Source organism: Thiopseudomonas acetoxidans, from assembly GCF_030362935.1.
Classification (GTDB): Bacteria; Pseudomonadota; Gammaproteobacteria; order Pseudomonadales; family Pseudomonadaceae; genus Thiopseudomonas; species Thiopseudomonas acetoxidans.
Map to the genome: position 1 here is coordinate 57,395 of NZ_JAUCDY010000001.1, position 57,186 is coordinate 114,580.

Below are 57,186 nucleotides of genomic sequence, written 5' to 3' on the forward strand. Positions count from 1 at the left end.
GCTCGCTATTGGCTTTGCCCTCTACAGGTGGGGCTTGCAGTCGAATTTTCAAGCGTTCGCCATGTACGCCAGCCAGCTCACTTTTCTTAGCACCTGGCTGGATATGGCAGGCTAAGATTAAGTCTTGATTATCCCAGCGTGCGTATTGTGTCATAGAAACGGGCTAATAAGGGTGCGTATTGGGCCGACTAATCCAGTACTTTTCGCCACCGCTTCGATCACAAAGCGATCAAAAAGGTTGAGTGCGATAAAGGCAAAAATGGGCGAGATATCAATACCGCCCAAGTCCGGCAACATTCGGCGGATAGGAGCTAAAACGGGTTGGCACACTTGGTGTATCAGCTGAGCAGCAGGATTAAAGCTGCTGGGTGCTACCCAGGATAAAATAATGCTGATAATTAAGGCGAAAAAGAAGATTTTCATAAACAATGCGCTCAGGCTTATCAAAACCCAAATAGCTAAACGCAACAGAATATCGAGCGCGGGCGCGCCTGCTAACATAAGTACTGCAATGGCTAACGCCATATGCACAAAAAAAGCCAATGCCAAAGCGGCTAAATCCAGACCCGCAACGCCGGGAATAATTTTACGCAAAGGTGTTAGCAAAGGTTGCGTGACCTTCACTACAAACTGGCTAATAGGGTTGTAGAAGTCAGCACGTACCAGTTGCAAAATAAATCTGAGCAACACCACAAAAATATAGAGCTGTCCTAGGGTTTGTAAGATGTAGATAAATGCTTCGTTAAGTGCAGACATAGAGACCTTCTTAATCAGTAAATTGCTGTGCTAGCTCAGCCGAACGTTGCGCTGCCGCTGCAAGTGCCAAGGATACAATAGACTCAAAGCCTGCAGCTTGGAAGCGGCGAATAGCTGCCTCAGTGGTGCCCTGTGGCGAGGTTACTTGTTGGCGTAACTCGGCTGCAGAGAGCGGGCTTTCGCATAGCATGCGCGCGGCACCTAAAGCCGTTTGTTGCGCCAACTGTTTAGCGGTATGTTCATTAAGGCCTAATTTAACCCCAGCTTCTACCATGGCTTCAACTAACAAGAAGAAATAAGCCGGACCACTGCCAGAAACAGCAGTCACCGCATCTATTTGCTGCTCTTCAGATAGCCACACTGAAGCACCTACGGAGTTTAGAATGTGTTCGGCGGCTTGTTTTTGAGCTGTGCTTACCGCCTCAGCGGCAAATAACCCGCTAATACCCTGTTGCACTAATGCCGGTGTGTTGGGCATGCAGCGGACAATGCTTTGGTGTTGCAGCCATTGCGCTAAACTGGCTGTGGTGATACCGGCGGCAATTGAAATAATGAGTTGCTGCGCCGTCAACTGCTGTGCAAGAGACTCACAGACTTGGCGCATAATCTGTGGTTTAACTGCCAAAATAATAATATCGGCACCCGCACAAGCCTGTTGGTTGTCAGCAAAGGTTTGAATGTTAAATTGTTGCGCGATCTGTGCGCGGCGCTCAGCGCTGGGTTCGCTGGCGCAAATATGCGCTGCAGGCGTACCCTGAGCTAATAAACCGCCGATCAGGCTGCTGGCCATATTGCCTGCGCCAATAAAAGTGATTTTGTTCATGGTTGGATTAATTCCTTTGCCCAAAAATAGCTGTGCCAATGCGGATGCAGGTTGCACCTTCAGCAATAGCGGCTTCTAAGTCATCGCTCATGCCCATAGATAGGGTATCCAATTGCAAACCAAGTTGCTGATTAAGTTCCTGCATCAATAGATTGGTCTGCCTGAATGCGGCCCGTTGTTCAGTAAAGTCAGTACTAGGCTGCGGAATGATCATCAGCCCGCGCAGTGTCACATTGTCTAAATTCTGTATTGCAGAGGCAAGCTCTGTGAGTTCGTCAATGGCGCAGCCAGACTTAGTTGCTTCTTGGCTAATGTTAACTTGCACGCAAATGTTAAGGGGCGGCAGGTGGGCAGGGCGTTGTGCAGAAAGCCGTTGGGCAACTTTTAACCGATCTACCGTATGCACCCAAGTGAAATTCTCGGCAATGGCTTTGGTTTTGTTCGATTGAACCGGGCCCAAAAAATGCCAAGTAAGTGGCAAATGCGTGAGTTGCGCTTGTTTTTCTAATGCTTCTTGTAGATAGTTTTCACCTATATCGAACAAGCCAGCCTCATGGGCCTGAGCAATGGCTGATGCTGAGTGAGTTTTGCTTACTGCTAATATTTTTATGCCGTCAGCTGAGCGCTGATAGGTAGCCGCAGCAGAGCGTATCTGATTACGCAATTTATTAATGTTATCTGTTATTGTAGACATAATTTAAGTAAGACTGATTGTTTATATTGGCAACTCTAACTGTCTGCCGAAGAATTTGGGGGATTCATGGATATTACCGAACTGCTGGCCTTTAGTGCAAAGAACGGTGCGTCAGACTTGCACTTATCTGCGGGATTGCCGCCCATGATACGTGTTGACGGTGATGTGCGTCGTATTAATTTGCCCGCACTCGAACACAAACAGGTGCACTCGCTCATTTATGACATCATGAATGATAAACAACGCAAAGATTTCGAAGAGTTTTTGGAAACGGACTTCTCCTTTGAAGTGCCCGGCGTGGCACGCTTCCGGGTTAACGCATTTAACCAAAACCGTGGTGCCGGTGCAGTATTTAGAACCATTCCATCTAAGGTGCTTAGCATGGACGATCTGGGTCTAGGTGATGTGTTCCGTAAGATCGCTGATGTACCACGCGGTTTAGTCTTGGTAACAGGGCCTACAGGTTCGGGTAAGTCGACCACTCTCGCTGCATTAATTGATTATTTAAATGCCAATAAATTTCAGCACATTTTGACCATTGAAGACCCGATTGAGTTTGTGCATGAACCGAAGAAATGTTTGATTAACCAGCGTGAAGTTCACCGTGATACCCATGGCTTTAGTGAAGCATTGCGCTCTGCGTTGCGTGAAGACCCTGATGTAATTCTTGTGGGCGAGATGCGTGACTTAGAAACCATCCGTCTGGCGTTGACAGCGGCGGAAACGGGGCACTTAGTTTTTGGTACGTTGCACACCACCTCTGCAGCAAAAACCATTGACCGGGTGGTAGACGTATTCCCGGCAGAAGAAAAATCTATGGTGCGCTCAATGTTGTCGGAATCCTTGCAGGCCGTGGTGTCACAAACCCTGATGAAAAAAGTGGGCGGAGGGCGTGTTGCAGCCTTTGAGATTATGCTCGGTACGCCCGCTATTCGTAACCTTATTCGTGAAGATAAAGTCGCGCAAATGTACTCGGCTATCCAGACCGGCGGCAGCATCGGCATGCAGACATTAGATAGCAACCTGAAAACGCTGTTGAGCAAAGGTTTGATTACCCGTGAAAGCGCGCGCGAAAAGGCCAAGACTCCAGAGAATTTCTAACTGTACTGAGTTGGAACACTGGCTGATTAAAGCAATTAATGATGAAGATGAATAGGGCGTAATTATGGAGCTTGAGAAATTACTGCGTTTAATGGTGGAAAAAGGAGCGTCTGACCTGTTTATTACCACAGGTGTGCCACCATCGATGAAGATTAATGGCAAAATCATGCACGTTACCAAGTCACCACTTACGCCTGAGCAAGCCCGGGAAATTGTATTTGGTTCGATGAACGAGGTGCAACGTCGCGAGTTTACTGAAGAGTTAGAGTGTAACTACGCTATTAGTGCTCGCGGTATTGGACGTTTCAGGGCGAGTGCTTTTTACCAGCGCAACTTAGTGGGCATGGTTTTGCGTCGTATCTCTACACAAATTCCAACGTTAGAAGAACTCAGGCTGCCGGAAATTTTGAAGAAGATCTCTATGTCTAAGCGCGGCTTGGTTCTTTTTGTTGGGGCTACAGGTACAGGTAAGTCGACTTCGTTAGCGGCAATGGTTGGTTTTCGCAATGAAAATAGCTCAGGGCACATTATTTCCATTGAGGACCCCATTGAGTTTATTCACCAGCATAAAAACTGCATTGTGACTCAGCGCGAAGTGGGGATTGATACTGAATCCTTTGAGGTTGCTCTGAAAAATACACTACGCCAAGCACCTGACGTTATCTTAATTGGTGAGGTTCGTACGCGGGAAACCATGGAGTATGCGGTAACCTTTGCTGAAACAGGTCACCTATGTTTGGCGACTTTGCACGCCAACAACGCCAACCAAGCTTTGGACCGTATTATTAACTTTTTCCCTGCAGACCGTCAGCAGCAAGTGTGGTTGGATTTGTCGCTTAACTTGCGAGCTATTGTAGCTCAGCAACTTGTCCCTACTCCGGATGGAAAAGGGCGTCGTGCGGTGATTGAAGTGCTGATTAACACGCCCTTAGCTGCGGACTTGATTCGCAAAGGCTCTGTCAGCGAGCTCAAGCCGTTGATGATGCGTTCCAACGAGCTGGGTATGCAGACCTTTGATCAGGCGTTGTACAAGCTGTATACCCAAGGCGAAATCAGTTACGAAGACGCACTAGCTCATGCTGACTCTGCTAACGATTTGCGTCTTATGATTAAGCTCGGCTCAGAAACCTCTGCGGAGAGTCTAAGCCCAGCAGCAAAAAAATTATCGATAGATCTGTCAGATGACAATCCAGGGATTAGTTTCCAATAGTGGTATGTTTTACCTGTGTAAAGGTGGAGGTTCAATGAGTACGAAAATTAGGGTTTGGGATGCTCCTTTAAGGCTGTTTCACTGGTTATTGGTCATTGCTGTATTTGCAGCAATTTTCACGGGTTTGCAGGGCGGTTCATGGATGGATAGGCATGCCACGATTGGCTTGGCCGTTATCGGTTTGCTTAGCTTTAGACTGGCGTGGCTGGTACTGGGTTCAACCTATGCGCGCATCCCGGCTTTATTCCGCGCGTTTATCGCACTACCCCAGTATCTAAAAGGAGATTGGCGCACCTTAGGTCATAATCCTCTGGGTGTTATGTCAATGGTGGCCTTGCTGTTGATGCTGGGCTGGCAAGCTGTAAGTGGCTTGTTTACCAATGATGAAATTGCTTTTTCCGGACCCTTATCCCGCTTGCTGAGCAAGAGTGATAGTTTGTACATCACGGGTTTGCACCGACTAGGCCTTTGGGTTTTGGTTGGTTTGATTAGTTTGCATGTGTTGGCCGTGCTTTATCATGAGTTTGTGCTTAAACACAGTATTGTTAAGCCGATGTTGACAGGCGATACACAGAAAACCGATGCACAGCAAAAACCCGCGGTGGGTGGTGGTTGGATTGCATTCATTGTTGCTCTGATGATTGCCGCGGGTGGCGTATATTTAGCCACTGGAGCTTGGCAACCCCCGCCCCCTGCGCCGCCTGTTTCTGCCCCTGCTTGGTAGGATCAAAAAAGCCGAACACGAAGTTCGGCTTTTTTATAGTGCGCTAAGACTTACATCTTTTCGCGGTACTTATCGTGGCAGCCTTTGCAGCTATCGCCTGTGGCGGCAAATGCCTTGATGATTGCTGCTTTGTCGCCGGTCTTAGCTACTTCGGCTAACTCGTTGGCCGCTTTGCTAAATGCCATGGCTACTTTGCCAACGCCTTCCATGTCGGTAAACATTTCTGGGCGTACGTTGGTTTTAGTGTCACCGATGCTTTTTTCTGTGCCTGGGGTGAAGAGCGCACCCATGCCGGAGTTGGCCGTGGCGGCAATACTGTTAGCTGCAGCCTGAACCTGAGCAGGATCCCAAGCCATGGTGCCATCAATGGCCATGGCTTTGATTTTGCCCATGTTCCAGCTCATAAAGCTGTAACCGGCCTTACGGAAAATAATTTGCTCTTCTGGATCAGGCTGTGCGTTAGCCTGTAGGCTGGTGGCTATTAACAGTGCAGACATGCTGCCCAGTACTAGTTTTCTCATAGGATACTCCTGTTTAGGGCTAGGTTAAGTGCGCATTGACTGTAGAATAGAGTCAATGATAAAAAGATAGTGGATTGAAAAGTTGTATCCATACTATACAAAATAATTATTTATGTATAGTTGCTCAGGTACACATATCGGGCAAACCTATCAAGTGGCTGGCTGTAATGATTTTTATGAGCTATTGCATGAGTTTTTTACCACGCTTTCGATCCGGCTCGTTATAGGCGCTGCTCACCCGTTGGTACATGTTCTAGGTGCAATCCACTTCGAGGTGGCGCTCATCTGCAAATAGCTGAAACAGTTACTTTTTATTGACTAACATACAAGGTTATGCCTTTAGGCTGACATGTCGCCCTAAAGGGGCGATCTACAGGAGCTCATCGCGCATAAGATGCGCTCCCACAGTCCCACAATCACATAGTAAAGCAAAGCGGTTTGCACGCAGCCGGTTGCTTGGCACAGCTCTTGTAAGAGCTTACATTTTCCAAGTTCCTCGACATTTTTACAGCTGGCCAGATTTTTTTCTACACCCTTAAATGCGAAGAGCCTTAAAACGCTGCGGAGATAAAAAAATTATGTGCATGGCTGTTCCATTTTTTTCTATCTGTGTTAGGATTTTCGCAAATTTTATCGGCTCATTGCTCTGTCCTCTACAGCGGCATGCAAGCAGCCAATTAAATCCCAAGCGCAGGGCTTTAACTGCTATTAGGCTACTAAGGAAATGGATGCCTAGTCTGTAAATAAGTTTTTTTGAATGTAATTAAATCATTGCAATGGCAATGGTTGCCTTACTTGGCCAGACGTTACACTCAATAAAGCTTGTTTGTAAAAACATTGCTATTACACCCCAATGTCCGCCTTCACTAAGCGGTTGATTCTTTAAACAGACTACAAAGGAGCTGTGCGCGTGAAAAAATTTACTTTTCCATTAGCGATCCTCGCTATGACTTTGGCTGCTGCCACCACTGTATACGCCGAAAAGCGCGTACTGCATGTATACCACTGGTCTGACTACGTTGCTCCAGACACTATTAGCAATTTTGAAAAGCAAAGTGGGATCAAGGTGGTGCTTGATGTGTACGATAACAACGAGGTTCTAGAAGCAAAATTACTGTCTGGTCACTCCGGCTATGACATTGTAGTGCCCTCTAACCCGTTTTTGGCTAAGCAAATTAAAGCCGGTGTTTACCAGAAGCTAGACCGTAGCCAATTACCTCTTTGGGATAACCTAAACAAGGATTTGCTTAAAACTTTGGAAGTGAGTGATCCGGGTAATCAGTACTCCATTCCTTACATGTGGGGCTCTATTGGCATTGGTTATAACCTGGACAAGGTCAAGGCAGAGCTTGGCGATGTAGCGCTGGATAGCTGGGACTTTGTTTTCAATCCGGAGTACGTGAGCAAACTGCACGAGTGTGGTGTAGCTTTGCTTGATTCACCTACAGAAATAATCCCTGCAGCCATGCACTACCTTGGTTTGCCGACAGACAGCGACAATCCAGAGCACTTAAAGCAAGCAGAAGACCTGCTATTAAAAATTCGTCCTTACATTACCTACTTCCATTCTTCTAAGTATATTTCAGACTTGGCTAATGGCAATATTTGTGTAGCAGTAGGCTATTCTGGCGATCTTTACCAGAGCAAGGCGCGCGCCGAGGAAGGTACAGGTAACGTACGTATTGCCTATACCATTCCGAAAGAAGGTGCTGGCACATTCTTCGATATGGTGGGTATTCCTGCCGATGCGAAAAATGTCACAGAAGCGCATGAGTTTATAAACTACCTGTTGCAGCCTCAGGTGATGGCGGATTTGACCAACTACTTGCAGTTTCCTAATGCTAATAGTGCAGCGACACCATTAGTTGATGAGCTGTACCGCAACGATCCTGGCATCTATCCGGATGAAGCTATGCTGAAAAAGCTGTACACCTTCCCGGATTTGTCTGCCAAAATCCAGCGCGTTATGACCCGTAGCTGGACCAAAATCAAATCAGGCAAATAGTCTGTGCCCTTGCAGTCTCGTCATGATTGGCGAGACTGCTTAGCCTATAGTAAAGAGAGAGGACGTATTATTGCTTAAATTATTTCAATCTGTGGTGTTAGGAACTGCATTAACTGTGACTGCTAGCGGTGTGGCCAGTGCATCAACCGTGCATGTGTATAACTGGTCGGATTACATCAGTGAAACAGCGCTGAGCGACTTTAAAGAACGCCATGGTATCCATGTGGTGTACGACGTATTTGATTCCAACGAAACCCTTGAAGGCAAACTGCTTGCAGGTCGGAGTGGCTATGATGTGGTGGTGCCCTCGGATCATTTTTTAGCGCGCCAAGTGCAAGCTGGTGTCTTCCAAAAGCTAGATCACAGCCTATTGCCTAACTGGAGTAACTTGGAAGAGCACTTGATGAAGCAAGTCGCTACCAATGACCCAGGCAACCAATACGCCGTGCCTTACTTATGGGGAACTAACGGCATTGGTTATAACGTCGACAAGGTCAAAGAAGTGCTTGGCGTGGATACGATTGATTCTTGGGCCGTTTTGTTTGAGCCTGAGACTATGGAGAAGCTGAGCACCTGTGGTGTGGCTTTTTTGGATGCTGCAGATGAAATGATTCCTGCCGTACTCAACTACATGGGGTTGAACCCCAACTCACATAAAGCCAAGGACTACGAGCAAGCGGTAGAGAAGCTGGCGAAAGTTCGCCCCTATGTGACCTATTTCCACTCATCCAAATATGTGTCGGATCTAGCCAATGGCAACATCTGTGTCGCGGCGGGTTTTTCTGGCGATGTGATGCAAGCTGCTGACCGCGCAGAAGAAGCAGGGTTAGGCGTTGAGATTGCCTACAGCATTCCAAAGGAAGGCGGTAATCTGTGGTTTGACGTGTTGGCGATTCCAGCCGATGCCGGCAATGTGGAGCAAGCACATGCCTTTATTAACTATTTGCTGGAGCCCGAAGTGATTGCAGGTATCAGTGACTATGTGGGCTATGCTAACCCTAACAAGCATGCAGATGAGCTGATGGACGAAGAAGTTCGCAATAACCCCGCAGTCTATCCAGATCAGGACGTGCTAGACAAACTCTTTGTGTCCGAGCCTTTACCCGCTAATGTGCAGCGGATTAAAACCCGTGCTTGGACTCGTTTTAAATCGGGACGTTAACTTAATAACGGTCTGTAGTTAATAGCTCAGTCGTAAGGCTGAGCTTTTTTGTTGGGAGAATTCGATGGCAATACCTTCAGGCGCTTATAAGAAAGCGTTAGCCAATATGCAAAAAACCAAAGATGTGCTGGTGCGTATTGAGCGGGTGAGTAAAAGTTTTGGCGACACCGTGGCGGTTGATAGCGTTAGTATCAACATCAATAAGGGTGAAATCTTTGCTTTATTGGGCGGGTCGGGATCGGGTAAGTCCACCTTGCTCAGGATGCTGGCCGGCTTTGAAACGCCCTCTGAAGGACGGATCTTTCTTGATGGGGTAGACATTACCCATATGCCTCCTTATGAGCGTCCGATCAATATGATGTTTCAGTCGTATGCACTTTTCCCGCATATGACGGTGGAGCAAAATATTGCTTTTGGCCTGAAACAAGATAATTTGCCGCGTGAAGAAATCCAAGAGCGGGTTGAGGAAATGCTGCGCTTGGTACACATGACCAAGTACTCAAAGCGCAAGCCGCATAATTTATCCGGTGGTCAACGCCAGCGCGTGGCTTTAGCACGCTCACTGGCCAAGCGGCCTAAACTGTTATTACTCGATGAGCCGATGGGTGCTTTGGATAAAAAACTACGCTCACAAATGCAGCTGGAGTTGGTCGAAATTATCGAGCGTGTGGGCGTAACCTGCGTGATGGTCACCCACGACCAAGAAGAAGCCATGACCATGGCTGAGCGCATTGCCATTATGAACCAAGGCTGGATCGAGCAAGTGGGCAGTCCGATGGATATTTATGAAACCCCCGCCAACCGCATGGTGTGTGAGTTTATCGGCAACGTAAATCTGTTCGATGGCGAAATTATTGTTGATGAGTTGGACCACGCCATTATTGCCAGCCCGCAATTACCCATACCCATTTACGTGGGTCATGGTATCGCTGCGCGTGCGGAAGATAAGCGCGTCACCTTTGCCTTGCGTCCGGAAAAACTGTTGCTCTCCAGCACTAAGCCCGAAGATCTCGAATACGAAGACTACAACTGGTGCACCGCCAAGGTGCATGACATTGCCTATTTGGGTGGGCATTCGGTGTATTACGTTGAGTTGCCCTCGGGCAAAATAGCGCAAGCTTTTATGGCGAACTCAGAACGTAACGTCAAACGCCCGACGTGGGACGACGAAGTGTTTGTCCATTGGGTGGATGATAGCGGCGTGGTGTTCCAGCAATGAGCGCCTTAAACTGGTTAAAACAGCGTCTGCCCAATGGCAAGCATGCGCTCATCGGTATTCCCTTTGCGTGGATGCTGCTGTTTTTCTTGCTGCCGTTTGCCATTATTTTAAAAATTAGCTTTGCTGAAGCCGACATCGCGATTCCACCCTATACCAGCTTGGTCGAATGGGCGGATGAGAAGTTGGCGATCCTGCTGAATTTGGGTAATTACATCCTACTCAGCGAAGATAAGTTGTATATCGCAGCGTATCTGGGCTCGGTCAAAATTGCTTTAATCAGTACCTTTTGGTGCTTGCTGCTGGGCTATCCCATGGCTTATGCCATCTCCCGCTCTAGTCCCGGTATGCGTCCGGTGTGGCTGCTACTGGTGATGATGCCTGCTTGGACAGCGTTGCTGATTCGCGTGTATGCCTGGATGGGTATTCTGAGCAATAACGGACTGCTTAATGGTTTTTTGCTGTGGATTGGGCTGATTAGCGAGCCTTTACAAATTTTAAATACCAACCTTGCCGTCTATATCGGCATCGTTTATGCCTACCTGCCGTTTATGGTGTTACCGCTATATGCCAATCTGGCTAAGCATGACCAATCACTGTTAGAGGCGGCAGCTGATTTGGGCGCGCGCCGTCATACTAGCTTTTGGAGGATTACTTTCCCGTTATCCAAAGGCGGTATTATCACTGGCTGCATGCTGGTGTTTATTCCGGTAGTGGGGGAGTTTGTGATTCCTGAATTGTTAGGCGGTCCTGAAACGTTAATGATCGGTAAAGTGCTCTGGCAAGAGTTCTTTAATAACCGTGACTGGCCTGCGGCATCAGCCTTGGCGGTAATCATGCTGCTGATTTTGCTGATTCCCATAGTGTTCTTTAACCGAGCACAGGCCAAAGAGTTGGAGGGCTAACCTATGGGATTTATTAAAAAGTTTAGCTTTTCACGCTTTATGCTGATTGTCGGGCTGCTATTTATCTATGTGCCGATGTTGGTGCTGGTGCTGTATTCCTTTAACGCTTCACGCTTAGTGACAGTATGGGGCGGCTGGTCGACCAAATGGTATGCGGGGTTGCTGGATAACCAGCAGCTGATGAGTGCGGTCTTGCGTTCTTTGGAGATTGCCACCTATACCGCGATAGCCGCCACTGCCTTGGGCACGCTTGCAGCGCTGGTGCTGACACGCATCAAGCACTTCCGTGGGCGTACGCTGTTTGGCGGTATGGTGACCGCACCCTTGGTTATGCCAGAGGTGATCACGGGGCTGTCATTATTGTTGTTGTTTGTCGCCATGGCGCAGCTGATTGGCTGGCCGATGGAGCGCGGAGTGGTCACCATCTGGATTGCGCACACCACCTTCAGTACGGCTTATGTGGCCGTGATCGTTTCATCACGCTTGCGTGAGCTGGACCGCTCGATGGAAGAAGCCGCGATGGATTTGGGCGCTAAGCCGTGGAAGGTGTTTTTCTTAATCACCATACCGATGATTGTACCCTCGTTAGCCGCTGGCTTTATGATGGCATTTGCGCTGTCGCTGGATGACTTGGTGCTGGCAAGCTTTGTTTCAGGGCCAGGTTCGACGACTTTGCCGATGGAGATATTTTCTGCGGTGCGCCTTGGGGTTAAGCCTGAAATCAACGCGGTGGCGAGCTTGATTCTGTTAGCCGTGTCCTTGGCAACCTTCTTGGTCTGGTTTTTTACCCGCAGTACCGAAGAAAAGCGCAAGCAGTCAGTGGCTAAGTTGGAGGCTTTGGAGCGTGCCAGTGCGGCGGTACGTTTAGGGCCGGAAGTTTAACCTTATAGGGCAGTCGGGCGCGCAATACTGCTGCGCCCGTCACCTGTTAGGTTAATTGAGCTGCGCGTAATAGGCAGTCATGTATTCATCAAAGCTCATACTATCGGCTGCTTCGATACGCAGTTGCTGTTCAATGGACTGAGCGGCTAACGCTTGGTAGTGCTGCACAATTTCAGGTGCAGGATCACGCAAAGTATCTGCGTGCTGACGACTGAGCGCGAAGGCCAGCTGTGTAAAGCTACAGGATTTCTCGCGCATGGCATTAAGCACCTGTGCAGACGGAGTTAGATTAACGTCAGCCAGTTTGGCACGCTGTTGTGCAAGTGCTTGCTGATGTTCCTGCCCGCCATGCGCCTGATCCAGCAGCTCTGCACACGCCTGTATGCCATCAAATAATTCAGTTGCCCAGTCTTGCATGCTGATTGCTTGGTCGTCGCGCTTAAGCTGTAAATCAGGTGCGCGTCCTTGGTTGACGACAGTTAAAAAGTTTTGGTGCGTCTCAGGACAAGCATTGCCAGAGAATACTGGGCTGTCCTGCAAGGCGCAGAACACTAGAAAACTATTTAAAAAGAGCGACTGAGGCAGGTCGATACCCATAGGTAAAAATGGATTGATATCGATACAGCGCGCTTCGACATATTGGATGCCGCGTTTGCTCAGCGCTTCCACCGGGCGTTCGTCACCTTCGGTGATGCGCTTAGGACGGATGGAAGAATAGTATTCGTTTTCTATTTGCAAGATATTGGTATTGATCTGCAGCCATTGCCCATCCTTGTACGTACCAATAGCCTCATAAGCAGGGTAAGGTGTACTTACCGCTTCGAGCAGGCTGTCAATATAATTTTGCAAGTTGTTGTAGCACGGAGTAATCCCTGCTTGAGCATTGCTTTGATAGCCCAAGTCGCTCATGCGCAAACTGGTGGCATAGGGTAGGTAAAGCGTGTGCTCATCAAGGGTATCGAGCTGGTGCGGCTTATCACGTAAAAAGCTTTTATCTACCGCGGGTGACGCACCAAAGAGATACATTAATAACCAGCTGTAACGGCGAAAATTGCGGATTAGCGCAATGTAACAGTCGGACTGATAATCCGTTAGCGACTGTTTGTTGTTGCTGTCTTGCTGCAGTATCACCCAAACGCTTTCTGGAATTGAGAAGTTATAGTGGATTCCCGCAATACACTGCATAGTTCTGCTGTATCGAACTGACAGACCTATACGATAAAGATATTTAAACTGACCAATATTAGAGCTACCGTAACGAGCGATAGGAATATCCTGCTCGCTGGGCAGCAGGCAAGGCATGGACGCGCTCCAAAGTAATTCACCATCCAGTACGCTGTGGGTAAAGCGATGTATGTCCTCTAACTCAGCCAAGGTTTGTGCTGCTTCGGGATGGGCTTGGGTGATAAATTCCAGTAGCGGCTCAGCATAATCAGTGGTGATACTGCTGTGGGTCAGTGGTGAACCAAGCGCTTTTGGATGCTCGGATAGTGCAAGCTGACCCCCATCAGTGACGCGCAAAGTTTCGCGCTCAATGCCCTGTAGGCAGTTTTTAAGATGGAGTACAGCGTCAGGCTGACTCAGCAGACGTAGGCGACTGGCAAAAACATTTGTCAAAAGAGTTTCCTCAATTAAGCACGGAACGGCATGTATTTAGGCTGTGTTTTCAAGCACATAATAAGGGTGTACGCTTGAATACTAAACAGGGCGCATTAGTTTTTCTTGATTTGACGCGCATTCGCAAATAAAGCCGCCATGGTACCTGCGCCTGTATTTGAAGTTGCGGTGCGTTCTTTGCGGACATGGCTGCTTTGTGTGCGCGGCGTTGTAGAGCGCTCAGGCTTTGTTTGCCCGGGCGTATCAGACATCCGCATGGTTAACGCGATACGTGCACGAGGGATATCGACTTCCATAACTTTAACTTTGACGATGTCGCCTGCCTTTACCGCAGCGTGCGGATCTTTGATAAAGCTGTCGGATAGGGCGGAAATATGTACCAGTCCATCCTGGTGCACGCCAATATCAACAAAAGCACCAAAGTTGGTTACGTTCGTAACTACGCCCTCAAGCACCATGCCCAACTCCAAGTCTTTAAGATGTTCTACACCGTCTTGGAAACTGGCTGTTTTGAACTCTGGGCGCGGATCGCGACCGGGTTTATCCAGCTCAGCTAAGATGTCGATTACCGTGGGCAAACCAAAGGTGTCATCGGTATAGTTTTTGGGGTCAAGACGCTGAAGAAATGCAGAGTCACCGATTAGCGAGCGAATATCGCGCTCAGTGCTCTGAGCAATACGCTCCACTACTGGATAGGTTTCTGGGTGCACAGCGGATGCGTCCAGCGGATTACTGCCATTCATAACTCGTAAAAACCCAGCGGCTAGCTCAAAGGTTTTTTCACCAAGACGCGGCACTTTTTTCAGCTGTTGACGGCTATTAAACGAGCCGTGCTCATCGCGAAACGCCACGATATTTTTGGCTAGGGTGCTATTGAGCCCGGAAATACGCGCCAATAGCGCAGCCGAGGCGGTGTTTACATCAACGCCAACCGCGTTTACACAGTCTTCCACCACTGCATCGAGCGAGCGCGCTAATTGCACTTGGGAAACATCATGCTGATATTGACCGACGCCAATAGCTTTAGGGTCGATTTTAACCAGTTCAGCTAAAGGATCTTGCAAGCGGCGCGCAATAGAAACGGCGCCGCGCAACGACACGTCTAAATCAGGAAACTCATGCGCGGCTAATTCAGACGCAGAATACACCGAAGCACCGGCTTCACTGACCATGATTTTTTGCATCTTTAATTTAGGTAGGGCTTTAACCAACTCAGCGGCCAAACGGTCGCTTTCACGACTGCCAGTGCCATTGCCTATGGCGATGAGTTCCACTTGGTGCTCTGTGCACAGTTTAGCCAGAGTCACCAAGCTGTCTTGCCATTTGTTTTGTGGCACATGCGGATAAATGGTGTCCGTGGCTAAGAGTTTGCCGGTTTCATCGATGACGGCAATTTTGCAACCAGTACGTAAGCCTGGGTCAATTGCCAAGGTGCGGCGTGGGCCAGCGGGGGCAGCCAAGAGCAAGTCATGCAGGTTACGTGCAAAAACTTGAATCGCTTCCGTTTCTGCCTGTTCACGTAAGTTGGAAAATAAATCTGTTTCTAGGTGGGTAGACAGCTTGATGCGCCATGTCCAGCGCACGACCTCAGCTAACCAAGCATCGGCGGCACGGCCTTGCTGGCGAATGTTGAAGTGTTCAGCGATCACTATTTCGCACGGATGTATTTTCGACTCTGGGTCACCCAGTGTCAGGCTGGCATTTAATATGCCTTCGTTGCGTCCGCGGAAAATAGCCAGTGCGCGGTGTGAGGGTACGCTTCTATACGGCTCATCGTGGGCAAAGTAATCGGTGAATTTTGCCCCCTCTTGCTCTTTGCCCTTGATAACACGGGCGCTGAGTAACGCATCAGCGCGAAGCATGGTGCGTAGTCTTTCCAGCAGCTCAGCATCCTCAGCAAAACGCTCCATGAGAATGTATTTGGCGCCTTCCAGTACTGACTTAACGTCTTTGAAATCGGAATCAGCCTGCACAAAGCGTTCGGCTTCTTGCTCAGGGCTTAAGTCTGGCTGGCCAAGCAAAGCATCCGCTAAATCGCCCAACCCTGCTTCCAGTGCAATTTGGCCTTTGGTGCGGCGTTTTTTCTTATAGGGCAGATACAGGTCTTCCAAGCGCGTTTTAGTGTCTGCCTGCAGGATGGCTTGTTTCAGCTCGCTGGTGAGTTTGCCTTGTTCTTCAATGCTCGCCAAAATGCTGCAGCGACGCTCATTCAGCTCTCGTAAATAATCTAAGCGTTCAGCCAAAGTACGTAATTGAGTATCGTCTAAGCTGCCTGTTGCTTCTTTTCGGTAGCGTGCAATAAAGGGAACGGTAGCGCCTTCATCTAATAAGGCTACCGCCGCGGCAACGCTTTGGTTGGGTACACCTAATTCATTGGCGATCTGGGCATTGATGCTGTGCATGAAAAACCTATTAGCTTTATTCTAAAAAGCGGTAATTATAGGTTAACTTTGCCAGTAACGCAGTCATTGTTGTTTTTTTGTAAGATTTGTTACTAAAGGTTGGCTATGGTGCTTGCGTAATTGCGCCATAATACGGGCTTATGGGTGGCTTAATCTGGAGTAACCTTTGATGAGTGACAGTGAAAAAATTCTAGTAGTGGACGATGACTCGCGCTTACGCAGTTTGCTGGAGCGATTTTTAACCGAGCAGGGCTATCGTGTGCGCAGTGTCGAGAATGCCGAGCAAATGGATCGTATGTTGCAGCGCGAGCATTTTCATTTGTTGGTCTTGGATTTGATGCTGCCCGGCGAAGACGGCATGTCAGCCTGTAAAAGACTGCGTGCTGCCAATAACCAAGTGCCTATTATTATGTTGACCGCTAAAGGCGATGAAGCCAGCCGTATTCAAGGCCTAGAGCTGGGTGCGGACGACTATTTAGCCAAGCCATTTAATCCAAGAGAACTATTGGCGCGGATTAAAGCCGTGCTTAGACGGCAAGGCGCTGCTGTGCCGGGTGCGCCCGGAAGCGAAGAGGAGCAGGTCACCTTTGGCGAGTACACCTTATCGCTGGCCACTCGCGAATTACGCAAAGGCGAGCAGAGTTTCATGCTCACTACCGGTGAGTTTGCGGTACTTAAAGCGCTGGTGCAGCATGCGCGTGAAACGCTCAGTCGTGACAAGTTAATGCATTTGGCGCGCGGTCGTGAGTGGGACGCCATGGAGAGGTCGATTGACGTGCAAATTTCACGTTTGCGCCGCATTATCGAAACGGATCCGGCTAAACCTCGTTACATACAAACTGTTTGGGGTGTGGGCTATGTGTTTGTACCGGACGGAGTAAAGTCGTAAGTGTACTGGTACCCCAAAAGCTTCTTTGTTCGCACGCTATGGATGGTGTTGTTGGCAATTCTGTTCTCAAAAGCGCTCACGCTGGTGTATTTGATGATGAACGAGGATGTACTCGTTGATCGCCAATACAGTCACGGAGCGGCTTTAACCTTGCGTGCTTACTGGGCGGCACATCCTAGCGACCAGCCGGCTATTGCCGAGGCTGCCGGCCTGCAAAGAGTGCCCAGGTATGAGGTTCCTGAGGGTGAGCACCATTGGCCTTACAGCAATATTTTTGAAGACCAAATGCGCCTTGAATTGGGTGAGGACACGCAAGTGCGTATTCGTGCGCAAGCACCCCCATCTCTATGGGTGCATGCGCCCAGTTTAGGACCTGATTGGATTCGTGTGCCGCTGTATCCGCACCCATTGCGTGGGCAAAGGCTGTGGAATCTATTTGGTTGGTTTTTGGGCATTGGTTTTTTGTCTACTGCCGCCGCATGGTTTTTCGTCAGCCAGCTGAGTGCTCCATTAAAGCGGCTGGTAGCGGCTGCACGTCAATTTGGTAAGGGTCACAGCGTACGCTTACCGGTAGATAGACGCACCGCCAGCGAAATTGCAGAGGTGTATCGTGCCTTTAACCAGATGACGGATGACATTGAGCAGTCCGTGCGTGAACGCGACTTGATGCTGGCAGGAATTTCCCACGACTTACGCACCCCGTTAACCCGTTTACGTTTGGGGTTGGAATTGCTCGATGAGGACAGTGAGCTAACGCAGGACATGGTGCGCGATATTGAAGACATGGATGCCATTGTTGGGCAGTTCTTAGCCTTTATTCGTGACGGCAATGATGAGCCGCTAGTATCCTGTGACGTTCATGCCTTGATAACAGAAGTGGTTTCACCCTATCAGCAGCGAGGCTTTAAATTGAATGTACAGTTGGAGCCAGTGCCTGATATTGAGCTGCGTAGGCTGTCTTTTAAACGTCTGCTGGTTAATTTGATAGAAAACGCTTTACGCTATGGTGGCGATCAAATTGATATTTGCGTCACCCAGGAAAGCTTTGAGCAGCAGTCTTGCATTGTGTTCGCCGTAGCGGACCGGGGTCCAGGTCTATCGGAGGCGGATCTGGAAGTTGTTTTTAATCCGTTTATGCGTGGTGAGCAAGCACGTAGCGGTCTTGGTGCAGGTCTTGGGTTGGCTATTGTGCAGCGTATCGCTGCTTTGCATGGCGGCAAGGTAAGCTTGGCGAACCGTGAAAAGGGTGGGCTAGAGGCTAAAGTCAGCTTGCCGCTTGAAATAGACCAGCCAAGACCCAAGCTCAAGCTCTATTATCGGCGTAAGAAAAATAACTAAGTATGGAAAAAGTTAGACTAGATAAATGGTTATGGGCGGCTCGTTTTTTTAAAACGAGAAGCTTGGCGAAAGCTGCTATCGAGGGCGGTAAAGTTCATTGTCAGGGTGAGCGTTGTAAGGTTGCAAAAGAAATTAAGCAGGGTGACGAGCTGGCGATTCGTTGCGGTTTTGATGTGCGTACAGTCAAGGTAGAACGCTTAAGTGATGTGCGCCGCAGCGCGCCTGAGGCGCAACAGCTGTATAGCGAAACAGCGCAAAGCATTGAGAAGCGAGAACAGGCTGTGCAAATGCGCAAAGCAGGAGCCATGGGAATTCAAACCCAAGGTCGCCCAAATAAGAAGCAAAGGCGCGAGCTAAGTCAGTGGCGTGACAACAATTTCAGTTAACACATATACCCCGAGCAGGGAATTAATTTTTAGGTTACCTATGACAGATACAGATTTTACTCAACGTTTTATATTTACTGATGCCGATGTGCGTGGTGAACTTGTTTGCCTAGAAGAAAGTTATGCGCATGTTTTGGCTAAGCACGACTATCCAGAGCCCGTATCAACGCTGCTCGGTGAGCTCATGGCAGCGGCAGCTGTGCTGATCAGCACCGTTAAGTTTGATGGGTTGTTAATTTTACAGGCGCGATCATCCGGTGCGGTGCCATTGTTGATGGTGGAATGTTCCAGCGAGCGCGAGATGCGCGCCATCGCACGCTATGAAGAAGCGCAGATTGCAGCGGACGCTAGTTTGCCTGACATGATGCCAGAGGGTGTGCTGGCGATTACGATTGAACCTAAATTAGGGCAGCGTTATCAGGGTGTGGTCAGTTTGGCCGGTGAAAACATAGCCTGCTGCCTAGAGCAGTACTTCTCTGGCTCTGAGCAGTTGCCTTCGTTTTTTATTCTGCATGCTGATGGGCGTAGAGCGCGGGGTTTGTTGCTGCAGCAGTTGCCTGCCGAACAGATATCTGATGAAGAAGCAAGACAGGCAAGCTGGCAACACGTCACAACGCTGGCGCAAACCCTTACAGCAGAAGAGCTGTTAGGTTTGGATAATCAAACCATTTTGTACCGGCTGTACCACGAAGAAAACCTTGAGTTGTTTGCAACACAGCCCTTATCCTTCAAGTGCAGTTGCTCGTACGAACGCTCAGCACATGCTTTGCAAAGCTTAGGTCGGGAGGATGTTGAGACGTTATTGGACGAACAGGATGGCTGTATTGAAGTTGATTGCCAGTTTTGTAATGAAAAATATAAATTTTACGCACAAGATGTGACGAAAATATTTAGTCAGCAGTCAGTAGATAGTCAGCTTTCAACAGTGCATTAATAATAATAATCTGGCATAATTATACGTAGTTTTTATCTATTGTAGTGCTCGCATCAGATTACTACATTTTTTTGGAGGACTCGGCTACAGCCGTTGGAAATACATGACGCAAGCAAACCCAGCTGTGTACACTGATATTAGCCCAGCACAACTTATTGAAGAAGCCATTAGTCGTGGCGAAGGTAAGTTGGCTGATAATGGATCATTGGTCGTAGAAACAGGTCACCGCACAGGTCGCTCACCAGCAGACCGCTTTATTGTTAAAGAGCCTAGCACTGAAAGCCAAATTTCTTGGGGTGCTGTAAACCGCCCAATCGAACCAAGCGTATTTGATGCGCTATGGGCGCGTGTAGAAGCTTATGTTGCAGAACGCGATAGCTTTGTATCCCATGTACACGTAGGTTCAGACCCAAAGTATTATCTGCCCGTAAAAATGACTACAACAACGGCTTGGCACAACCTGTTTGGCCGCTGCTTGTTCATTACTCCAGAAAGCTACAACCCATCTAACAAGCAAGAGTGGCAAATCATCAACGCACCGTTCTTCGAGTGTGTACCTGAGCGTGACGGTACCAATTCAGACGGTACAGTAATGATTAACTTTGCCGCTAAGAAAGTATTGCTTGCTGGTATGCGTTATGCCGGTGAAATGAAGAAATCCATGTTCTCCGTACAAAACTTCCTCCTACCAGAGCACGATGTGCTGCCTATGCACTGTGCCGCTAACGTAGGTGAAGACGGCGATACTACGCTGTTCTTTGGTTTGTCCGGTACAGGTAAAACCACCCTGTCAGCAGATGAAAGTCGCTACCTGATTGGTGATGACGAGCACGGTTGGGGTGTGGGCACTGTATTTAACATTGAAGGCGGTTGCTACGCTAAGTGTATTGACCTATCTGAAAAAAATGAGCCCGTTATTTGGAAAGCCATCAAGTTTGGCGCTGTACTGGAAAACGTTGTTCTTGATGATGCGCGTCGGCCAAATTACGAAGACGACAGTCTGACTCAGAACACTCGTGCTGCTTACCCGCTGGCCAACGTAGAAAAAGTGACTGCCGAAAACCGTGCAGGTGAGCCAAGCGCAATTATTTTCCTGACCTGTGACTTAACTGGCGTATTGCCGCCGGTTTCTATTCTTAATAACGAGCAGGCTGCTTACCACTTCTTATCCGGCTATACCGCTTTGGTTGGTTCAACTGAAATGGGCTCGGGCGGTGGTATTAAATCTACCTTCTCAACTTGCTTTGGCGCACCGTTCTTCCCGCGTCCAGCTGGCGTTTACGCTGAATTATTGATTAAGCGTATTCAAGCCTTCGGCTCCAAGGTTTACTTGGTTAACACAGGTTGGACAGGCGGCGGCTACGGTGTTGGTAAGCGCTTTAGCATTCCAACAACTCGTGGTGTGATTGCGGCGATTCAGAGTGGGGCCATTGCTTCAGCTGAAACCGAGCATTTGCCAATTATTAACCTAGATGTGCCTAAGACAGTTCCAGGTGTTGAGACTGAGTTGCTGAATCCGCGCAACACATGGGCTGATCAAAACGCCTATGATGCTGCGGCCAAAGAATTGGCGAGCAAGTTCATCGAAAACTTCAAGAAGTTTGATGTTTCAGATGCGATTCGCGCTGCTGGTCCCAAGCTCTAAGTCCAGGCTAAGAAAAAACCGCTCCTATATGGGGCGGTTTTTTTGTCTATTATCAAAGCGATTAAGGTGCGATAGGGATGTTTTTGTAGTATAACTGCAGCACTACTACATGCAAAACTTACTACAGAGATTACCCAGTGAACCTGTTACAACATATAGCACATTGTAAAACTGAGCTACGCAAGTCCGAACTGAAAGTTGCGGAATATGTGCTTAGCGATCCCGCTGCCGTAATACATATTTCAATGGCTGAATTGTCATCAGTGGTAGGCGTTAGCGAACCAACCATAGTGAGATTCTGTCGTGCAGTGGGTTGCCAGGGCTTTCAGGACTTAAAGTTAAAGCTGGCGCAAAGTTTGGTCGCTGGTGCAAGTTTTGGTCAGTTTTCTATTCATGAGCAAGACTCGATCACAGACGTAGCCTTAAAAATCTTCGATACAACCTTACACACCCTGATAGATGTACGCGAAAAGCTCGATACACAAAGCATAGCCCAAGCGATAGATGTGATGGCAAAAGCGCCCCGAGTTGAGTTTTATGGTTTTGGTGCATCAGGTGCTGTGGCTGCAGATGCGCAGCATAAGTTTTTTCGTTTACTGTTAACGGCAGCAGCCTACAGCGATCCGCATATGCAAGCCATGTCAGCAGTGACCCTAAAGCCGGGTGATGTGGCAATATGCATATCACAATCAGGGCGCTCTAAAGACCTGCTTACCACAGCCAATCTGGTGCATGAAACAGGTGCTACATTAATAACACTATGCCCTAGCCAGACACCACTGGCGGAGCTGGCGACAATTAATTTGGCTATAGATGTACAAGAAGATACCGAGATTTATACCCCACTTACCTCACGCATAGCGCATTTAGTAGTGATTGATGTACTCGCTATGGGTGTGGCTATGGCGCGTGGTCCGGCATTGGTTAATCATTTGAAGAGTGTTAAGCGCAGTTTACGTAGCTTGCGTTTATCCCCTAAAGCCAGCATGCAAGAAAAAAAAATATAAACGAATCGCTTAGGCAAAAAACTTTGCAAAAGAAGTGAAAGCTGGCACTATCGCAGCATTATTTTTATTGAGGTATGCTTATGATATTGCCGACTCCAGCCTTGGAGGTGCGGGATTTACATAAGAGTTATGGCCAGCTTGAGGTTTTAAAAGGAATTTCATTAGCCGCACATGATGGAGATGTGATTTCTATATTGGGTTCTTCCGGCTCGGGTAAATCAACGTTTCTGCGCTGTTTAAACCTATTAGAAAGCCCGCATCAGGGCGAAATATACTTCTCTGGCGAGCAATTGCAGCTTAAAGCGGACAAAACCGGGGCGTTGCAGGCTGTCAGTAACCAACAAATCAACCGTTTACGCACCCAGGTTGGTTTTGTTTTCCAGAGTTTTAATCTGTGGCCGCATATGTCAGTACTGGATAACCTGATTGAGGCGCCGCGTCGCGTACTCAAGCAATCCAAGGCCGAAGCCATAGAAACAGCTGAAGCGCTGCTGGCCAAAGTGGGTATTGCAGATAAACGGTACAGCTATCCTAATGAGTTGTCTGGCGGGCAACAGCAACGCGCTGCCATAGCACGAACCTTAGCAATGCAGCCGAAGGTTATTTTATTTGATGAGCCTACTTCCGCGCTTGACCCTGAAATGGTGCAAGAGGTGTTGGGTGTTATCCGCGGCTTAGCAGAAGAGGGGCGCACTATGTTGCTGGTGACCCATGAGCTTAATTTCGCGAGACAGGTTTCGAACCAAATAGTGTTTTTCCATCAGGGATTGATAGAAGAGCAAGGCACACCTGAGCAGGTGTTTGAGCAGCCGCAATCCGAGCGCTGCAGACAGTTTATGTCGAGTCACTACCTTTGAGGTCTTAAAATGAAAAACTACAAGAAAATACTTTTGGCTGCAGCGGCCAGCTTAATACTCACCGGTTCTGCATTAGCTGCAGAAAAATTACGCATAGGTACAGAAGGCGCTTACCCCCCTTTTAACCTGATTGATAATGACGGAAATGTGGTAGGTTTTGACTTGGATATTGCCCATGCATTGTGTGAAAAAATGCAGGTGGAATGTTCGGTAGTCACCTCAGACTGGGATGGAATTATTCCCGCGTTGAATGCTAAAAAATTCGACTTCTTGATTGCTTCGATGTCCATTACCGAAGAACGTAAAATGGCGGTGGATTTTACTAATCATTATTACAGCAACGGTTTGCAGTTTATCGCGCCAAAAAAATCTGATTTTAAAGTGGATGCGGCGGGCTTAAAAGGCAAAGTAATTGGTGCGCAGCGCGCTACTATTGCCGGTGAATGGTTAGAAGATAATCATGGACGTAATGTGGATATCAAGCTGTATGATACCAATGAAAACGCCTACCTAGATCTGGCTACAGGGCGTTTGGATGCCGTGTTGGCGGATAAGTTTGTTAACTGGGAGTGGCTAGAAAGCGAAGCCGGCAAAGACTTTGAGTTTAAGGGGCAGCCCGTTTTTGAAGATGACTTAATTGGTATTGCAGTACGCAAAGGCAATGATCAACTGCGCGAACGACTGAACAAAGCCTTAGCAGAAATTCTGGCCGATGGTACCTATCAGAAGATTAACGAAAAGTATTTCCCGTTCAGTATTTATTAATCACTATCGCTTAGTTGCAGTAACTCTCGAAGGTATCAGCGCCCAGCGCTGCTGGTACCTTCACTAACTGCGTCACCAGTTAACCATAGGCGAGCTGATGAACTATAACGGCTCGATAGCGAAAAACGCACTCATAGAAACAAATAACCCATGAACTTTGATTTACATGGTTTTGGTCCAGCTTTGTGGGCTGGAACCTTAATGACAATCCAGTTGGCCGTTGCATCTGTAGCTTGCGGCTTGGTTTTGGGCTTGCTAGGGGCGTTAGCTAAAACCTCTCGTTCTCGTATCTTGCGCTTGCTTGGCGATACCTACTCAACCTTGGTGCGTGGCGTACCTGAACTATTATGGGTGCTGCTGATATTTTATGGCTCCGTCGGGGCTGTGCAGGCTGTCGGGGAGGCTATAGGTAAGCCACAGCTTGAGTTGAGTCCTTTTGCAGCTGGTGTATTGGCACTAGCCCTGTGTTTTGGTGCGTACGCAACCGAAGTGTTTCGCGGCGCGGTTTTAGCCATTCCACGCGGGCATCGGGAAGCCGGACTAGCATTAGGCATGTCTCGACGTAGAATTTTTTGGCGTCTAGTTTTACCGCAGATGTGGCGTATCGCCTTACCCGGGCTAGGCAACCTGTTTATGATTTTGATGAAAGATACGGCATTGGTGTCTGTGGTAGGGCTCAATGAAGTGATGCGCCAAACGCAGGTAGCCGTGACTTCAACTAAACAGCCATTCACATTTTTCATGGTAGCAGCTGCGATATATTTAGGTCTTACCGTAATCAGTATGCTGGCGTTGCATGTGTTTGAAAAACGCGCTAACCGTGGCTTTGTCAGGAGCGCAGCGTGAACTGGGATGTTATTTGGAAATGGACACCCAAACTGGTTGAGGGTGCATGGCTAACTTTAGAATTGGTAGGTATTGCAGTAATAGTAGGCTTGTTGATTGCCATTCCACTGGGAATGGCGCGCTCTTCTAAGCTGTGGTACGTGCGTGCTGTACCCTATAGCTATATTTTCTTTTTTCGTGGTACGCCCTTGCTGTTGCAGTTGTTTTTAGTGTATTACGGCGTGGCCCAGTTTGAAGCCGTCCGCGAAGGACCTTTGTGGCCCTATCTGCGCGACCCATACTGGTGCGCCTTGATTGCCATGACTTTGCATACCGCTGCCTATATAGCTGAAATTATACGTGGTGCTATTTATGCAGTGCCTGCGGGCGAAGTTGAAGCAGCGCGTGCCTTGGGCATGAGTCGCTGGCAAACGATGATGCATGTTGTGCTGCCACGGGCGATACGTATTGGTTTGCCGGCATACAGTAACGAAGTGATTTTAATGCTTAAAGCCAGCTCATTAGCCAGCACCATTACCTTGCTGGAGCTAACCGGCATGGCACGCACCATTATCGCTCGTACCTATTTGCCGGTAGAAATTTTCTTCGCAGCGGGACTGTTTTATCTGTTGATGACTTTTTTGTTGGTGCAGGGTTTTCGCTTATTGGAACGCTGGCTAAGAGTGGATGCTCTCTACAGCAGCCGTTAGCTGGTCGTTAGATTCGCATGACAACCTCTCCGCTCTCGCTGGCGCAACAGTTTGACAGACTCGATGCCATCTTAAACGCAAGACAGGACGTGTGGCGCGCTCAACCCTTTATGCAACGTACACTGGCGTGGGAAAAGGGCTTTCCAGAACTTGCGCATTGGCTCAGACGGCGCAGTTTGGCAGAGGCTGAGCGTGATCATTTGCATCCTGAGCAGCTAGCAGCTCCTGCTCCTTTTCAGCAGTGGGTCAACGAGCTAGCTGGCTTAACAGCGCTGGACTCATTGCCGCTTACGAGCGAAAAAACTATCCCCAAACAAATGCATCAGGGCATACCGGGGCGCAAGTGGCAGCAAATTGAAGCTTTTGCACAATGTCTTAATTTTTCTCAACCGCCACAGCACTGGCTGGACTGGTGTGCTGGTAAAGGATACCTAGGGCGTTATTTGGCTTATCCAACGACGCAGCTGAGTATCGTTGAGCAAAATGAAACCCTGTGTGCTGAAGCGCAGCGTTTAAATGAGCTGCATAACATTGCGGGCTACTTGCATCCCTGTGATGCATTAAGTGCGGCGGCAAAGCCAGCCTTAGCGCAAACAGATAGCTGGGTGGCCTTGCATGCCTGTGGAGATCTGCATACCCATTTGCTGCGCCAAGTACAGCAGCATAACGTGCAGCGTATAGCGGTTGCACCCTGTTGTTACAACCGCATCAACACCGAGAACTATCAGCCGTTATCCCGTATCGGCCAAGCTGCTCGATTACAGTTAACACGCACCGATTTAGCGTTACCACTGCAAAGTACCGTCACGGCTGGCGCGCGGGATAAGCGTCTACGCGACCAAGCAATGGCTTGGCGTTTAGCCTTTGATGAACTGCAACGCCAGTGGCGCGGGGTGGATGAATACCTGCCGATACATTCAGTGGCAAGTCGCTGGATACAACAGAATTTTGCGCACTGGTGTGCGCAGGTAGCACAGTTAAAAGGCTTAACCGTGCCGAGCGCAGTAGCTTGGGCAAAAGCTGAGCAGCGCGGCTGGCAACGCTTGGCGCAGGTACGCAATCTTGAGTTGGTGCAGTGTTTGTATCGTCGTGCCTTAGAGCTATGGCTGTTGTTGGATCTGGCTTTATACTTACAGGAGCAGGGTTTCAGCGTAAAACTGGGGCAATTCTGCGTACCTGAGTTAACACCGCGCAATGGATTAATAATCGCGGAACGTAGCGCTCAGGGCTGTTAAATACTCTCGTTAGCTCGACAACTTTTTAGCTGTGGGTAACTATGTGGAATACATGTGTATGCGTGTGGACCTGTAGCTACATAAAATTAAAGCAGTAAGATGTTTTGATGAAAGTAATGTAAAAACAATCGGTTAGGATTGTTTCTTGTTTTCAGACAATAGGAGTGCGCTCTAACTTAAGTTTGTGCGCCTGTGGATAACTGTGTGGGTTGTATTTTTATTGTGGGCTGCCAATGTACCTATAAATCGGTTTTTCAGAAGCTTTTACAAGTAAAACCAAAATAACGAGATTTGGGCCGCTTTGGTATAGGCTGCAGAAAAAATTGGGCTTTGGTCTTTACAAGAATTGTACAATCTATATAATGGCGCGCATTGCCGGTATAGCTCAGCAGGTAGAGCAACTGACTTGTAATCAGTAGGTCCCGCGTTCGATTCGTGGTGCCGGCACCATACAAAGAAAAAGGCTCACAGAAATGTGGGCCTTTTTTGTTTTTCAAAGTAGGTTAAGTCACAGCAGTGATCGGGCGCAGCCCTAGCCAGAATATTTATAGTTAGGGCGAAAACAGCTTCACGGCGCAGTCTGCGTGTGGAAAAATGGGGTGCATGTTTAGGATTAGAGTAAGTGGTCGATAAGGCATGTATATTGAATTAACTAATGGATAGGCTAAATGGTGCTTAAAGGTTTTACCAAAGCTGTGCATAGCGTAATTTTGCTCTTAGCTGGTATGGCGCTAACTGGGTTTGTAACACAAGCGTTCGGACAAAATCTTGCTGCACAACTGCCAGCAAAGTTCTTTGAAGAATATGGTGCCCCCATGCTGGTGATAGAACCCAAAAGCGGCAGCATTCGCCTAGCTAATCCTGCTGCGGCTGAGTTTTACGGTTATAGCATTAACCAATTGCAAAAAATGCGTATCCAGCAGATTAATGCTCTAGATGAAGAAGATGTAAAGCTAGAGCGCGAGCGTGCGCAAAAAGAAAATCGTAATTATTTTATTTTCCCTCATCGATTAGCGACAGGTGATATTCGAACCGTGGAGGTGCATTCGTGGCCGCTACAAGCTGTTAATGGTGAAACGCTGCTTTTTTCACTTATTTTAGATGTCTCTGGCCGGGAAATCTCGCAAGACAGCATTTTAGAGTATAAAGCTCGCTTAGAAAACCTGGCGGAATCACGTTACCAGCAGCTTGTCAGCGCCCAAGAGCGTTTGAATATTGTGCGTTGGTCAGCGATGCTTATACAGCTGTTAGTTATTGCTTTGTTGGTTTGGAATATAGCCAAACGCCGTAAAACCGAACAGAAGCTGCGCGAAAAAACCACCATGCTGGAAGGGTTGTTAGACTCAATACCCGACATCATCTTCTTTAAATCCAAAAGTGGTCATTATTTAGGTGGCAATGCGCAGTTTGCTGATTTCGTGCAGCATGACAGCGCCTCTATCGTAGGTAAAACGGATTTTGACTTTTTCCCAGAGCAGCGTGCAAAAGACTATCAAGCGATTGATCGGCAAGTAGTGGAAACACGTGAAGTGGTACGTACTGAGGAGTGGGTTACCTTTGCCGATGGCTCCAAACACTTGCTGGATAAGTTAAAGGCCCCTTTGCTAAGTACAGATAATGATTTTTTAGGTGTTATTGGCGTGAGTCGTGATGATACCGAGCGCTATCAAAACGAGCAGCGGATAAAATTTTTGGCGTTTTATGATCCTTTAACCAATTTGCCTAACCGTTATCTTTTCCAAGATAAGCTGGCTGAAATCAGTAACCAGTTGACTCCCGGCAAGGCGTTACTGGTTGTGGCTATGATCGACTTAGACCACTTCAAAAATATCAACGATGCGCTGGGTCATACCAAGGGTGATGAATTGCTAGTGGCGCTTGCGAGTCGGCTTAACAGACTGCTGCAAGACAACGAAGTGTTAGCCCGCTTTGGAGGTGATGAGTTCGTTTTGTTGCTGGTGCAGCAGAGCGATGATCTTGAGCGGGCAGAGCAACTGCTTGAACAAAGGTTGCAGCATTTTCAAGATGTGTTGGCGCAACCCATACAGCTGGAAGAGCGGGAGTTTATACTTAGTAGCAGCTTGGGCGCTTCATTTAATACAGCCTTTGATAGAAGCTTTGCTGAGCTGCTTAAAGAGGCGGATATTGCTTTGTATGCAGCCAAAGAGGCTGGACGAGGTACGTGGCGGCGCTTCCAAATGAGCATGCAAACGCAGGCTGAAAGCCGGTTTGCGCTTGAAGGTGAATTGCGCAAGGCGCTTGATAATCAGCAGCTCTCTCTGTACTTACAACCTAAAACCAATGGTGATGGTGTTATTTATGGCGCGGAAGTACTAGTACGCTGGGAGCACCCAGAAAAAGGGCTGATTTACCCAGACTTTTTTATTCCTCTGGCTGAAGATACGGGTTTGATTATTGCGCTGGGTGAATGGGTATTAAAAGAGACGCTATTGCTCATGCAGGACAATCCACAGCTGACGTTTGCGGTAAATATCAGCCCGCGAGAATTTCGAAATACGGATTTTGTTAACCGCTTACGCCGGTTATTGGATGAAACAGGCGCAGACCCGAAACGGCTAACGCTGGAGCTAACAGAGGGACTGTTGATTACGGACTTTACCAAATCCTATAAACGTATGCTGAACCTGCAGCAGTTGGGTATCAGCTTTTCGATTGACGATTTTGGTACCGGTTATTCATCGCTGTCTTATTTGAAACGCTTACCCATTAATGAATTAAAAATTGATCGTTCTTTTGTTAAAAACTTGCCGCAGGATTCAAGTGATGCGCTGCTGGTGGAAACCATGATGGCCGTAGCTAAGCACCTTGAACTGTTGGTTGTGGCTGAGGGTGTAGAAACCAAGGAGCAGCAGGAGTACCTCTACTCAATAGGTTGCACTTTACATCAGGGGTATTATTACGGTAAGCCAGAGCCAGCAAAACTCTTACTGGCTCGAATTAAAGAACAACAAGCGAACACTGATTAAGCGCAAGTGTCTTAGTCGGCTTGCTCAGTGCCTTGTACCTCAGCAGAAATCTCTAGCCATAGTGCCAGCTGTTGATAGGCTTCATCTAAGCCCAGCCTTTTGGTTGCAGAAAAAAGCTGGATGCTGGCAGTGTCAGCCCAGTTCTCGTTGAGTTCTTTTTGTGTCTTCAGTAACACAGTGCGGCCGGCGCCATAGGTGAGCTTGTCTGCTTTGGTCAGCAAAATATGCACAGGCATTTTGTTGGTTTGCGCCCAATCCAACATCATCTGGTCAAAGGGTGTAAATGGATGGCGAATATCCATCAACAGCACTACACCCACTAGGCTTTTCCTGTTACTTAAATACGAGTTTAAATGCTTTTGCCAGTGCTGCTTAAGCGGCATGGGTACTTTTGCGTAGCCATAACCGGGCAGGTCAACCAAGCGTCGATGCTCATCAAGGCTAAAGAAGTTTAAGAGTTGAGTGCGGCCAGGTGTTTTGGACGTGCGCGCAAGACCTGTCTTCGTGAGGCAATTGATCGCACTTGATTTGCCCGAGTTAGAGCGCCCGACAAAAGCTATTTCAACACCCTCGTCTGCAGGGCACTGATCGAGTCGGGTAGCACTGATGAGGAACTGAGCTTTTTGGCAAAGGCCGGTGACAATATTCTTGATTTGCATAGGGGTTCCAAAATCGCAAGAGGCGGGATCATTTCAGTTTTATTAAGTGCAGTATATAATGTGAAAAATTATGTGCATCAATTGGATTGTGTTAATCTACAATTTATTATTTGTGGGTTGGACATGATGCCTACATAATTTGCACGCCGAGGGTTATCAGATTGCCTGCTTGGGCAACTAGATTACTCCGGTAAAAATTTACTTTTAGCCGTAGTTGGATTTAGCCGATGAACAAAATTATAGTGAGTCTGCTGTTGACCTTGGGTATCACAGGCCTTGCACAGGCCGCTGGGAACGCAGAAGCGGGTAAGGATAAAATTCTCCTTTGTACTGCCTGCCACGGCCAAGATGGCAATAGCACTTTGATGCCGACTTACCCAAAACTAGCAGGTCAGGGGCAACGCTATTTGCTTAAGCAAATGCAGGATATTAAATCAGGTGCGCGTCCTGTTGTAGAGATGACGGGCATGCTTAATGCGATGTCTGATGAGGACATGGCTGATATTGCAGCTTGGTACTCAAGCCAAGTATCAACTCTGGGTGAAGCTGACCCCGAGTTAGCTGCGCGCGGTGAAGAGCTTTATCGTGGTGGAAAAATAAATGACGGTGTACCCGCGTGTACGGGTTGTCATACCCCTACGGGCGAGGGCATGGATTTGGCTTTTTATCCTAAGTTAAGTGCGCAGCAGGCTGGCTATACAGCTAAGCAATTAACTGACTTCCGTGAAGGCGACCGCACTAATGATGGTGATGCCATGGTTATGCGTGGTGTAGCTGAAAAGCTTAGTAACAAAGACATCAAGGCATTAGCAAGCTACATCCAAGGTTTGCGTTAATCTAACCTAGAATTAAAACGCCACCTAAGTTAGGTGGCGTTTTTTTTGCGCCAGAAACATGACTTTGAACAAGTTTCGTATTCCGGACCTAGTAAAATAACTGTATAGTTGACTATATTGCTGGGAATTAACTAGGGTGGGATTAACAATGCAGTTACTCGATCGCTCAAAAGCATTAAAAATTACTCCATTTTTGCGCTTGGGTTTTAGGCCTTTTTTCTTTCTGGGTGCTTTATTGGCCGCGGTAGCTGTGCCGTTGTGGTTGCTGGCGCTTAATGGCTATTTTGTGGATTGGCAGCCCACAGGAAATTGGTTGGCATGGCATAGGCATGAGCTGTTATTCGGTTTTGTTGGGGCAATAATAGCCGGATTTTTACTCACTGCGGTGCAGACGTGGACAGGAGTCCCGGGGTTGTCTGGTAATCTACTGCTAGGACTTACTTTAATCTGGGTTGCGGCGCGGCTAGCGTGGTTTGTGAATGTGCCGGAGCCGGTTTTTTTGATACTAAATGGTTTGTTTTTTCCTTTGGTTGCTTTGCAAATGGCGCGCAGTGTTTGGCCGGTACGCCAAGTGCGAAATTACCCCTTGGTGTTGGTTTTGTTGGTGTTGTCCGCACTGAATGCTGTGGTTTTGTTCGGTGTGGTAAATGCCGATGAGGCGTTACAGCGGCAGGCGGTGTTGGGAGGTGTGTGGGCCGTAGGTGCTATTATGTGCATCATTGGTGGGCGTGTTATACCTTTCTTTACTCAGCGTGGTTTATTGCGCCCGCATGGCGTACAAGCATGGCCATGGCTAGAGCACGCGCTTTTGTATGGCACCTTATTAATAGTGCTGTGCTATGCGGGCGGCTGGGCACTACAACGTCAAGCTGCGATCGGGGCGTTGTTTTTACTCTTAGCTGTAGGGAATTTAATACGCTTGGCACGCTGGTATGATCAAGGCATATGGCGGGTGTCCTTGCTCTGGTCGCTGCATGTGGCGACTCTATGGTTTGTCATTGCGTTTTTCTGCATGGCTTTGTGGAATTTCGGCTGGCTAGCCAATGTGAGTTTGGCGGTGCACGCGCTGACTGTTGGCGCGATGGCTGGCCTTATCCTAGCCATGATTGCTCGAGTAACCCTAGGGCATACTGGCAGGATGCTTACGCCTCCTAAGGCCATGACGTGGGGCTTTGCGCTGTTTAACCTAGCAGCTGTTAGCCGAGTATTTTTGGTTGAGCTGAACTATCAAGCTGGTTTGGGCATTGCGGTGCTGTGTTGGTCGGTAAGCTTCGCCATTTATTTGTACTGCTATGGCCCAATGCTGTGGAAAGCTCGTGTTGATGGCGCGCCGGGCTAGGTAAACTGTTAACAGTAAGTCGACTATTGTATAGCTGCCAAAAATATTAAGAGTTCTAGAATGGAAGTCATACTAAAAGGCTTGGATAACATTCTCGCCAGAGTTGACTGAGTGAAATAAAGCGTTTTTATATAACAAAATACTGGCTGCACAAATACATGGGGTTTAATACACTACCCATTGCATATCTAAAGCACAGTGTAGCGAGCAAATAAAACAAACATCATTGAAATCTAGAGGTTATTTTCATGACGCAGGATTTAAGTAAGTTCATTCGTAATGCAGCTTTCCTAGATAAGGTTGTTTCAGCCGAGGAAGCAGCATCATGGATTGATGACGGGATGACGCTGGGTATGAGTGGTTTCACCCTGTTTGGTGAGCCAAAAGAGTTCCCGATGGCGTTGGCCGAGCGCGGCAAAAAAGAAAAGTTCAAGGTCAACCTGTTTACCGGTGCTTCCATGGGTCCAGCAGCTGACGGCTCCATGGCTGAGGCAGGTATTATCAATCTGCGCTTCCCCTACAATGCTAACCCCATCTTGCGTAAGCAGATCAACGAAGGTGAAGCGTTCTACATTGACCAGCACTTGTCCCATAACGCTGAATATGTGCGTCAGGGCGTACTGCCCGGCATTGATTACGCCATTATCGAAGCCGCGGCGATTACCGAAGACGGCGAAATCATTCCGACCGGTTCAGTGGGCAACTCCCCGATTTATGTCGAAACTGCCAAGCACGTCATTATCGAAGTCAACGTGTCTGCTCCGGCTGCCTACGAAGGCATGCACGATATCTATGTTCCTGGCCCTGCCGGTGAAAACGCTCGTTGCGATATTCCATTGTGTGAAATCAGCCAGCGCATTGGCAGCAAGGGCATTAAGGTTGATCCAGCCAAAGTCCGCGGTATCGTGATTTCCAGCCAGCCGGATATCCCGTCTCCGCTGTTTGAGCCAAACGAAGAAACCCAGCAAATTGCTGACAACCTGCTGCACTTCCTGCATGAAGAAGTACGTAAGGGTCGCCTGCCAAACAACCTGGCTCCGCTGCAATCCGGAGTCGGCTCCGTGGCTAACGCAGTGCTGAATGGCATGAAGGACTCTGGTTTCAAAGACATCATCGTTGCTTCCGAAGTGTTGCAGGATGGCGTATTCGATCTGATTGATGCCGGTGTAGTGAAGTTCGCTGCCGGTACGGCGCTGTCCCTGTCTAAGAAGCGTGTAGACAGCCTGGCAGAAGACTTGGAGAAGTATGCAGACAAGGTTGTTTTCCGCCCGCAAGAAATTTCCAACCACCCCGAGCTGATTCGTCGTCTGGGTGTGATTTCTTTCAACACTGCGCTGGAAGTGGACATCTACGGTAACGTCAACTCCACCCACGTCAGTGGTACTCACATGATGAACGGTATCGGCGGTTCCGGTGATTTTGCCCGTAACGCCCGCATTACCATGTTCGTTACCCAGTCAACTGCCAAAGGCGGCGCCATTTCCGCCATCGTGCCGTTTGTGACCCACGTTGACCACACCAACCATGACGTTGATGTGATCATCACCGAGCAGGGCTACGCTGACTTGCGTGGTCTGGCTCCACGCCAGGCGGCTGAGGCCATCATCGAAAACTGTATGCACCCAAGCTTTAAGCAGCAGGCGCGTGAGTACTTCGAAGAAGCCAAAGCCAAGCGTGGTGGACACACACCACACCTGTTGGACAAGGCGTTCTCTTGGCACATTAACCTAGCCGAGAAGGGCACCATGAAACTAGATTAATCTAGGCTTTGCCATACAAAAAAGGGCTCTTCGGAGCCCTTTTTTTATTGTGTTGGATTACTGACGTCAGCGACAAATAAGCTAAGCTGTTCAAGCAGGGTTTGTTGTGCGTGCTGAACAGGCTCTAGTGCAGCAGGCTGTTGTTGGATATAACGGCCATCTGCCTGTAATAGCCAAGCGTGGGTATTATCCTCAAGATAGAGCTTGAGCTCTTTTTTAACGCGTTTAACCAGCTTTTTGTTTTCTAGCTGGAAACAGGCCTCGATACGCTTATCCAAATTGCGCTCCATTAAATCAGCACTGGCTAGATAAATTTCTTCGTCTGCATCGTGGTTTAAGAAATAATAAACGCGACTGTGCTCAAGTTGCTGCCCAATAATAGAGCGCACCTGTATGGTTTGTGAGACGCCGGCAATACCAGGACGCAAACAACACATGCCGCGCACTATTAAATCAATTTTTACGCCTACTTGACTGGCTTTGTATAAAGCTTTAATGATTTTTGCATCGGTTAGCGCATTGATTTTAATGATAATATGCGCGGGCTTTCCGGCCAGCGCGTTGGACTCTTCTCTAGCAATAAAATCCATGAGTGATTTGCGTAGCGTAAAAGGTGCGTGGATGAGTTTTTGCATCTGCACACTTTTTCCCATGCCAATGAGCTGACCAAAAAGTATGGATACATCCTCGCACAGGGCTTTATTACTGGTGAGCAAACTGTAATCGGTATACAGCAAAGCGTTAGCCGCATGGTAATTGCCGGTACCTAAGTGTGCGTAGCGCACTAGGCTGTCTTCTTCGCGGCGTAATATTAGCGCGAGTTTGGCGTGGGTTTTAAAACCTATCATGCCGTAAATAACGATAGCGCCGGCTTCTTGTAAGCGGCTGGCCAGTGCAAGGTTATACTCCTCATCAAAGCGTGCGCGCAGTTCAATTACTACCGTCACTTCCTTGCCGTTGCGTGCTGCCTCTACCAAGGCATCGGCTATTTCTGAGTTTGCACCTGCGCGATACAGGGTTTGCTTTATTGCCAATACGTTAGGATCTTTTGCCGCCTGACTTAAAAAATCAATGACGCAGGTGAATGCCTCGTAGGGATGGTAAAGCAAAATATCTTGTTTGCTGACGACGGCGAAAATATCAGTATTTTTCTGCAGCGCTTTGGGAATCGAGGGGACAAAGGGCGCAAACTGTAAATGCGGGTGTGAAGTTAGATTGGTGATAGCAAATAAACGGGTCAGGTTGACTGGTCCATTTACCTGATAGAGTTCTGTCTCACTGAGGTTGAATTGGGTTAATAGATAATCAACTAGATGTTCAGGGCAATTATCTGCCACTTCTAGTCGTACAGCATCACCAAACTGGCGCGTACTTAACTCACCGCGTAAGGCATGGGCTAGATCGGTAACGTCCTCTGCAGAAAAGCTCAGATCAGCGTTGCGCGTCAGACGAAATTGGTAGCAGCCTTTAACTTTCATACCATGGAATAAATCATTGGCATGGGCATGCAGCATGGATGAAAGAAAGACGTAGTTAACCCCAGGGCCGCCAATTTCTTCTGGCACGCGAATAAGACGGGGTAAGCTGCGCGGTGCAGGCAGGATAGCCAAACCTGAGTTGCGACCAAACGCATCGACACCTTCAAGCTCGACAATAAAGTTTAAGCTTTTATTGACCAGTAATGGGAAAGGGTGGGCTGGATCCAAACCAATGGGGGTAATAATAGGCGCTACTTCAGCATGAAAATATTCATTGGCCCAGCGCTGTATGGGTTCGGTCCAGAAACGGCGACGAATAAAACGAATATTTTCGAGCGCCAGCTTGGGAAGCAAGACCTCGTTAAGTATTTGATATTGACGAGTAACTTGCTGATGCACTATGTCTGCAATGTCAGCTAAGGCTTGTTGCGGCTGTATCCCGTCTGCATCAATACGCAAACGGTTGTAGGTTATTTGTCGTTTGAGTCCAGCAACACGAATTTCGAAGAACTCATCTAGATTGCTTGAGAAAATTAATAAAAACTTTAGCCGTTCAAGTAATGGCGTTGATTCGTCAAGCGCCTGATCCAGAACGCGAATATTAAACTGCAGCTGTGAAAGTTCGCGGTGAATATATAGGCTGCTATCGTCTAAATTTGGGGCATGAGCGATAGGCTCTGATGTTGATACAGTTGCAGTAACTGCTGGCTTATCGCTCATAAAATCCCCGGTTATTTAGTTGTTCTGCTGTAGCTGCTTAGCTGCGTGCACAGCAAAGTAGGTGAGGATGCCGTCAGCACCGGCGCGCTTAAAGACCAATAATGATTCCATAATAACCTCTTCGCTGAGCCAGCCGTTTTGAATGGCCGCCATATGCATGGCGTACTCACCGCTCACCTGGTAAGCAAAGGTCGGTGCCTTGAACTCTTCTTTGGTGCGCCAAACGATATCCAAGTAAGGCATGCCAGGCTTGACCATCACCATGTCAGCACCTTCGGTTAGATCCATAGCGACTTCGTGCAAGGCTTCGTGCCCATTAGCAGGATCCATCTGGTAGGTAAACTTATTACCCTTACCAAGGTTGGCAGCTGAACCTACGGCATCACGGAAAGGGCCGTAGTAGCTGCTGGCATACTTGGCTGAATAGGCCATGATGCGCACATTGATATGACCTGCGTCTTCAAGCGCTTCGCGGATGGCGAGGATACGGCCATCCATCATGTCCGATGGTGCAACTACTTGCGCGCCAGCTGCAGCGTGTGAAAGCGCCTGGCGTACGAGCGCATCGACGGTTTCTTCGTTTTGCACATAACCGCTGTCATCCAAAATACCGTCTTGACCATGGGTGGTGAAGGGGTCTAGCGCTACATCACTGATAATGCCTAGCTCAGGAAATTTTTCGCGCAGTGCACGAATCGCACGCTGAGCGATACCGTTTGGGTTCCATGCCTCTGCTGCATCTAGGGATTTGCATTCCACGGGTGTAACCGGAAAAAGCGCCAAAGCAGGAATGCCTAAGGCAACCCAATGTTCTGCTTCTTGTAGCAGCAGGTCGATTGACAGGCGCTCAACGCCGGGCATAGATGGGACAGCTTCGCGTTGATTGCTGCCATCGAGAACAAAAACTGGATAGATGAGGTCATCCACACTTAGGCGATTTTCACGTACTAAACGGCGAGAAAAATCGTCACGACGGTTACGACGCAAACGCGTACTGGGGAAAAGTCGATAGGCAGTATTGGTAGTCACTGTGGCTTCCTCTTTATCTGTTAGCTTGAAGTGCAGCAGATGCTGCAAGCTGATGAACGTGGTTCTATTGTAAGCTTAAATTTAGGCCTGAGCTAATTATCTAGAATATGCAAAAAACACACTGAAAAACACGGATAAACAAGAAAAGGCTGTTTGCATGTGGTTTATGCTCTGGTATGATCGCCCTCCTATTTGCGTGCGGTATTCAACAATGGGGTTGGATGGCGGTACGTTGTATATTCCTGAGGATTCATCATGAAAGCTGGTATTCACCCAAATTACACAGATATTAGCGCAACCTGCAGTTGTGGTAATGTGATTGCGACACGTTCAACTATCGGCAAAGACATCAGCATTGATGTATGCTCCGAGTGTCACCCATTTTATACCGGTAAGCAGAAAGTACTTGATGTGGGTGGTCGTATCGATCGCTTCAAGCAGCGCTTTGGTACTTTCGGTACTAAGTAAGCTTATTTTGCTTGCACAGTAAAAAAGCGCCTTCTTGGGCGCTTTTTTACTTTATAATCACTGAAAGATTTGAGCAGTTAGTAAAGTTTCATAGACTTTGAGTTGCTAGGCTGCGGTTGTTTTCGTCCTGTGGACCCAGCGCTCATAAAGTCACCCTATCTTGTTGTAGGCTATACTCTTGCGTATGCTCGTCAGTTTATAAATAAAGCAACTATCCAGCGGAAAAATATCATGTCTGATTTGAAAACAGCAGCACTTGAATATCATGCTTTACCCCGTCCGGGTAAAATAAGTGTTGAGCTAACCAAGCCCACAGAGACAGCGCGTGATTTGGCGCTTGCCTATAGTCCTGGAGTGGCAGAACCGGTGCGTGAAATTGCACGCGAACCAAACCTCGCCTATAAATATACCAGCAAGGGTAATCTGGTCGGCGTCATTACCGACGGTACAGCTATTCTTGGACTGGGCAATTTAGGGCCGTTGGCATCAAAACCGGTGATGGAAGGTAAAGGTGTGTTGTTTAAGCGCTTTGCTGGTGTGGACGTGTTTGATATTGAAGTCGATGCAGAAAGCCCACAAGCGTTTATTGATACGGTCAGACGTATTTCAATTACCTTTGGCGGTATTAACCTGGAAGACATTAAAGCGCCTGAGTGTTTTGAAATCGAGCGCGCCCTAATTGAGCAGTGTGATATTCCAGTATTCCATGATGATCAGCATGGTACAGCTATTGTTACTGCGGCTGGAATGCTGAATGCCCTGGAGATTGCTGGCAAAGAACTAGCCACAGCTAAAATTGTTTGCCTTGGCTCTGGTGCCGCGGCGATTTCCTGTATGAGATTACTGATCAGTTTAGGTGCCAAGGTTGAAAACATTTTTATGCTCGACCGTAAAGGCGTGATTCATTCAGGTCGTGATGATCTAAACCAGTACAAAGCCGCATTTGCTCACGACACTGATAAACATACGCTGGAGCAAGCAATGGAAGGGGCGGATGTTTTTGTTGGGTTGGCCGGTTCTAATTTGCTCAGCGCCGACAATCTTAAGCGTATGGCTGAAAGGCCCGTAGTGTTTGCTTGCTCTAATCCGGATCCGGAAATTAGCCCAGAGCTTGCGCATGCCACCCGTTCAGACGTAATTATGGCAACCGGTCGTTCTGATTATCCTAACCAGGTTAATAATGTCCTTTGTTTCCCATTTATTTTCCGTGGCGCACTAGATGTTCGTGCTTCACGCATCAATGAGGAAATGAAAATAGCGGTAGTGCATGCTTTGCGTGACTTAGCCAAAGCGCCGGTCTCCCCCGAGGTTTGTGCGGCATATGGCTTAGATACGCTGGAGTTTGGCCGTGAATATATTATTCCTAAGCCATTGGACCCCCGTTTGATTACTATCGTCCCTGATGCAGCTGCCAAAGCTGCGATAGAAAGTGGCGTAGCGAGTTTGCCCTATCCGCGCAACTACCCGCTGCAGTCAGTTGCTGATGTATTTAAATAAGCAGGCTTAAGTAATAAAAAACCCGCTCATTAACAAGCGGGTTTTTTTTGGTGCAGCATTCATGGGTGTATTAGAGGATCAAAACAAGTCAATATAGCTGTCCTGTTTAAAGCTCGGTTGAATAGTACCTGGTGTGGTGAAGTTCGTGTCAAACTCTTCCATGCTGGGCGGCGTATCTTCCTCTTTAAATAATTCAAAGAAGCTCTCAGGTGTACCAGGTGGTGCAACCCGTCCGCTATGAGGGTCGATACGCAGCAAACTTAATCCGGTTGGTTCAGGCTGGTTGCTCATGGGTTTATCTGCCAGCGCTTGGCGGGTGTAATCAATCCAGATAGGCAAGGAAATACTGCTGCCATACTCATGGCGACCAAGACTGGCAGGCTGATCAAAACCGGACCACACAGAAGTAAGCAGATCATAGTTATAGCCAATAAACCAGCTATCAAAAGAGTCGTTTGTAGTACCGGTTTTGCCAGCTAAATCAGTCCGGTTTAATGCCAGTGCGCGTCGGCCGGTCCCTCTTTTAATGACATCTTTTAGCACGTCCGTAATTAAGTATGCCGTACGTGGATCCAAAATGGGTTCAGCTAGGTTAATTGGCGGCACTTCGGCGACTGAATCCTCTTGGGCGTTAGCGGCTAGTTCTTGCTGCAGAAGTTTAGCCTGCCTTGGAGTAACGCTAGGGGCTGCTTGGAAAATATTTTGTCCGTTACGATCATACACTTTGTCGATCAAGTAAGGTTTGATTTTATAGCCGCCATTGGCGAAGGTAGCCCAAGCTGCAGTTAAATCCATAGGTACCAAGCTTGCTGAGCCTAATGATAAGGAAAGGTTGGGCGGTAAGCTAGACTCGCTGAGGCCGAAGCGACTGATGTATTGGCGTGCATAGGGAATACCAATATCTTGCAGTATGCGAATGGAAACAATATTGCGTGAACGATATAAGGCCTCACGTACCCTGATCGGACCTAGGAAAGTATCGTTGTCATTTTTGGGTCGCCATACCTCTTTCATGCCCGGCTCAAATATTTCAATAGGTGCATCATTGACAAGTGTGGCAGTAGTATAGCCGGCATCCAGCGCTGCGCTATAAATGAAGGGTTTAAAGCTGGAGCCGGGTTGGCGTTGTGCTTGGGTCGCTCGGTTGTAATGGCTTTGCTCGAAGGCCACGCCGCCCACCAAAGCCTGAATAGAACCGCTGTGTGGATTTAAACTAATTAAAGAGGCTTGTATTTTAGGAACCTGCGAAAAAGCATAGCTGCCATCATCAGTTAAGATCACGCGTATGAGATCGCCTACCTTAACTACATCAGCAGGTTTTTTAGGTGTTGCACCGCGGCTGTTGTTGCTTAAGAACGGAGCCGCCCAGCGCATGCTTGTCCATGGTATGGCTTGTTCTACGCCATTGGCCAGTAAGACGGCGATGCTATCCGTATCAACTTGCTTAACGATTGCCGGAAGAAACTGGTTATACCGTCTTGTGTTGGCTAACGTTGAGAGCCATTGCTCGGGGTTGGCTACATGCTTTTCAGCGCCGCGATATCCATGACGACGGTCATAATCCGTTAAGCCATTAAATACGGCATTTTGAGCATGATTTTGTAGCTCAGCAGACATGGTTGTAATTACATTCAAGCCGTCAGTGTAAGCATTGCTGCCATACAGGCTTACCATTTCTAGTCGCGCCATCTCGGCTATATAGGGTGCGTAAGCGTCAGGGGCGCGGATATGCAGTTTCGCGTTCAGCGGCTCGTTAATGGCTTGCTCATACTGCTCTTGAGTGATACGCCCTAGTTTGAGCATACGCCCAAGGATCCAGTCGCGTCGCTCCATGCTGCGCGCTGGGTTGGCAATAGGGTTGTAACGTGATGGTGCCTTGGGCAGTCCAGCGATCATGGCCATTTGGGCCAAACTTAACTCGTGAATGGATTTGCCATAATAAACATTTGCCGCGGCTTCAATGCCATAAGCGCGATTGCCTAGGTATATTTTATTGACATAAAGCTCTAGTATTTCTTCCTTACTTAGTTCACGCTCTATCTGCAGCGCTAATAGGATTTCATTGGCTTTGCGTGAAAAACTGCGCTCGCTGGTGAGGAAAAAATTCTTTGCCACTTGCATGGTGATGGTGCTGCCACCCGTTTGAATACGACCGGATTTTAAGATTTGAGCAGCAGCGCGCATCAAACTACCGGGATCAACGCCATAATGATTGGCAAAGTTGTCATCTTCAGCAGAAAGCAGTGCATGAATAAATTCTTGCGGCACATCTGCAAAGGGAATGGGAGTGCGACGCATCTCACCGAACTCTTCGATGAGCATGGATTCAGAGCTGTATACGCGTAAGGGTATTTGTAGCTCTACAGTACGCAGTGAGTCAACAGAAGGTAAATTGGGGCTGAGATATAAATAGGCGCCAGTTAAACTGAGTACTGCTCCGCAAATCGTGGCAATGATTAATGCAATAACTGATTTTAGAAAAAGCATCAAGATGGTGGGATTCCCAAGACAAATTAAGGAGTTAGAAAAATAAATGGAAATGATAGATTCAATAGGCCACATTATAAGCGTTTTTTTTGCTTAGAAGCTATTTGCGATTCAAGCAAGAGTGTTATTTAATGTGAAAAACCATAAAACGTCTGTAAGTGACGGATGCTGATAGGAATTCGGTTGTGCTAGGGCTCTTCAAAAAGAAATCGAATATGCTACTGGGGATCGATATAAGCTCGACCTCGGTAAAACTCATCGAACTAAGTCGCTCAGGTGGTCGCTATAAAGTAGAGGCCTACGCTGTTGAGCCGCTTCCACCCAATGCTGTTGTTGAGAAAAATATTGCCGAACTTGAGGTCGTAGGTCAGGTAATTACAAGGCTCATTGCCAAATCTAGAACTACGCTTAAACAAGCTGCGGTAGCAGTGTCTGGTTCCGCCGTGATCACCAAGCAAATTCAGATGGAGTCTGGCTTATCTGATGATGAGTTGGAAACGCAGCTTAAAATCGAAGCTGACCAGTATATCCCCTACCCAATAGAAGAAGTAGCAATTGATTTTGAGGTGCTAGGTCCTTCAGGGGTTGCAGGACGGGATAATGTTTTGCTTGCTGCTTGCCGGAAAGAAAACGTTGAAGTGCGTGAAGCAGCTTTAGCGTTAGCCGGCCTAACCGCAAAAGTGGTTGAGGTTGAGGCTTATGCGCTGGAACGCTCTTTCCAGCTTGTATCTAACCAGTTAGCCGGTGGACGTGAAAACCTGACAGTTGCTGTAGTAGATATTGGTGCAACCATGACGACGCTAAGCATTATGCGTAACGGCACCACTATATATACGCGTGAGCAGGTCTTTGGCGGTAAACAGTTGACTGATGAGATACAGCGTAGATATGGATTGTCCGTCGAAGAAGCGGGTTTAGCTAAAAAGCAAGGCGGTTTGCCTGATGACTATGAGCTGGAAGTGCTAGAACCTTTCAAGGAGGGTGTCGTACAACAGATCTCACGCTCGCTGCAGTTTTTCTTTGCCGCAGGCCAGTACTCGGAAGTTGACTACATCCTGTTAGCAGGAGGTACATCCTCAATTCCAAACCTTGATCGGCTAGTTCAGCAAAAACTAGGGACGCCCACCTTGGTGGCTAACCCTTTTGCTGATATGTCGTTAAGTAATAAGGTTAATGCGGGTGCATTAGCAAGTGACGCACCTGCCTTGATGATTGCCTGTGGCTTAGCAATGAGGAGTTTTGACTAATGACACAGATTAACTTATTGCCTTGGCGTGAAAAGTTACGTGAAGAACGCAAACAACGCTTTTTCGTGCTTTTAGTGGTTGTTTTGCTACTTGCTGTGGGTGTTATATTTTTGGCTAGCCAGTACTTTAATTCAGCGATTGAGAATCAGCAGGCACGTAACAACTTTATTCGCGCCGAAAATACCGCACTAGATGCACGGATCAAGGAAATCAGTGAACTAAAAACACGTCGCCAACAGCTGATCGAGCGAATGAAGATCATTCAGGATTTGCAGGGTAATCGTCCGATTGTGTCGCGAATTTTCGACCAGATTGTACGCACCATCCCTGATGGCGTCTATTTTACCTCTCTCAAGCTCACAGGCAAAACTGTTGCCATTGAAGGCGAGGCGGAAAGTAACAGCTTGGTTTCTAATTTAATGCGAAATCAGGATGCTTCTGAGTGGCTGACAGCACCTAATTTAACTGAGGTGAAAGCGGTTTCCGCAGATAATACTGACCAAACAAGTCGCTTTAAGATGACTGTGCAGCAAACTAAGCCGGCGGATGAAAGCAAGCAAGGAGCGAGAAAATGAGCTTTATGGATTCCTTGAAAAGCCTAAAACAGGTCGATTTTAATGAGCTTGATGTTAATAATATTGGCTCATGGCCTGCAGCTGTCCGCGCATTAGCCTGTATTATTATATTTATTGCGGTGCTTGCATTAGGTTATTTTTTCTACCTAACTGATTTGCAAGAAGATCTTGAGCGTCACCAGCGTGAAGAAGTTACGTTAAAAGAACAGTTCACCAGCAAGGTGAGGCAAGCAGCCAACCTCAGTGCCTACAAAGAACAAATGGTGCTCATGGAAGCTTCTTTTGATGCATTACTGAAGCAGTTGCCCAGTGATACCGAGGTGCCGGGATTGCTGGAGGACATCACTAGTGCGGGTTTGAACTCGGGATTGGAGTTTGAGGAAATTAAACTTCAACCTGAAGTGGAGCAGCAGTTTTATATTGAGTTACCGATTCAGGTTAAGGTTTATGGTGGCTACCATGAGCTGGCAACCTTTGTGAGTGCGGTAGCCAGTATGCCGCGTATTGTCACCTTGCATGACTTCAGTATTGAGCCAGCTAAAGCAGGGAGCAGCTCACGATTGGTAATGAGTATTCTGGTGAAAACCTATAGATATAAAGATCAGCAGGGGGCTAAGTAATGAAGTACGCGCGTTACCTTTTAATAGCGACGTTAGCATCAGCTTTGCTTGGTTGTGACTCAGGTGAGCACGCTGATTTGCAAGCATTTATGGATGAGGTTCGTGCTCAGCCAAGAGGTAGAATTGAACCTATGCCCGAAGAAGTGGTGTATGAGCCTTTTACCTATGCAGCAGCAAGTTTGCGTAGTCCATTTCAACCCCCGGTTAAACTAGAGCAGGCGCAGCGAGAGCGTGGCCGTACCGATTTAAAACCTGATGAAACCAGGGTCAAGCAGTTTTTGGAAGGCTTTAATATAGAGACCTTTGTAATGGTGGGGACCTTAGCCAATAAAGATGGCTTGTATGCGTTAATACGCGGCGGTGATGGTGTGCATCGTGTGCGCGCTGGTGATTACCTTGGGCGTAACCATGGCCGTATTGTTGATATTAATGCCGATGCAGTCGAGGTGGTGGAGATTGTGCCAGATGGCGAAGGTGGCTGGCTGGAACGGCCTAGAACATTGATGTTGCAGGAGCGCTCTTGAAGTGGAACAGATTATGAAAACTAACCGGAACACTCAACGGAATTGGACAATGAAAAGAAAAATTTCTCATATTGCTTGCGCGTGGCTGTTGGCATTTGCTTCGCCAAGCATACTGGCAGCCGATTTAAATACGCTCGACGTATCAGCGTTGCCTGGTGATAAGGTAGAGCTAAAGCTCACCTTTGATGAGCCTATTGATATGCCAAGAGGTTATACCATTGAGCAGCCGGCTAGAATTGCATTGGATTTGCCAGGTGTTAGTAGCAAACTAAAAAGCAAAAGTCGTGAGTTAGGCTCCGGTAACGCGCGAAGCCTGACCGTGGTTGAGGCGCAGGGTCGTACGCGTTTAATCATTAATTTAACCCAACTCACGAGTTACGACACCCGTATCGACGGTAATAATTTATATGTTGTTGTGGGTGAAGGGTTAACCAACACTGCTGCAACTAATGCGCCTAAGCAAATCGTTAAACAGCAGAAGCAAACTGCTGCGGTGAAGGGTATCAAAGGTATCGACTTTCAACGTGGCGAACAGGGCGAAGGTAATGTTGTCATAGAGCTGGCAGATACCGCAGCAAACCCTGATATTCAAGAGCAGGGTGGTAAAATTAACCTGTTCTTCGCACGTACGCAGCTACCTGAAGAGTTGCGTTTACGCTTGGATGTAAAGGATTTCGCTACCCCAGTAAACTATGTTAATGCGACTGAAAAGTCTGGTGGAGCATCCATTGTCATTGAGCCATCCGGTACGTATGACTATTTGGCGTACCAGACAGATAACAAACTAACTATTAGCGTTAAGCCGATTACAAAAGCAGAGCAGGAACGACGTAATGCCGACCGTTTTGCGTATACAGGCGAGAAACTGTCGCTTAACTTCCAAGACATCGATGTGCGTTCCGTGCTGCAGTTAATAGCTGATTTCACTGATTTGAACTTAGTAGCCAGTGATACAGTGCAAGGCAATATTACTTTACGTTTGCAAAACGTTCCTTGGGATCAGGCGCTTGACCTAGTATTGAAAACCAAGGGTTTGGATAAGCGTAAAGTCGGTAACGTATTGCTGGTTGCGCCCGCTGCAGAAATTGCAGAGCGTGAGCGCCAAGAGTTAGAGTCACAACAGCAAATTGCCGAGCTAGCGCCGTTACGCCGTGAACTTATTCAGGTTAATTACGCGAAAGCATCCCAAATGGCAGCACTCTTCCAGCAGGTGACTAGTGGACAGGGAACTGAGCGAGGCTCCATCACAGTCGATGAGCGCACCAACAGTATTATTGCTTACCAAACCCAAGAGCGCTTGGATGAGCTGCGCCGCATTGTTGTACAGCTTGATATTCCAATGCGTCAGGTTATGATCGAGGCGCGTATAGTTGAAGCGGATGTTGGTTATGACAAAAGCTTAGGTGTTCGTTGGGGTGGAAACCTGTGGGCCGCCAACGGCAGCAAGTGGAACGCTTGGGGCAAAAATGGCAACCTGGGTGTGGCTGATGACCCGAATGCAAGAGGTCAGTTTGGTGATGACGATTATATTGCATCTAGACAGGTAGGGCGCTTTCCAGGTATTCCTGAAGTACCACTAAACAGCCCCTTTGTTGATTTAGCAGCAAATGGTTCAACCTCAGGCATAGGGCTTGGTTTTATTACCAATAACGCCATCTTAGACTTGCAGTTGTCTGCTATGGAGAAATCCGGTCATGGTGAAGTTGTTTCCCAGCCTAAGGTAGTTACCTCAGATAAAGAAACCGCCAAAATCATGAAGGGTTCAGAGATTCCTTATCAGGAAGCCAGTTCAAGTGGTGCAACCAGCACCTCGTTTAAAGAGGCGGTACTCTCCCTTGAAGTGACGCCGCAAATCACACCTGATAATCGTATTATTATGGATGTGAAGGTCACCAAGGACGAGCCTGATTTTGCTAATGCAATTGATGGTGTGCCATCACTTAAGAAAAACGAAGTGAATGCAAAAGTACTGGTGTCGGACGGTGAGACCATTGTTATTGGCGGTGTATTCTCTAACGCGCAGATCAAAACTGTAGAGAAAGTCCCCTTCTTAGGTGACGTGCCTTTTGTTGGTCGTCTATTCAAGCGTGACTTTGTTCAGGATAATAAAAGCGAGCTGCTAATTTTTATTACGCCGCGCATTATGAACAATCAAGCAGTTAGTCTGAATTATTAATGCGATATAAAAATCTAACTCTAGTTGGCCCGATGGGAGCTGGTAAAAGCACCATCGGGCGTCTACTTGCTAGAGAGTTACAGCTGAGTTTCAAGGACTCGGATCGAGAAATTGAAGAGCGGACAGGCGCAAGCATTCCGCTCATTTTCGATCTTGAGGGCGAGGAAGGTTTCCGGATCAGGGAAGAGCAGGTTATTGACGACCTGTTGCAAGAGCGTGGACTTATATTGGCTACTGGCGGCGGAGCAATTCTAAAGCCAGCCAATCGAAAAAGAATGTCTAGCAACAGCACGGTAATTTATCTGCATACCTCGGTAGAGCATCAGCTTGAACGTACCGCAAGAGACAAAAATAGACCCTTGCTGCAAACTGAAAACCCACGCAAAGTGTTAGAAAACCTGCTAAAAATCAGAGAACCCTTATACAGGGAGATTGCTGATATCATTATCGAAACTGATACGCGAGCGCCGCGATTAGTGGTGCAAGAAATTATTGATCAGTTGACAGCATTAGTATGATCTTGCGGTTTTGCTTATAATCCCAACAGTATCCACTGTGACTAAGTAGTAATGTTATGCAAAAGCTTAAAGTAGATCTCGCTGAGCGCAGCTATCCAATTTATATCGGCTCGAAACTATTAGATAGTCCAGAGTTGTATGCCCCGCACATCCAAGGGCAGCGTGTAGCCATTGTCACCAACGAAACTATCGCGCCTCTTTATTTAGCGCGAGTTAAAGCAGCCTTAGCCGAGTATCAGGTAACAGAAATAATTTTGCCGGACGGTGAATCCTATAAAAACTGGCAAACGCTGCAACTTATATTTGATGCTTTACTACAAGAACAGCATGATCGTAAAACCACCATTATTGCTTTAGGTGGTGGTGTTATAGGCGATATGGCGGGTTTTGCTGCAGCCTGTTACCAGCGTGGTGTTAATTTTATTCAAGTACCTACTACGTTGCTCTCCCAAGTGGACTCCTCAGTAGGTGGCAAAACAGGTATCAATCATCCGCTGGGAAAAAACATGGTCGGCGCTTTTTATCAGCCAAAAGCGGTAGTAATAGATACTCAAACACTTTCTACACTGCCCGAACGAGAGCTGACTGCGGGACTGGCTGAGGTTATTAAATACGGTTTTATTTATGACCCACAATTTTTGACTTGGCTGGAAGAAAATATTCACTTCATGTTACAGCTTGATGAGCAAGCCCTTAGTTATGCCATTAAGCGTTCTTGTGCGATAAAAGCCGAAGTGGTGGCGCAAGATGAGCGAGAATCCGGAATCAGAGCTATCTTGAATCTTGGGCATACTTTTGGTCATGCCATTGAGACAGAACAGGGTTACGGCAACTGGCTGCATGGCGAGGCGGTAGGTGCAGGCATGGTGATGGCTTTGTATATGTCCAAGCAGCTTGGCTGGATAACCGCTCAAGAGTTGCAGCGAGGCGTGACGTTATTGCAGACCGCTAAACTACCGGTTATTCCGCCGCCTAGCATGCGTGCGCAAGATTATTTAACGCATATGGCCGTTGATAAAAAAGCTTTGGATGGGCAGATTCGCTTAGTGCTTTTGCAAGGGCTGGGGCGAGCAATCATTACAGCAGACTATTCACGAGATTTATTAGAACAAGTTTTAAATACAGACTACAAAATTCTAGTAAACAATCACATTGCTTAAGCACGGAACAACGATGGATATTTCGCAGGCCAACGATCTTTATCTAGAGCATTACCAGTTTAAATTTGATCCTTTTGCCGAGCGTAGCTCCAGTTTTCAGTTTTATAAAGCTAAACGCCGAAGTGTGTTAGAGCAGCTTATACATTTTGCGCGCTACGGAAACTTCCTGTTGCTCATTACGGGTCCTAGAGGCAGTGGTAAAACAGTACTGCGTCATGCGACGGTTGCGGCAGCTAAAGAAACAGCCACCAATATTGTTATTTCAGGCGTGCAGGCACAGGACGCTGGGTTCCTGATGCAACACATAGCCCATGGATTAAGGGCGGAACAACCTGATGTTTTAGGGTTGCTCAATGCGATTGAGCAGGTCACGCTTGCGGGCACGGATGTGCATATACTGGTTGACGATGCCCATGCTTTAAATGAGTCCGCTATTGTATTGCTGCAACGTCTTGCCAAAGGCAATGGAGCGGCCCGCGCATCGGTATTTTTATTTGGCGAGCCTTCATTGCAAACCACGCTGGCAGATATTGAGCAGACGAATGATGAGATAGAGCATCACGCGATTGAACTAGAGCCTTGGTCGGCGGCTGATATTCGCGGTTATTTGCAGGTCAGATTGGAAGCAGCCGGGCAATCCCTAGACATTTTCACAGAAACTGAGCTTGAGCGATTATGTGCTGAATCAGGTGGCTGGCCTGGACTGGTTAACCAAGCGGCCAAAGACTTATTAATGGCGCGCATTTTTGATCGGCCCAGACGTAAAACTTTGCCTCCTTTACCCTATAAGTATTTATTAGCGTTGCTGGCGATAGCCTTTGTCTTTATATATTTTTTATATCAGCAAGATGAGCAACCGGTAGCGGTTAGAGCTGATGATGTGGTGGATGCGCCGATTGAGCGCGCAATGGTTTCTAGTCAACGTGTTAACGAGCAGAGTGCAGCGCCTAATACGCAGCGAGTACCCTTGCAGCTACCAATGGCAGTGGATAATACGCAGCAAGCAGCAGAGCCAGTTGAGTCAAGGTTAACGCAGCAAGAGACTATGGTTGAGGTAGCGATAGCGCAAGCAGAGGTGAAGCCGGCCGAACAGGCTGTGCCAGAGCCGCCAGCGCCAGTGGCAAAACAAACTCCAACGCCTGCGGTACAACCTAAAGCAGCACCTGCGGCAGTAAAGCAACCCGCGCCCGCCAAGAAAAGTGCTGCTCCGCCAGTTAAAGCGGCAACACAAGGCGGTGCTTGGTATGCCCAGCAACCTAGACAGCGTTTTGCACTGCAGGTTTTCGCCAGCGCAAGTGAACAAACTGCGAAGAACTTCGTGCAAAAGAATGGCCAGCAGTACCATTATTTCCGTAAGCAGCACCAAGGTAAATATTTATACGTGGTGACCTACGGAAGTTTTGCCAATCATGAGACGGCTGTGGCTGCTGCAAGAAATTTGCCGGCTGAGCTGCGTAGCAATAAGCCTTGGCCGCGTACTTTTGCCAGCATAGTTCAGGAAATCAATTAACCCTACAGTGATTTACTCAAGCTCTGCGCGCAGGGCTTGATGGAAGGGGCGCTCCAGTCATTAAAGATGCCATGCAACAGCGCATCAAAGTAGGGTTGGCAGTGCTGAATATCAATAACTTCAGCGTCGCGTAACCAATCACTTAAAATACCAATAAACAAAACGTGTATAGCAACGGCAGCCATGTGTGGGGTGAAGCCGGGTCGTAAGCGTTGAGCCGTTTTTTGCTCAGAAAACAGCTCTGTGCACAGCTGTATAAAGGCTTTGATAAAGGCTTCATGTTGTTGTTCAGCTTCTTTGAGCTCGTCAGTAAACTCACAGCGGCGCATTAGGATAGTGAAAATACGCTTTTTGCGTTCATCGACTAACAGAGACGCTAATGCATCGACACAGAGGTTGCGTAGTCCTGCCACGGGATCTTCAGGATCGCACTGCTTGATGCGTTGTGCGATGATTTCTGTGGGCAAGCGGACCTGATTAAGCATGGCATGAAATAAATCAGCTTTGTTTTTAAAGTGCCAATAGATCGCACCGCGCGTTACGCCTGCATGTTTAGCAATTTGCTCTAAGGATGTGTGGGCAACCCCTTTTTCGAGAAACAAAATCTCTGCGGCTGTTAACAGGTCAGAGCGAGTTTTGTCGGCTTCTTGTTTAGTTCTGCGCATAATAGGGGCAACCGATAGCGATAAGGTTAGTAAAAACACAGTAGTAGCGAAGTTTGGCAGGTATCGCGCTGGAGCTAACTAATGTGTAATACGATGGCTTAAGCATAACAAATTTTGGCTTAAGAAAGAAAAACAAGGTTTAGGCTTGACACATTATGATTATTCAGTAGAATAGCGCGCCACTGATAGGGGAAAACTTCTTACCAAGCAGAGCCTTCAGTACAGTTCCGCGATAGCTCAGTCGGCAGAGCAAACGACTGTTAATCGTTGGGTCCCAGGTTCGAGCCCTGGTCGCGGAGCCAAATTTTCGGGGTATAGCGCAGTCTGGTAGCGCGCCTGCTTTGGGAGCAGGATGTCGGGAGTTCGAATCTCTCTACCCCGACCATTATTGGGTCGTTAGCTCAGTGGTAGAGCAGTTGGCTTTTAACCAATTGGTCGCAGGTTCGAAACCCGCACGACCCACCATATAAAAACGCTTAACAGTTAGTTGTTAAGCGTTTTTTTTTGCGCTCTAAAAAGTCTTTGTAAAAAGCTTGCCTTGCAGCTCTATAAGCGAGCCTTAATTTTTGCGCTGCACGATATAGTCAGCTAGCTGGCGTAATGGGTCGGCTTTGCTATCAAAGCTATCCAGTGCCGCCAAAGCTTGGTCGCGCAAGTGCAGGGCGTACTGCTGCGCTTTCTGTAGGCCAAGTAAGTTGGGGTAGGTTGATTTGGCTTGCTGGCTATCACTGCCTTGCTGCTTGCCTAGCACCTGAGTGCTGCTGGTAATATCAAGAATGTCATCTTGCACTTGAAAAGCCAGTCCTACAGCTTCGGCGTAACTTGTTAGCGACGCAAGACATGAGTCGCTAACAGTACCGCCCGCCATACCGCCAAGCACGACGCTGGCGCGAATTAGAGCGCCGGTTTTGTGTCTGTGCATGTGCTCTAAGTGCTGTTGATCGACTTGTTGACCTGTGGCGCTAAGGTCTATGGCTTGTCCGCCGACCATGCCCGCTGCACCAGCTGCTTTGGTAAGTAGTTGTAGCATTTGCAGACGGGTTGATTCGGGTACGGGTGAGTGCACGACATCGCAAAGCACTTCAAAAGCTAAAGCTTGCAGCGCGTCACCGGCTAAAATGGCATAGGCTTCGTCAAAAGCAATATGGGTGGTGGGTTGCCCACGACGCCAAGCATCATTGTCCATGGCGGGTAGGTCATCGTGTACCAGCGAGTAAGCATGGATTAACTCGACCGCACAAGCGGCGCCTATGGCGCGTTTAGGATCCCCTGCGACTGCTTCACAGCTGGCGAGTACTAGTAAGGGGCGCACTCTTTTACCGCCGTTCATAACGCTGTAGCGCATCGCCTCATACAGGCGCGTCATATTGGCGTGGGGTGCTTGAAAGAGTTGCTCGAGTACGGGGTCAACCAGAGATTGGCAATAGGATTGGTAAGCGGCGATCAAAATGGAATATCCTCGCTCGCATCAAAGTCGTCCTCTGTCGCACTTTCAACTTTTGCTTGGTTTGTGTCTGCTGTGTTGAGTGGCTGCTCGACCAGCTCACCGTTTTTTTCTAGCAGCACATTAATGCGTTTTTGTGCTTGATTTAAGGCTTGCTGGCATTCACGGGTTAGGCTGATACCTTTCTCAAAAGCCTGTAGTGCATCTTCAAGAGTAAGAGCACCGCTTTCCAGTTGTTCAACGGTGGCTTCTAGCGCGTCTAAAGACTGTTCAAAGGAAAAAGATGCTTTCTTGCTGGACATAAATAGGACTCGGGTTGTTATCTGTGGGTTGCGGCTGCTTGTCTGTCAATAAAAAGCCGACACTGAGGTCGGCTTTTGTGGGTATTACTCAGCCTTTTTAAATGCAGCCACTGACTTACTAATGGCATCGCGTGCTGCTGCGGCGTTATCCCAGCCCTCTACTTTAACCCATTTACCTTTCTCTAAATCTTTGTAGTTTTCAAAGAAGTGCTTGATTTGCTCAATAAGTAACGCCGGAAGATCGGAGTACTCATGCACATGGTTATAGAGCTGGGTTAGCTTCTCGTGCGGTACGGCAAGCAGTTTGGCATCGCCACCAGCTTCGTCGGTCATGTTAAGTACGCCAACGGCGCGGCAACGAATAACAGAGCCGGGCGCGATGGGGTAAGGGGTGACTACTAAAACATCGAGGGCATCGCCATCATCGGCTAGCGTATTTGGAATAAAGCCATAGTTCGCTGGATAAAACATCGGCGTAGCCATAAAACGATCCACCATCAAGCAGTCCGTTTCGGTATCGACTTCGTATTTGATCGGCGCGTGATTGGCAGGAATTTCAATAATGACGTTAATGTCATTGGGCAGGTCTTTTCCTGCGGGGATTTTACTATAGCTCATAAAGGGTTCCGTGCAATAAATGAAAAACGGGTTAATTATAAACAGCCTGCAGTTCAATACCAACAGACTAAGCCATTGTCTGAATATAATTCCTAAATACGGGGTCTTCAGCAAAGCCGGTAGATTCAAATAAACGTTGGGCTACTTCGTTGTATTGACTAATAGAAACGCGAATACGCACTACGCCACTGGCGGCAGCCTGCTCAAGGGTATAGCGAATAAGTTTTTCGGCAATCTGCTTCCCGCGATGCTCTTCTTTGACAAAGATATCATTCAAAATCCAAACGGGACGTAGGGATAAAGAAGAGAAACTGGGGTAAACTTGGCAAAAACCAAGTAACTGCTCATCCTGCACGGCCACGAAAATTACCGATTCTTGCTTTTCTATACGCTGCTGTAAAAACTCTTTAGATAGCGCGGTGGCTGGCATGGCGCCATGGAATTCACGATAGGCGACAAACAGCGGAGTGAGTGCTTCTAGGTGTTCAAGAGTAGCTTGGAAAATACGCATAAATGAAAAAATCCTATACTAACTAATACGAGTGCAAGCATGGTCCAGAATGCTTTATCTGGCAAGCACTCTAAAAAATGAGGCAGCAATGAGTCAACACATTCATATTCTGGGTATCTGCGGCACCTTTATGGGTTCGCTCGCCATTCTCGCCAAGCAGCAGGGTTACAGGGTTACCGGCTCAGATGCCAATGTTTATCCGCCAATGAGTACGCAGCTTGAGCAGCAGGGAATTGAGCTGCTTCAGGGTTATCATCCGGAGCATTTACAGCCCGCCCCTGATTTGGTGGTCATCGGCAATGCGCTGTCGCGCGGCAATCCGGCGGTGGAATATGTGTTGGAGCGCGGACTGCCTTATACCTCCGGGCCGCAGTGGCTGTCTGAGCATGTGTTGCAGAGTAAATGGGTGCTGGCAGTAGCGGGCACCCATGGCAAAACTACGACTTCCAGTATCCTGGCATGGATTTTAGAAGAGGCTGGGATGCAGCCTGGTTTTTTGATTGGCGGTGTGCCGCAAAACTTCTCCGTATCCGCGCGCTTAGGGGGCAGTGATTTTTTTGTCGTAGAAGCCGATGAGTATGACAGTGCCTTTTTCGATAAACGCTCTAAGTTTATTCATTACCGTCCACGTACTTTGGTGCTAAATAATCTTGAATTTGACCATGCGGATATTTTTGCCGATTTAGCCGCGATTGAAACACAGTTCCATCACCTGCTGCGCACAGTGCCCAGCAATGGCTTAGTCATCTATCCGGCGCACGAGTCTACGCTGGAGCGAGTAGTGCAGCGCGGTTGTTGGACACCGACGCAAACTACAGGCGATTCAGGACAGTGGCAAGTGGAGTTAATCAGCGCCGATGGCAGTGCTTTTAAGGTGTTGTTTGACAAGGAGTTGCAGGGAGAGGTGCGTTGGTCGCTAACCGGCCAGCATAATGTGGCTAACGCTTTAGCTGCTATTGCCGCTGCACGTCATGTGGGCGTGTTGCCTGCGCAAGCCATTGCAGCGCTGGCGCAGTTTAAAAGCGTTAAAAGACGTATGGAAAAAATCACTGATAGTAGAGGTGTCGTTTTATACGATGACTTTGCCCATCACCCCACAGCCATTGAAAGCACGCTGCAGGGGTTAAGGCATCAGGTAGGTGCAGATAAGATTGTTGCGGTGATTGAGCCGCGCTCTAATTCTATGAAGCTGGGTGCGCATCGCGAGGGTTTAGCCCCTTCAACTGCTGCTGCGGACTTGGTCATTTGGTACGCGCCAGATAACCTTGGCTGGGATTTGGCCGCAGCGGTACAGAATGCGCCCGTGCCTACCCAGGTACTCGGCAGTTTGGATGGCATTGTCGAGCAGGTGCTAAAACAAGCAACACCCGCAACCCATGTGGTACTGATGAGCAATGGTGGTTTTGGTGGGTTGCCGCAGTTACTTGCTAAAGCATTGGAGAGTTAAATGAGTGGCACGAAACGAATCACTCTAGCGATGACCGGTGCATCTGGCGTGCAATACGGTCTGCGCCTGCTGGACTGCTTGGTGCAGGAAGAGCGCGAGGTGCATTTTTTGATTTCCAAAGCAGCGTTGCTGGTGATGGCTACAGAAACGGACGTTTGCTTGCCACCTAAAGCGCAAGCCATGCAGCATTTTTTGACCGAATATACAGGTGCGGCGCCCGATCAAATCCATGTACACAGCCAAGAAGACTGGATGGCACCGGTTGCCTCAGGCTCAGGGGCGCCCAGCTCTATGGTGGTGGTGCCTTGTTCGATGGGGACTTTGTCGGCGATTGCCACAGGTGCGAGTAACAATCTGATTGAACGCGCAGCAGATGTCACCCTAAAAGAGCGCCGCCAGCTGATCATCGTACCGCGCGAAGCACCTTATTCATCGATTCACTTAGAGAGCATGCTCAAGCTGAGTCAAATGGGCGCAGTGATCCTGCCTGCCTCACCGGGCTTTTATCATCAGCCGCAATCAGTCGATGATTTGATTGATTTTGTGGTAGCGCGGATTTTAAATCAGCTGGATATTCCACAAACTATGTTGCCGCGCTGGGGTGAGTAGGCAGCTTTAAAACTTTTCTAGCAGCACTCCAGCCTCTATATGCTCCGTCCATGGGAACTGATCAAACAGAGCACACTGGGTAATGCGGTGGGTGTCGGCAAGCTGAGCGATATTGGCGGCTAGGGTGTCTGGATTGCAGGAAATATATAAAATTCTGGGAAAGCGGCGCACCAATTCGCAGGTATCCACATCCATGCCGGCCCGGGGCGGGTCGACAAAAACGGTACCAAATTCATAGCTGCTTAAATCCACGTTTGCCAAACGGCGAAACGGGCGCACGCCTTGCAGCGCTTGAGTGAGCTCTTCCGCAGATAGGCGCACCAGCTCTATGTTGTCTATATCGTTAGCGGTTAGATTAGCGATGGCCGCATTGACAGAGGTTTTGCTGATTTCAGTGGCCAGCACCTTACGTACGCGTCTGGACAGCGGCAAAGTAAAGTTACCGTTGCCGCAATACAGCTCAAGCAGATCATCATCACGCTCGCCCAGCGCCTGATAGGCCCAATTCAGCATCTGCTGGTTGACCACACCGTTAGGTTGAGTAAAAGCACCTTCTGGTTGGCGATAACTAAAGCTGCGCCCAGCAACGCTCAGTTGCTCGTTGACGTGGTCATGACCAATTACCAGACGTTGTCCGCGAGAGCGACCAATTAAACCTATCCCTAACTCTTTAGCTAGCTTTTCTGCTTCCTGCTGCCAAGCCTCACCCAGTGGGCGGTGATAACACAGCGTCACTAAAGCCTCGCCTGATAATGTGGTTAAAAACTCAACCTGAAACAATCTGTGCGACAACTCTTTGCTCGCCTGCCAAGCAGCTTTGAGCCGTGGCATTAATTGGTTAATCAATTCGCTGGCGATGGGCAGCTGCTCAAGCAAAATCGGCGTGCGCTTATCCTGCGGATTAAACATGGCGTAAAAGGATTCCTCCCCCTGATGCCACACACGGAATTCCGCACGTAAGCGAAAATGCTGCGCCGGCGACTCAAATACCTGCGGTTGAAGTGGGGTGAAAGGCGCTAGCAGCTGGTTAAGGCGTGTTTTTTTATCAGCAAGTTGTTGCTGGTAGGCAGTGGCAGAGAAGTCAGTAATCATGCTTATGGAAAAAATCCGAGTTTTATAATGAACAGAATAGACAGAATCCATAATGCGCTATTGATGTCTTTGTAACGACCGCTGAGTAGCTTAATTACTGTCCAGCTTATAAAGCCAAAAGCAATGCCGTTGGCAATAGAAAATGTGAGCGGCATCGTTAATGCTGTGATCACGACGGGCGCAGCGACCGTTAGATCCTGCCAGTCAATTTTAGCTAAGCCTTCGGTCATTAGTACGGCGACAAAAAACAGTGCGGGTGCGGTAGCGTAGGCTGGAATAGCGCTCGCCAGTGGGGCGAA

The 57,186-nt window shown here is 48.1% G+C and carries 52 protein-coding genes, 4 tRNA genes and 1 pseudogene (2 of these 57 only partly in view); 39 read left to right on the forward strand and 18 right to left on the reverse strand.

Annotated features, from left to right (window positions below):
- The 4 genes in view from QEZ41_RS00270 to QEZ41_RS00285 are tightly spaced (at most 10 nt apart) and all read right to left on the reverse strand, a layout consistent with a single transcriptional unit that may run on beyond the window.
- Positions 1 to 154, reverse strand: partial view of a DUF167 family protein gene (locus QEZ41_RS00270; protein WP_289409295.1) — the 5' portion only. 134 nt of this gene lie to the left of the window's left edge; only the first 154 of its 288 coding nucleotides appear in the window; the start codon lies at positions 152 to 154; its stop codon lies beyond the left edge, outside the window.
- Positions 151 to 756, reverse strand: coding sequence for a YggT family protein (locus QEZ41_RS00275; RefSeq protein ID WP_289409297.1), 606 nt, complete (start codon positions 754 to 756; stop codon positions 151 to 153). The genes QEZ41_RS00270 and QEZ41_RS00275 overlap by 4 nt, the downstream gene beginning before the upstream one ends.
- Before the next feature lie 10 nt (positions 757 to 766).
- Complete coding sequence (gene proC, locus QEZ41_RS00280; protein WP_289409299.1) at positions 767 to 1,579, reverse strand: pyrroline-5-carboxylate reductase; 813 nt, start codon at positions 1,577 to 1,579, stop codon at positions 767 to 769.
- A gap of 7 nt (positions 1,580 to 1,586) precedes the next feature.
- Entirely contained in the window at positions 1,587 to 2,273 is a 687-nt protein-coding gene (locus QEZ41_RS00285) for a YggS family pyridoxal phosphate-dependent enzyme (protein WP_289409301.1), read from the reverse strand.
- Between the two features lie 66 nt (positions 2,274 to 2,339).
- On the opposite strand from QEZ41_RS00285, the gene QEZ41_RS00290 reads away from it, so the two are divergent.
- From QEZ41_RS00290 to QEZ41_RS00300, 3 genes are all read left to right on the forward strand, one after another.
- The gene (locus QEZ41_RS00290) at positions 2,340 to 3,374 is read left to right on the forward strand and encodes a type IV pilus twitching motility protein PilT (protein ID WP_289409303.1); all 1,035 of its coding nucleotides are present in this window, start codon (positions 2,340 to 2,342) and stop codon (positions 3,372 to 3,374) included.
- A gap of 64 nt (positions 3,375 to 3,438) precedes the next feature.
- The gene (locus tag QEZ41_RS00295) at positions 3,439 to 4,584 is read left to right on the forward strand and encodes a PilT/PilU family type 4a pilus ATPase (RefSeq protein ID WP_289409304.1); all 1,146 of its coding nucleotides are present in this window, start codon (positions 3,439 to 3,441) and stop codon (positions 4,582 to 4,584) included.
- 34 nt (positions 4,585 to 4,618) lie between these two features.
- On the forward strand, positions 4,619 to 5,308 hold the full coding sequence (locus tag QEZ41_RS00300; RefSeq protein WP_289409307.1) for a cytochrome b/b6 domain-containing protein: 690 nt from the start codon (positions 4,619 to 4,621) through the stop codon (positions 5,306 to 5,308).
- Positions 5,309 to 5,358: 50 nt separating this feature from the next.
- Here QEZ41_RS00300 and QEZ41_RS00305 read toward each other — a convergent pair whose 3' ends face one another.
- The gene (locus tag QEZ41_RS00305; protein ID WP_289409308.1) at positions 5,359 to 5,829 is read right to left on the reverse strand and encodes a c-type cytochrome; all 471 of its coding nucleotides are present in this window, start codon (positions 5,827 to 5,829) and stop codon (positions 5,359 to 5,361) included.
- A gap of 946 nt (positions 5,830 to 6,775) precedes the next feature.
- Here QEZ41_RS00305 and QEZ41_RS00315 point away from each other — a divergent pair.
- The 5 genes from QEZ41_RS00315 (at position 6,776) to QEZ41_RS00335 (ending at position 11,999) form a co-directional block, all read left to right on the forward strand.
- Complete coding sequence (locus QEZ41_RS00315; protein ID WP_289409700.1) at positions 6,776 to 7,834, forward strand: polyamine ABC transporter substrate-binding protein; 1,059 nt, start codon at positions 6,776 to 6,778, stop codon at positions 7,832 to 7,834.
- A gap of 91 nt (positions 7,835 to 7,925) precedes the next feature.
- The gene (locus tag QEZ41_RS00320) at positions 7,926 to 8,996 is read left to right on the forward strand and encodes a polyamine ABC transporter substrate-binding protein (RefSeq protein WP_434556773.1); all 1,071 of its coding nucleotides are present in this window, start codon (positions 7,926 to 7,928) and stop codon (positions 8,994 to 8,996) included.
- A gap of 64 nt (positions 8,997 to 9,060) precedes the next feature.
- Positions 9,061 to 10,215 carry an ABC transporter ATP-binding protein gene (locus QEZ41_RS00325; RefSeq protein WP_289409311.1) on the forward strand — a complete coding sequence of 385 codons (1,155 nt, stop codon included), beginning with the start codon at positions 9,061 to 9,063 and terminating at the stop codon, positions 10,213 to 10,215.
- Between the two features lie 26 nt (positions 10,216 to 10,241).
- Complete coding sequence (locus tag QEZ41_RS00330; protein ID WP_289409701.1) at positions 10,242 to 11,117, forward strand: ABC transporter permease subunit; 876 nt, start codon at positions 10,242 to 10,244, stop codon at positions 11,115 to 11,117.
- 12 nt (positions 11,118 to 11,129) lie between these two features.
- Complete coding sequence (locus tag QEZ41_RS00335; protein ID WP_289409702.1) at positions 11,130 to 11,999, forward strand: ABC transporter permease subunit; 870 nt, start codon at positions 11,130 to 11,132, stop codon at positions 11,997 to 11,999.
- A gap of 51 nt (positions 12,000 to 12,050) precedes the next feature.
- On the opposite strand, the gene gshA is transcribed toward QEZ41_RS00335, so the two are convergent.
- Together gshA and QEZ41_RS00345 are read right to left on the reverse strand one after the other, a co-directional pair.
- The gene (gshA, locus tag QEZ41_RS00340; RefSeq protein WP_289409312.1) at positions 12,051 to 13,616 is read right to left on the reverse strand and encodes a glutamate--cysteine ligase; all 1,566 of its coding nucleotides are present in this window, start codon (positions 13,614 to 13,616) and stop codon (positions 12,051 to 12,053) included.
- Between the two features lie 95 nt (positions 13,617 to 13,711).
- Positions 13,712 to 16,018, reverse strand: a complete 2,307-nt coding sequence (locus QEZ41_RS00345) for a Tex family protein (protein WP_289409313.1) — start codon at positions 16,016 to 16,018, stop codon at positions 13,712 to 13,714.
- Positions 16,019 to 16,187: 169 nt separating this feature from the next.
- Between QEZ41_RS00345 and ompR the strand changes: the two genes are divergently transcribed.
- The 13 genes from ompR (at position 16,188) to QEZ41_RS00410 (ending at position 29,596) form a co-directional block, all read left to right on the forward strand.
- Positions 16,188 to 16,907 (forward strand): osmolarity response regulator transcription factor OmpR, encoded by a 720-nt coding sequence (gene ompR / locus QEZ41_RS00350; protein WP_289409314.1) that lies wholly within the window; start codon positions 16,188 to 16,190, stop codon positions 16,905 to 16,907.
- 42 nt (positions 16,908 to 16,949) lie between these two features.
- Positions 16,950 to 18,245: an ATP-binding protein gene (locus QEZ41_RS00355; RefSeq protein WP_289409703.1), complete on the forward strand. Its 1,296-nt coding sequence runs from the start codon at positions 16,950 to 16,952 to the stop codon at positions 18,243 to 18,245.
- Positions 18,246 to 18,247: 2 nt separating this feature from the next.
- A complete protein-coding gene (locus QEZ41_RS00360) occupies positions 18,248 to 18,631 on the forward strand; it encodes an RNA-binding S4 domain-containing protein (RefSeq protein ID WP_289409315.1) in 384 nt (127 codons plus the stop codon).
- Positions 18,632 to 18,671: 40 nt separating this feature from the next.
- Positions 18,672 to 19,565 carry an Hsp33 family molecular chaperone HslO gene (hslO, locus tag QEZ41_RS00365; RefSeq protein WP_434556770.1) on the forward strand — a complete coding sequence of 298 codons (894 nt, stop codon included), beginning with the start codon at positions 18,672 to 18,674 and terminating at the stop codon, positions 19,563 to 19,565.
- 103 nt (positions 19,566 to 19,668) lie between these two features.
- Positions 19,669 to 21,210: a phosphoenolpyruvate carboxykinase gene (locus tag QEZ41_RS00370; protein WP_289409316.1), complete on the forward strand. Its 1,542-nt coding sequence runs from the start codon at positions 19,669 to 19,671 to the stop codon at positions 21,208 to 21,210.
- Positions 21,211 to 21,347: 137 nt separating this feature from the next.
- The gene (gene hexR / locus QEZ41_RS00375) at positions 21,348 to 22,217 is read left to right on the forward strand and encodes a transcriptional regulator HexR (protein WP_289409318.1); all 870 of its coding nucleotides are present in this window, start codon (positions 21,348 to 21,350) and stop codon (positions 22,215 to 22,217) included.
- Between the two features lie 80 nt (positions 22,218 to 22,297).
- Entirely contained in the window at positions 22,298 to 23,074 is a 777-nt protein-coding gene (locus tag QEZ41_RS00380) for an ABC transporter ATP-binding protein (protein WP_289409319.1), read from the forward strand.
- A 9-nt stretch (positions 23,075 to 23,083) separates the two neighbouring features.
- Positions 23,084 to 23,839: an ABC transporter substrate-binding protein gene (locus QEZ41_RS00385; RefSeq protein ID WP_289409320.1), complete on the forward strand. Its 756-nt coding sequence runs from the start codon at positions 23,084 to 23,086 to the stop codon at positions 23,837 to 23,839.
- Between the two features lie 150 nt (positions 23,840 to 23,989).
- Positions 23,990 to 24,685, forward strand: coding sequence for an ABC transporter permease (locus QEZ41_RS00390; RefSeq protein WP_289409321.1), 696 nt, complete (start codon positions 23,990 to 23,992; stop codon positions 24,683 to 24,685).
- A complete protein-coding gene (locus tag QEZ41_RS00395) occupies positions 24,682 to 25,374 on the forward strand; it encodes an ABC transporter permease (protein WP_289409322.1) in 693 nt (230 codons plus the stop codon). The genes QEZ41_RS00390 and QEZ41_RS00395 overlap by 4 nt, the downstream gene beginning before the upstream one ends.
- A gap of 17 nt (positions 25,375 to 25,391) precedes the next feature.
- Positions 25,392 to 26,609 (forward strand): methyltransferase, encoded by a 1,218-nt coding sequence (locus QEZ41_RS00400; RefSeq protein WP_289409323.1) that lies wholly within the window; start codon positions 25,392 to 25,394, stop codon positions 26,607 to 26,609.
- 374 nt (positions 26,610 to 26,983) lie between these two features.
- A tRNA-Thr gene (locus tag QEZ41_RS00405) sits at positions 26,984 to 27,059 on the forward strand.
- A gap of 218 nt (positions 27,060 to 27,277) precedes the next feature.
- Complete coding sequence (locus QEZ41_RS00410) at positions 27,278 to 29,596, forward strand: sensor domain-containing protein (protein WP_289409325.1); 2,319 nt, start codon at positions 27,278 to 27,280, stop codon at positions 29,594 to 29,596.
- Positions 29,597 to 29,607: 11 nt separating this feature from the next.
- Here QEZ41_RS00410 and yihA read toward each other — a convergent pair whose 3' ends face one another.
- Entirely contained in the window at positions 29,608 to 30,255 is a 648-nt protein-coding gene (gene yihA / locus QEZ41_RS00415; RefSeq protein WP_289409326.1) for a ribosome biogenesis GTP-binding protein YihA/YsxC, read from the reverse strand.
- 227 nt (positions 30,256 to 30,482) lie between these two features.
- Between yihA and QEZ41_RS00420 the strand changes: the two genes are divergently transcribed.
- The 3 genes from QEZ41_RS00420 (at position 30,483) to scpC (ending at position 34,190) form a co-directional block, all read left to right on the forward strand.
- Complete coding sequence (locus QEZ41_RS00420) at positions 30,483 to 31,091, forward strand: c-type cytochrome (RefSeq protein WP_289409327.1); 609 nt, start codon at positions 30,483 to 30,485, stop codon at positions 31,089 to 31,091.
- A gap of 148 nt (positions 31,092 to 31,239) precedes the next feature.
- The gene (locus QEZ41_RS00425) at positions 31,240 to 32,430 is read left to right on the forward strand and encodes an NnrS family protein (protein WP_289409328.1); all 1,191 of its coding nucleotides are present in this window, start codon (positions 31,240 to 31,242) and stop codon (positions 32,428 to 32,430) included.
- Positions 32,431 to 32,678: 248 nt separating this feature from the next.
- Complete coding sequence (scpC, locus tag QEZ41_RS00430) at positions 32,679 to 34,190, forward strand: succinyl-CoA:acetate CoA-transferase ScpC (RefSeq protein WP_289409330.1); 1,512 nt, start codon at positions 32,679 to 32,681, stop codon at positions 34,188 to 34,190.
- A gap of 44 nt (positions 34,191 to 34,234) precedes the next feature.
- Here scpC and ppk1 read toward each other — a convergent pair whose 3' ends face one another.
- Together ppk1 and hemB are read right to left on the reverse strand one after the other, a co-directional pair.
- The gene (ppk1, locus tag QEZ41_RS00435) at positions 34,235 to 36,388 is read right to left on the reverse strand and encodes a polyphosphate kinase 1 (protein ID WP_289409331.1); all 2,154 of its coding nucleotides are present in this window, start codon (positions 36,386 to 36,388) and stop codon (positions 34,235 to 34,237) included.
- A 15-nt stretch (positions 36,389 to 36,403) separates the two neighbouring features.
- Positions 36,404 to 37,417, reverse strand: coding sequence for a porphobilinogen synthase (gene hemB, locus QEZ41_RS00440; RefSeq protein ID WP_289409333.1), 1,014 nt, complete (start codon positions 37,415 to 37,417; stop codon positions 36,404 to 36,406).
- A gap of 255 nt (positions 37,418 to 37,672) precedes the next feature.
- Between hemB and rpmE the strand changes: the two genes are divergently transcribed.
- Positions 37,673 to 37,885: a 50S ribosomal protein L31 gene (rpmE, locus tag QEZ41_RS00445; RefSeq protein ID WP_289409335.1), complete on the forward strand. Its 213-nt coding sequence runs from the start codon at positions 37,673 to 37,675 to the stop codon at positions 37,883 to 37,885.
- Between the two features lie 231 nt (positions 37,886 to 38,116).
- Positions 38,117 to 39,382 (forward strand): malic enzyme-like NAD(P)-binding protein, encoded by a 1,266-nt coding sequence (locus tag QEZ41_RS00450; protein ID WP_289409336.1) that lies wholly within the window; start codon positions 38,117 to 38,119, stop codon positions 39,380 to 39,382.
- A 78-nt stretch (positions 39,383 to 39,460) separates the two neighbouring features.
- On the opposite strand, the gene QEZ41_RS00455 is transcribed toward QEZ41_RS00450, so the two are convergent.
- Positions 39,461 to 41,872, reverse strand: coding sequence for a penicillin-binding protein 1A (locus tag QEZ41_RS00455; protein WP_434556771.1), 2,412 nt, complete (start codon positions 41,870 to 41,872; stop codon positions 39,461 to 39,463).
- Between the two features lie 182 nt (positions 41,873 to 42,054).
- On the opposite strand from QEZ41_RS00455, the gene QEZ41_RS00460 reads away from it, so the two are divergent.
- Genes QEZ41_RS00460 through QEZ41_RS00495 form a run of 8 tightly spaced genes read left to right on the forward strand, consistent with a single transcriptional unit; the run spans position 42,055 to position 50,199 of the window.
- Positions 42,055 to 43,116 carry a pilus assembly protein PilM gene (locus QEZ41_RS00460; protein WP_289409338.1) on the forward strand — a complete coding sequence of 354 codons (1,062 nt, stop codon included), beginning with the start codon at positions 42,055 to 42,057 and terminating at the stop codon, positions 43,114 to 43,116.
- Positions 43,116 to 43,691 (forward strand): PilN domain-containing protein, encoded by a 576-nt coding sequence (locus tag QEZ41_RS00465; protein ID WP_289409339.1) that lies wholly within the window; start codon positions 43,116 to 43,118, stop codon positions 43,689 to 43,691. The genes QEZ41_RS00460 and QEZ41_RS00465 overlap by 1 nt, the downstream gene beginning before the upstream one ends.
- On the forward strand, positions 43,688 to 44,311 hold the full coding sequence (locus tag QEZ41_RS00470) for a type IV pilus inner membrane component PilO (protein WP_289409340.1): 624 nt from the start codon (positions 43,688 to 43,690) through the stop codon (positions 44,309 to 44,311). The genes QEZ41_RS00465 and QEZ41_RS00470 overlap by 4 nt, the downstream gene beginning before the upstream one ends.
- Positions 44,311 to 44,835, forward strand: coding sequence for a pilus assembly protein PilP (locus tag QEZ41_RS00475; protein ID WP_289409341.1), 525 nt, complete (start codon positions 44,311 to 44,313; stop codon positions 44,833 to 44,835). Before QEZ41_RS00470 ends, QEZ41_RS00475 begins: the two co-directional genes overlap by 1 nt.
- A gap of 49 nt (positions 44,836 to 44,884) precedes the next feature.
- Positions 44,885 to 47,011 (forward strand): type IV pilus secretin PilQ, encoded by a 2,127-nt coding sequence (locus QEZ41_RS00480; protein WP_289409342.1) that lies wholly within the window; start codon positions 44,885 to 44,887, stop codon positions 47,009 to 47,011.
- Entirely contained in the window at positions 47,011 to 47,529 is a 519-nt protein-coding gene (gene aroK, locus QEZ41_RS00485) for a shikimate kinase AroK (protein WP_289409344.1), read from the forward strand. The genes QEZ41_RS00480 and aroK overlap by 1 nt, the downstream gene beginning before the upstream one ends.
- Positions 47,530 to 47,585: 56 nt before the next feature.
- Positions 47,586 to 48,689 (forward strand): 3-dehydroquinate synthase, encoded by a 1,104-nt coding sequence (gene aroB, locus QEZ41_RS00490; RefSeq protein WP_289409345.1) that lies wholly within the window; start codon positions 47,586 to 47,588, stop codon positions 48,687 to 48,689.
- Positions 48,690 to 48,702: 13 nt separating this feature from the next.
- Entirely contained in the window at positions 48,703 to 50,199 is a 1,497-nt protein-coding gene (locus tag QEZ41_RS00495; protein ID WP_289409346.1) for an AAA family ATPase, read from the forward strand.
- 2 nt (positions 50,200 to 50,201) lie between these two features.
- Here QEZ41_RS00495 and QEZ41_RS00500 read toward each other — a convergent pair whose 3' ends face one another.
- A complete protein-coding gene (locus QEZ41_RS00500) occupies positions 50,202 to 50,864 on the reverse strand; it encodes a TetR family transcriptional regulator (protein ID WP_289409347.1) in 663 nt (220 codons plus the stop codon).
- Between the two features lie 226 nt (positions 50,865 to 51,090).
- Here QEZ41_RS00500 and QEZ41_RS00505 point away from each other — a divergent pair.
- The 3 genes from QEZ41_RS00505 to QEZ41_RS00515 all read left to right on the forward strand — a co-directional run bounded on the left by QEZ41_RS00505 (position 51,091) and on the right by QEZ41_RS00515 (position 51,329).
- Positions 51,091 to 51,166: transfer RNA gene (locus tag QEZ41_RS00505), tRNA-Asn, on the forward strand.
- Between the two features lie 6 nt (positions 51,167 to 51,172).
- Positions 51,173 to 51,249, forward strand: a tRNA-Pro gene (locus QEZ41_RS00510).
- A 5-nt stretch (positions 51,250 to 51,254) separates the two neighbouring features.
- Positions 51,255 to 51,329, forward strand: a tRNA-Lys gene (locus QEZ41_RS00515).
- Between the two features lie 94 nt (positions 51,330 to 51,423).
- Here the strand turns inward: QEZ41_RS00515 and QEZ41_RS00520 are convergent.
- The 4 genes and pseudogenes from QEZ41_RS00520 to QEZ41_RS00535 all read right to left on the reverse strand — a co-directional run bounded on the left by QEZ41_RS00520 (position 51,424) and on the right by QEZ41_RS00535 (position 53,739).
- Positions 51,424 to 52,311 carry a polyprenyl synthetase family protein gene (locus QEZ41_RS00520; protein ID WP_289409348.1) on the reverse strand — a complete coding sequence of 296 codons (888 nt, stop codon included), beginning with the start codon at positions 52,309 to 52,311 and terminating at the stop codon, positions 51,424 to 51,426.
- Positions 52,312 to 52,385: 74 nt separating this feature from the next.
- Positions 52,386 to 52,610 (reverse strand): annotated as a pseudogene (locus QEZ41_RS00525) (exodeoxyribonuclease VII small subunit); the annotation flags it as partial.
- Positions 52,611 to 52,694: 84 nt separating this feature from the next.
- On the reverse strand, positions 52,695 to 53,228 hold the full coding sequence (gene ppa / locus QEZ41_RS00530) for an inorganic diphosphatase (RefSeq protein ID WP_289409350.1): 534 nt from the start codon (positions 53,226 to 53,228) through the stop codon (positions 52,695 to 52,697).
- Positions 53,229 to 53,295: 67 nt separating this feature from the next.
- Positions 53,296 to 53,739, reverse strand: a complete 444-nt coding sequence (locus tag QEZ41_RS00535; RefSeq protein ID WP_289409351.1) for a GNAT family N-acetyltransferase — start codon at positions 53,737 to 53,739, stop codon at positions 53,296 to 53,298.
- Positions 53,740 to 53,827: 88 nt separating this feature from the next.
- Here QEZ41_RS00535 and mpl point away from each other — a divergent pair, with 88 nt between their 5' ends.
- Both mpl and ubiX read left to right on the forward strand, forming a co-directional pair.
- On the forward strand, positions 53,828 to 55,186 hold the full coding sequence (gene mpl / locus QEZ41_RS00540; protein WP_289409352.1) for a UDP-N-acetylmuramate:L-alanyl-gamma-D-glutamyl-meso-diaminopimelate ligase: 1,359 nt from the start codon (positions 53,828 to 53,830) through the stop codon (positions 55,184 to 55,186).
- The gene (gene ubiX / locus QEZ41_RS00545) at positions 55,187 to 55,795 is read left to right on the forward strand and encodes a flavin prenyltransferase UbiX (protein WP_289409353.1); all 609 of its coding nucleotides are present in this window, start codon (positions 55,187 to 55,189) and stop codon (positions 55,793 to 55,795) included.
- Positions 55,796 to 55,801: 6 nt separating this feature from the next.
- On the opposite strand, the gene trmA is transcribed toward ubiX, so the two are convergent.
- Positions 55,802 to 56,887, reverse strand: a complete 1,086-nt coding sequence (trmA, locus tag QEZ41_RS00550) for a tRNA (uridine(54)-C5)-methyltransferase TrmA (protein WP_289409354.1) — start codon at positions 56,885 to 56,887, stop codon at positions 55,802 to 55,804.
- A gap of 2 nt (positions 56,888 to 56,889) precedes the next feature.
- Positions 56,890 to 57,186 carry the final stretch of an NCS2 family permease gene (locus tag QEZ41_RS00555; protein ID WP_289409705.1) on the reverse strand. The gene runs 996 nt beyond the window's last position, so 297 of the gene's 1,293 nt are visible here — the last part of the coding sequence; the start codon falls outside the window, past its right edge; it ends in the stop codon at positions 56,890 to 56,892.

Excerpts from the sequence above, each read along its gene's own strand:
- QEZ41_RS00285 (WP_289409301.1), bottom strand. The coding sequence starts at position 2,273 with ATGTCTACAATAACAGATAACATTAATAAATTGCGTAATCAGATACGC.
- QEZ41_RS00420 (WP_289409327.1), top strand. The coding sequence starts at position 30,483 with ATGAACAAAATTATAGTGAGTCTGCTGTTGACCTTGGGTATCACAGGC.
- QEZ41_RS00295 (WP_289409304.1), top strand. The coding sequence starts at position 3,439 with ATGGAGCTTGAGAAATTACTGCGTTTAATGGTGGAAAAAGGAGCGTCT.
- rpmE (WP_289409335.1), top strand. The coding sequence starts at position 37,673 with ATGAAAGCTGGTATTCACCCAAATTACACAGATATTAGCGCAACCTGC.
- QEZ41_RS00400 (WP_289409323.1), top strand. The coding sequence starts at position 25,392 with ATGACAACCTCTCCGCTCTCGCTGGCGCAACAGTTTGACAGACTCGAT.
- QEZ41_RS00385 (WP_289409320.1), top strand. The coding sequence starts at position 23,084 with ATGAAAAACTACAAGAAAATACTTTTGGCTGCAGCGGCCAGCTTAATA.
- yihA (WP_289409326.1), bottom strand. The coding sequence starts at position 30,255 with ATGCAAATCAAGAATATTGTCACCGGCCTTTGCCAAAAAGCTCAGTTC.
- QEZ41_RS00465 (WP_289409339.1), top strand. The coding sequence starts at position 43,116 with ATGACACAGATTAACTTATTGCCTTGGCGTGAAAAGTTACGTGAAGAA.
- QEZ41_RS00305 (WP_289409308.1), bottom strand. The coding sequence starts at position 5,829 with ATGAGAAAACTAGTACTGGGCAGCATGTCTGCACTGTTAATAGCCACC.
- QEZ41_RS00380 (WP_289409319.1), top strand. The coding sequence starts at position 22,298 with ATGATATTGCCGACTCCAGCCTTGGAGGTGCGGGATTTACATAAGAGT.
- ompR (WP_289409314.1), top strand. The coding sequence starts at position 16,188 with ATGAGTGACAGTGAAAAAATTCTAGTAGTGGACGATGACTCGCGCTTA.
- QEZ41_RS00390 (WP_289409321.1), top strand. The coding sequence starts at position 23,990 with ATGAACTTTGATTTACATGGTTTTGGTCCAGCTTTGTGGGCTGGAACC.
- QEZ41_RS00410 (WP_289409325.1), top strand. The coding sequence starts at position 27,278 with ATGGTGCTTAAAGGTTTTACCAAAGCTGTGCATAGCGTAATTTTGCTC.
- hslO (WP_434556770.1), top strand. The coding sequence starts at position 18,672 with ATGACAGATACAGATTTTACTCAACGTTTTATATTTACTGATGCCGAT.
- QEZ41_RS00480 (WP_289409342.1), top strand. The coding sequence starts at position 44,885 with ATGAAAAGAAAAATTTCTCATATTGCTTGCGCGTGGCTGTTGGCATTT.
- QEZ41_RS00290 (WP_289409303.1), top strand. The coding sequence starts at position 2,340 with ATGGATATTACCGAACTGCTGGCCTTTAGTGCAAAGAACGGTGCGTCA.
- QEZ41_RS00370 (WP_289409316.1), top strand. The coding sequence starts at position 19,669 with ATGACGCAAGCAAACCCAGCTGTGTACACTGATATTAGCCCAGCACAA.
- aroB (WP_289409345.1), top strand. The coding sequence starts at position 47,586 with ATGCAAAAGCTTAAAGTAGATCTCGCTGAGCGCAGCTATCCAATTTAT.
- QEZ41_RS00300 (WP_289409307.1), top strand. The coding sequence starts at position 4,619 with ATGAGTACGAAAATTAGGGTTTGGGATGCTCCTTTAAGGCTGTTTCAC.
- QEZ41_RS00495 (WP_289409346.1), top strand. The coding sequence starts at position 48,703 with ATGGATATTTCGCAGGCCAACGATCTTTATCTAGAGCATTACCAGTTT.
- ppa (WP_289409350.1), bottom strand. The coding sequence starts at position 53,228 with ATGAGCTATAGTAAAATCCCCGCAGGAAAAGACCTGCCCAATGACATT.
- ubiX (WP_289409353.1), top strand. The coding sequence starts at position 55,187 with ATGAGTGGCACGAAACGAATCACTCTAGCGATGACCGGTGCATCTGGC.
- proC (WP_289409299.1), bottom strand. The coding sequence starts at position 1,579 with ATGAACAAAATCACTTTTATTGGCGCAGGCAATATGGCCAGCAGCCTG.
- QEZ41_RS00425 (WP_289409328.1), top strand. The coding sequence starts at position 31,240 with ATGCAGTTACTCGATCGCTCAAAAGCATTAAAAATTACTCCATTTTTG.
- QEZ41_RS00535 (WP_289409351.1), bottom strand. The coding sequence starts at position 53,739 with ATGCGTATTTTCCAAGCTACTCTTGAACACCTAGAAGCACTCACTCCG.
- QEZ41_RS00470 (WP_289409340.1), top strand. The coding sequence starts at position 43,688 with ATGAGCTTTATGGATTCCTTGAAAAGCCTAAAACAGGTCGATTTTAAT.
- QEZ41_RS00360 (WP_289409315.1), top strand. The coding sequence starts at position 18,248 with ATGGAAAAAGTTAGACTAGATAAATGGTTATGGGCGGCTCGTTTTTTT.
- QEZ41_RS00315 (WP_289409700.1), top strand. The coding sequence starts at position 6,776 with ATGACTTTGGCTGCTGCCACCACTGTATACGCCGAAAAGCGCGTACTG.
- QEZ41_RS00475 (WP_289409341.1), top strand. The coding sequence starts at position 44,311 with ATGAAGTACGCGCGTTACCTTTTAATAGCGACGTTAGCATCAGCTTTG.
- QEZ41_RS00355 (WP_289409703.1), top strand. The coding sequence starts at position 16,950 with ATGGTGTTGTTGGCAATTCTGTTCTCAAAAGCGCTCACGCTGGTGTAT.
- QEZ41_RS00500 (WP_289409347.1), bottom strand. The coding sequence starts at position 50,864 with ATGCGCAGAACTAAACAAGAAGCCGACAAAACTCGCTCTGACCTGTTA.
- QEZ41_RS00450 (WP_289409336.1), top strand. The coding sequence starts at position 38,117 with ATGTCTGATTTGAAAACAGCAGCACTTGAATATCATGCTTTACCCCGT.
- QEZ41_RS00345 (WP_289409313.1), bottom strand. The coding sequence starts at position 16,018 with ATGCACAGCATCAATGCCCAGATCGCCAATGAATTAGGTGTACCCAAC.
- aroK (WP_289409344.1), top strand. The coding sequence starts at position 47,011 with ATGCGATATAAAAATCTAACTCTAGTTGGCCCGATGGGAGCTGGTAAA.
- trmA (WP_289409354.1), bottom strand. The coding sequence starts at position 56,887 with ATGATTACTGACTTCTCTGCCACTGCCTACCAGCAACAACTTGCTGAT.
- QEZ41_RS00325 (WP_289409311.1), top strand. The coding sequence starts at position 9,061 with ATGGCAATACCTTCAGGCGCTTATAAGAAAGCGTTAGCCAATATGCAA.
- mpl (WP_289409352.1), top strand. The coding sequence starts at position 53,828 with ATGAGTCAACACATTCATATTCTGGGTATCTGCGGCACCTTTATGGGT.
- scpC (WP_289409330.1), top strand. The coding sequence starts at position 32,679 with ATGACGCAGGATTTAAGTAAGTTCATTCGTAATGCAGCTTTCCTAGAT.
- QEZ41_RS00275 (WP_289409297.1), bottom strand. The coding sequence starts at position 756 with ATGTCTGCACTTAACGAAGCATTTATCTACATCTTACAAACCCTAGGA.
- ppk1 (WP_289409331.1), bottom strand. The coding sequence starts at position 36,388 with ATGAGCGATAAGCCAGCAGTTACTGCAACTGTATCAACATCAGAGCCT.